The sequence below is a fragment of the Mesorhizobium sp. CU3 genome, assembly GCF_006442965.1.
Lineage (GTDB): Bacteria > Pseudomonadota > Alphaproteobacteria > Rhizobiales > Rhizobiaceae > Mesorhizobium.
Genome location: NZ_VFWX01000006.1, coordinates 1 through 53,263, shown reverse-complemented (window position 1 = coordinate 53,263; position 53,263 = coordinate 1). Strand labels below are relative to the sequence as shown.

Below are 53,263 nucleotides of genomic sequence, written 5' to 3'. Positions count from 1 at the left end.
CGCACAGATCGATGTGAAGATGACCGCCTATGTCGGCGAGCTGCTGACGCTGTCGCGCGAGGATGCGCGCAAGCTGCAGAAGGAACTCTATTTGGAATACGGCACGACGCTGAACGGGCTGATCACGCGCCACAACATCGACCCCGACGATTTCCTCGAGAAGGTGCACGACATCGACTATTCCTGGCTGGTGCCCGATCCGGTGCTGGGCGCCGCCATCCGCCAGCTTCCCGGCCGCAAGTTCATCTTCACCAATGGCGACCGCAAGCATGCCGAACGCACGGCGCGCCAGCTCGGCATACTCGACCATTTCGACGACATCTTCGACATCGTCGCGGCTGGGCTGAACCCCAAGCCGGCGCGGCAAACCTATGAACGCTTCGCCGCGCTGCATTCCGTCACCGGCCACAATGCGGTGATGTTCGAGGATCTGGCGCGCAACCTCGAAGTGCCGAAGTCGCTCGGCATGACGACGGTGCTGGTGGTGCCGCGCAATTTCGAACCGACCTTCTCCGAGATATGGGAGCGCGATCCGGCGAACGAGGACGACGTCGATTTCGTCACCGACGATCTCGCCGGCTTCCTGACGGCGATCGTCGAGGTGGTGGCCTGAGCCCAACTCGGGATTGCAGGCACACGACCTCTTTGTTCGACGCAATTCCGGGCAGAAAGCCGCCCAGACCGTTCGCGAACCACTCTAATCGAAATCCGGGATCGTGCCCGGCGGCAACCCCAAGCGGCTGTTGAGATCCTTCAGATACCGGCACCAGGCCGGAACGTCCGTCTGGCCTTTTCCATTGCCGTTGCCGTCCGACGAATAGCCATTGCCGAAGCCGTTGCCGCAGTTCGCATTGCCGTTGAAATTACCGGCGTTGCCGTTGCCGTTGAAGCTGCCGCTGTTGCCATTGCCGTTGAAACTGCCGGAATTGCCGTTGCCATTGAAATTGCCGCTGTTGCCATTGCCGTTGAAGTTCGCGGCAAGGACGGCGCCGGCGATGGGATTGCCGTCGTGCCGACCGATCGGAGGATCGGCGATCCGTTCCAGTGCCGATCCCGCGGCGACCATGTTCGCGGCAAGCAGGGCGCCGATCGCGAGGCCGCCAAACAGCCCCTCTCTCATTCGACGGTCGCCGCGCCTGACGCAAGCAATTGGGCGGGGACTGGTCATCGGTGATTTCCCAGGCCATTGCCGTTGCCGTTGAAGGCGCCGACATTGCCGTTGCCGTTGAACGACCCGCCATTGAAGTTGCCGTTGCCGGCGCCAATGTTGCCGTTACCGTTATATTGGCCGGTGTTGCCGTTGCCGTTGAGCGCGCCGATGTTACCGTTGCCGCTCGTCGAGGACGTGTTGTCGTTGCCGTTGAAGGCGCCGACATTGCCGGTGCCGCTGTTGAAGGCGCCGATATTGCCGCTGCCTGTGTTCTTGTAGCCGATATTGCCGTTACCCGCGAAGCCAAGCGGGTTCATGCTCCTGACATTCGAGCCGATCTGCTGGCCATACTGGCCGGTAGCTTGCTGGACGCGCGACATGCTGAAGGCCTGGCTGCCGGTCGCGGTGTCGGCTTTCGCCGCGGTCACGCCCAACAGTGCTAGGCACAAGGCCGCTGTGACATGCGATTTCATATGCGAACTCCTTCCATGGCTCGTGCTCGAAAAGGGCTTTGCTTGAAAAGGACTGGGACCGCCGGCGACATGTCGCGATAGCCTTGCGCGGGGGACGGGCGCTTGGCGTGGCGGTCCCAGAAGCGCCGACGTTGCCAAACCGAGGCCTGGCGACGCCGGCGGTTGGCGACGCTAGTGGTTCGCGTTTCCGTTTCCGTTGCCGTTGCCGATGCCGGCGTTGCCGTTGCCGTTGACATTGCCGTTCCCGGCGCCCCAGTTCCCGTTGCCGTTCAGGTTGCCGTTGCCGAGGCCGAAATTGCCGTTGCCGTTGGCATTGCCGTTGCCGAAGCCGGCGTTGAGGTTGCCGTTATAGTTGCCGTTGAAGGCGCCCATATTGGCGTTGCCGTTGCCATTGCCGTTGCCGATGCCGAAATTGCCGTTGCCGTTGAAGTTGCCGTTGAAGGCGCCGGTGTTGGCATTGCCGTTGCCGTTGCCGTTGCCGACGCCGACATTGCCGTTACCGTTGCCGTTGCCGCTGCCGATCGACACGGCGCCCGCCGAACCGGTAAGGGCCGCCAGGACTGCCGCGGCCAGAATGATCTTCTTCATGACGTTCTCCTTGGTTTGCGTTGATCCCGGCAAGCACAAGATGACCGGGAGGACGCTTGAAGGATGCGCTGAGAAAGAGGTTGCAACTATTCGGGCTGAACGGCAGGTTGTGTCGGTATTTCTGCCGATGCCCTTGTCAGGTAAAGTCGGCGTGATCGGGAAAAAACTGACAGACCTCAGGCGCCGGTCGCGTGTATATTGCGTAAGGCAACAGATGCTCATGCCTTTTCTCTCCTACCCGTGCATATGCGGGGGACATTTGCGGGGGCAAGAAACAAGAGAAGGATCGATGCAGGCTGGAAACGAGGCAGGCGGAAGTGACGGCTCGACAGCCCGGCAAAGGTTGGCCCGGCGCCTGATCGCGGTTCAGGAGGAACAGCGCCTGCGGCTGTCGCGCGAGTTGCATGACGATCTCGGCCAGATGCTCGCCAGCCTGGCGCTCGAACTACACAACGTCCGCGCGGACTCGGCCGAACTCGACGACCGTCTCGCCAGGGCGGCCAAGCTCGTCGATCAATTGAGCGGCAGGGTGCATGATGCCGCCTGGAACCTGCGGCCGGCGGATCTCGATCGCCTCGGCCTGCGCGCCTCGGTCGAGGATCTGACCGCGGTGCTGTGCGACCAGCTGGGCATTGCCTGCGATGTCGACCTTGAAGCGCTTTCGAGCCCGCTGCCCACAGAGACCAGGCTGACGCTCTACCGAATCGCGCAGGAAGCGCTGACCAATATCGGCAAGCACGCCGCGCCGAATCGCGTCAGCGTGACGGCGCACATCCACGACAACCGCATACGCCTGACGATCGAGGATGACGGCCGCGGCTTCGACGGCGAGGGCGAGCCCGGGCCCGGCCATCTCGGGCTTGCCGGAATGAAGGAGCGCCTGGCGCTGGTCGGCGGCCAGCTCAAGCTTGAAACCGCCAAGGGCAAGGGCACCACTGTCTATGCGGACGTGCCTCTGGCCGGCTGAAGGCAATGGCCGGCCACCGCGCCGAACGTTATCTCGTCCTGAAACCCCACCACATGTTAAGCACCTGTTTTCAAATATCTTTGGCCCCGGCACGGTTTACGTGAAGCGCCGCACATCCAAGACATTAGTCAGGGCTTAAAGTCCGACGCCATGGGTTAGGCGGGGGATCGCCCACCCTGTGGCGGCCGCGGCGCGGCCAGCGAAGACAGACGGGTGTCCCGCGCCATGCGGGACAGTGGCCTGGACCATCAAGGGCAAGGGATCTTCATCGTCGGATGGAGAGCCCTTCAGGGATGGAGGTTGAAGATGTGCTGCAAGCGGATATTTGTGGTCGACGACCACCCGATTCTGCTGTCGGGCGTCGGCGCGATGATCAATGCGGAAGACGATCTGACGATCGTCGGGCTGGCCTCGAACGCCGACGAGGCTCTTGAAGGCATCGCCCAGTCGCTTCCCGACGTCGCCGTGATCGATATATCGCTTCCCGGCGCCAGCGGCGTGATGCTGATCGAGCGGCTTGCGCAGAGGTTTCCCGGGCTCGGCTGCATTGCGTTGACGGCGCATGAGGACCCCGGCTGCCTGCGCCAGGTGCTTGCGGCCGGCGGCCGCGGCTTCGTGGTCAAGCGCGCGACCGCGACAGACCTGTTGCAGGCCATACGTTGCGTGCTGGCCGGCGGCAACTATGTCGATCCGGCGCTCGCCGCGCGCATCCTGAGCCCGCGAAACGGCATACAGGGCGACCCCGGCAGCCTCAGCGAGCGCGAGCGCTCGGTCATCCAACTGGTCGCGCTCGGCTACAGCAACAAGGAAATCTCCTCGCGGCTCAACCTCAGCATCAAGACGATCGAAACCTACCGCACCAGGGCGACGGAAAAGCTCGCGCTGCATTCGCGCGCGGCGATTGTGCGTTTCGCGCACTCGAACGGCTGGCTGGCAGAGCTGCCGATCTGAAGAACTGGGGAACTGGGGAACTGGGGAACTGGGGAACTGGGGAATGGCCCAGGCGTCCTTTTGCTTCAATTCTTCAATTCCCCAGTTCCCCAGTTCCTATTCCCCCAACTTATAGAAGCGGCGGATGATGTCCCAGGCTTCGTCGGCGGTGTCGACGAAGTCGATGATGTCCTGGTCGCCGGGCGAGATCGTGCCCTGCTCGGCGAGGAAATCGAGATCGATCGCCCTTTGCCAGAACGCCTTGCCGAACAGGATGACCGGAACGCGCTCCATACGGCCGGTCTGGATCAGCGTCAGCGTCTCGAAGAACTCGTCCATCGTGCCGAAGCCGCCTGGAAACACCGCGACGGCCTTGGCGCGCATGACGAAATGCATCTTGCGGATGGCGAAATAGTGGAAGTTGAAGCATAGCTCCGGCGTCACATAGGCGTTGGGCGCCTGCTCGTGCGGCAGGACGATGTTCAGGCCGATCGACGGCGCGCCGACATCGTCGGCGCCGCGGTTGCCCGCTTCCATGACGCCCGGTCCGCCGCCGGTGACGACGACGAACTCGCGATAGTAGGACGTGGCCGATTGCTGCGAGCAGAGGCGGGCGAACTTGCGCGCCTCCTCATAATATTTGCTGTTGGCCTCGAGGTTCTTCTTCTGCGTCTCGTTCTTGGCCGCCCAGGCTTCGCCGCCCGGCTCAGGCAGCCTGGCGCCGCCGAACAGGATGACTGTCGAGCGGATGCCGCGCTCGGCCAGGATCATTTCCGGCTTCAAAAGTTCCAGCTGCAGCCGCACCGCGCGCAGCTCGCGCCGCGTCATGAAGTCTGGATCGTTCCAGGCCAGCCGGTAGGTTTCGGCGCGCGTCTGCGGCGTGTCCGGCACGCTCTTCGAGCGCTCCAGATCCTCGTCCGAATGCGGCAGCGGCGTCCAGCCCGCCTTTTCCATGGGAGTCATCGAGTCCACCCCGTCCAAATTCCCTTACATGCGCCGTCCCGTGACGCAGGCGCGATTGACCCCCAACAAGCCTTAACATAGGGTCCGCGCGACTTTTAAACAGGTTAAGGCGCAGGCCCTTAACAGCTTGGTAATGGAGCAATTTCATGTCGAAGCCCGATCTGGCGAGCCTCGAAAAGACCATCGAGAAGGCCTTCGAGGAACGCGACGCGATCTCGACCGCGACCCGCGGCGAAGTGCGCGACGCCATCCAGTCGGCGCTCGATCTGCTCGACCGCGGCACGGTGCGCGTCGCCGAACGGCAGGACGACGGCAAATGGCATGTCAACCAGTGGCTGAAGAAGGCGGTGCTGCTCTCATTCCGGCTGAACCCGATGGAAGTCATCAAGGGCGGGCCGGGCGAAGCCGTATGGTGGGACAAGGTGCCGTCGAAGTTCGACGGCTGGGGCGCCGTCGATTTCGAGAAGGCCGGCTTCCGCGCCGTGCCGTCCTCGGTCGTGCGCCGCTCGGCCTATGTCGCGCCGGGCGCGGTGCTGATGCCGTCCTTCGTCAATGTCGGCGCCTATGTCGATAGCGGCACCATGGTCGACACCTGGGCCTCGGTCGGCTCCTGCGCGCAGATCGGCAAGAACGTGCATCTGTCCGGCGGCGTCGGCATCGGCGGCGTGCTGGAGCCGATGCAGGCAGGGCCCACCATCATCGAGGACAATTGCTTCATCGGCGCGCGCTCCGAGGTGGTCGAGGGCTGCATCGTGCGCGAGGGATCGGTGCTCGGCATGGGCGTCTTCATCGGCCAGTCGACCAAGATCGTCGACCGCGCCACCGGCGAGGTCTTCTATGGTGAGGTGCCGCCGAATTCGGTCGTCGTCGCAGGCTCGATGCCGGGCAAGAATTTTCCCAACAACGAGCCCGGCCCCAGCCTCTACTGCGCCGTCATCGTCAAGCGCGTCGACGCCAAGACCCGCTCCAAGACCTCGATCAACGAATTGCTGCGCGATTGATCTTTTCGGTAAACGGCAGCACCTTCCGCCGGCGCGACATTCCGTCGCGCTGGTTCAACACGGAGGGGCGTTATGGACTGGAAGTATCTGCTGACAAGCTTCGACGGCCGCATCAACCGCGCCAAGTTCTGGGCCGGCATCGGCATATTCATCGTCATCGCCATTGTTGCCTTCATTCTCGACTCGATCCTCGGCACTCGCTTCACGACGTCCAGCGGCGCCCAAGTCGGCATCATCGGCCTTCTCGTCGCTCTCGCATCGGTCTATTTCGCGATTGCTCTCTACGCCAAACGCTGGCACGACCGTAACAAGTCGGGTTGGTGGACGCTGATTGGTTTCATACCGATCATCGGCGGCATTTGGCTGCTGGTCGAACTCGGCATACTCGAAGGCACCAGAGGCGCCAATCAATACGGACCGGACCCGCTTGCCTGAAAAATCAGACTTCAGCTGGCTCTTCTTCAAGGCCTCGGGCCGCGTCAGCCGCGCGGCCTATTTTCTTGGCGTGATGCTGGTCACCATCGTGCAGGCTTTTCCTATCTATCACTTCGGGCGAGCGCTCGAAGGCAGCCCGGAAAGCGAGACTTGGTGGGCCATTTCCGCCGTTGTATTCATAGTCTCGCTCTGGCCGTTTTTCGCGCTTGCCGTGAAGCGGCTGCATGATCTCGACAAGCCGGGCATCATTTCACTGGTCCTGTTCGTACCGGTCGTATCGATCCTCGCCTTTCTCCTGCTTTGCCTTTATCCCGGGCAGCCGACGCCGAACCGCTATGGCAGGCGCACCAATGCGCCGGCCGACGGCTGAGATAGCCATGCGCTACCGCTCGCTTAACCCCACGCGGATCATCGAGACCGCCCAAAGGCTCGAAGAGCGTGTCGCCGAGCGATTTCCGGAGCGAGGGCTGAGCGCCGTCGCCGCCGAACTGGTGTCGCTGTCGCGCGATCTGGCCAAGGCCGCCAGGGAACTGGAAGCGCCGATCTGGTGGCTGCGCGGCGTCATCGTCGCGGCCTTCATCGCCGGTGTGGCGATGTTCCTGTTCGTCGGCACCATATTGCCGCTCGACCGTATCTCGGGCGCCGACGACGCGGTGCAGTCGATGCAAGGCATCGAGGCGACGATCAACACAGTCATCCTGGCCGTGCTCGGGCTGCTGGCATTGATCCGCACCGAGGAGCGCATCAAGCGCAAGAAAGTGTTCAAGCAGCTGCACAGTCTGCGCTCGCTGATCCACGTCATCGACATGCACCAGCTGACCAAGGATCCGGCGACGCTCTCGGCCGATTTCAAGCCGACCGCGCATTCGCCGCAGCGCATCACCAATGCCGCCGACCTCGCCCGCTATCTCGACTATTGTTCTGAGATGCTGTCGATCACCGGCAAGATCGCCGCGCTGTTCGCGCAATCGGTCAATGACGATGTCGTCATCAACGCCGTCAACGACATCGAGAACCTGGCCTCCAACCTGTCGCGAAAGATCTGGCAGAAGATCACGCTGATCGAGGAACGCCCGCGACGGCGTCGGGCCTAAGCCCGGGCGGGCCGCGTTTTTCGGCTTCAGCCTGACGCACCAGCGTGGTGACGCGCTGGTTGACCGGCGTCGGAGTTCCGGTTTGCCGCGCCAAGCGGATGACCGCGCCCTGCAACTCGTCGATCTCGGTCGGGCGGCCTCGCTTGAGATCGTCCCACATCGAGGCGCGCGCCCGCGGATCGATCGCCAGCATGCGGCGGGCAAGAATGCCGAACAGCCAGTCCGGCAGCCGCAGCACTTTCGGCAGCAACGACGACGGCAGGGCGGCGATGCGCGCCGGCGCAATGCCCGATGCCTTCATCGCGGCAAGCGCCTCGTCGATCTGCGCCGCGAGGATCACCCGCCAGTTGCGGTCGGCCAGTTGCCTTGCCAGCGGCAGGTCGGAGAGCGCCACCAGCGCATTGTTGAGGTTCATCAGCAATTTGCTCCACTGCACCGCCTTCATGTCGGTGCGCGCCTCGACGGCAAGCCCGTCGACATCGAGCAATTCGACCAGGCCGTCGACGCCGGCATCGATCATCACCTCGCCCTGGCTGGCGCGATGGACGTGAAACGGCACTTCCCCGTCCGGTGACTGGATGACGTTGAACATCACCATGCCGGTCAGCACCCGCCAGCCTGGAAGGCCGGCGCGCAGCCTGTCGGCATTGTCGACCCCGTTCTGCAGGCTGATCACGATGGCGTCCGGACGGGCATGGGCGGCAATCGACTTCGCCATCTCCTCTGTGCCGCCGCTCTTGACCGTCACCAGGATGATGTCGGCCCCGCGCAGCGCCGCCGCTGGATCGTCGGTCGCCGAAACCGTTTGCGCATCGAGGCGGCCATCGAAGCCATCCAGATCGCTGACGCGTAAGCCATCCTTGCGCATGGTCTCGACGATGCGGCCGCGGCCGAGGAAGATCACCTTGCGTCCGGCCAGCGCCAGGCAACCGCCGACATAGCAGCCGATGCTGCCGGCGCCGGCAATCGCGATCGTTTTTCCTTCGTCGGCCATGCAATCATCCTCATCTGGCCTGTAACTATACCGCATGAAACCCATATTGTCGGGGCATGACCGGCGATCATCTGCCACCGTGACACATCAAACGCTTTCGACTATCGCTTTGCCCATGACATTGCCGACCGACCCTGCCCAGAACCTTGCCGCCCTGATCCGCTGCCCGTCCGTGACGCCTGCCGAAGGCGGCGCGCTTGGCGCGCTGGAGCAAATGCTGAAACCGCTCGGCTTCGCTGTCGAGCGTCCTGTCTTTTCGGAAGACGGCACGCCGGACATCGAAAACCTCTATGCGCGGCGCTCGGGCAACGGCCCGCATCTGATGTTTGCCGGCCATACCGATGTCGTGCCGGTGGGCGACGAGGCTGCCTGGACGCATCCGCCCTTCGCCGCCGAGATCGCCAATGGCGAGATGTATGGCCGCGGCGCCGTCGACATGAAGGGCGGCATCGCCTGCTTCATCGCCGCAGTGGCGCGTCACGTCGAAAAGAACGGCGGGCCGAAAGGCTCGGTCTCGCTGCTGATCACCGGCGACGAGGAAGGCCCGGCGATCAATGGCACGACGAAGCTGCTAGAATGGGCTGCCGCCAAGGGCGAGAAGTGGGACGCCTCGATCGTCGGCGAGCCGACCAACCCGGATGCGCTGGGAGACATGATCAAGATCGGCCGGCGCGGTTCGCTGTCGGGCAGCGTCGTCGTGCATGGCCGTCAGGGTCACGCCGCCTATCCGCAGCTTGCCGACAACCCAGTGCGCGGGCTGATGAGCCTGGTCGACGCACTGCTCCATCCGGTGTTCGACAAGGGGACGAAGGATTTCCAAGCCACCAACCTGGAAGTGACGTCGATCGATGTCGGCAATCCGGCGACCAACGTCATCCCGGCCAAGGCGACCGCCACCTTCAACATCCGCTTCAACGACACCTGGACCGCCGAGACGGTTCAGGCCGATATCCACAACCGCCTCGACCAGGCGGCGGGCCGCAAGAAATACCGGCCGGGCAAAAAGACGCCGGTGGAATACGAGCTTGTCTGGCGCGACCGGCCGAGCCACGTTTTCCTGACCCGGGACGACAAGCTGATCGATACGTTGAAGAGCTCGGTCCAGGCGGCGGTCGGCAAGACGCCGGCGCTCTCCACCTCCGGGGGCACCTCGGACGCGCGTTTCATCAAGGATTATTGCCCGGTGGTCGAGTTCGGCCTGGTCGGCAAGACCATGCATATGGTCGACGAGCGCGTGGCGCTGGCCGATCTGGAGACGCTGACGAAGATCTACGAGCGTTTCATCGAAGACTGGTTCGGGCAGGACCTCGCGTGACGATGCTGTCGGCGGACGAAACCTACGCTTCGCTGGCCGGCGCCTGGCGGCTGATGTTCGGCAAGACCGACGGTTTGCGCCTGCTCGATCTGTCGGCGGACGGTTTCTGGAACTCGTTCTTCGCCATCGTCGTCGCGGCGCCGGCGATGATCGTCGGCTGGGTGGAATTGGCCAATGAGATCGGCGATCCCGACGCCTTCACCGGCCGCCTCGGCATACTGATCCGGCTGGCGACAGTCGACATCGGCTCCTGGGTACTGCCCTTGGTGGCGCTGGCGCTGGTCGCGCCGCGCGCCGGCATAGGCGGGCGCTTCGTCCATTATGTCGTCGCCTCCAACTGGGCGTCGGCGATCATTGCATGGCTGATGCTGCCATCGGCGCTGGTCAGGCTCTTCCTGTCTTCGACGAGCGAGATTAGCAGCGGCGTGTCCTTCGTCCTGTTCCTGCTTTCCATCGTGCTAAGCTGGCGGATGACCAACGCGACCATCGGCAAGGGCGCCGCCGTCGGCACCGCCGTTTTCGTCGGCATGTTCATGGCATCGCTGCTCGTGCTGTTCGGGTTGCAGGCGCTGCTCGGCATCACCATACCGGACGGCACGACGGGTTAGGCGTCGGTGTCTTCATCGACGCCTGTCGGCTTCTCCATTGTCTGCGCATAGTCGACGCCCACCAGAAACAGCCCATCCGGCGGCGCCACCTGGCCGCAGGCGGCGCGGTCGCGCGCTTCGAGCGCCGTCTTGAGATCGGCGGAGCCCCAGGAGCCGTCGCCGACGCGCCGCAACGATCCCACCATCGAGCGCACCTGGTTGTGCAGGAAGGAGCGCGCCGAGGTCCGCACCTCGATGAAGTCGCCATCGCGGCTGACATCCAGTTGCGCAAGCGTGCGGACCGGGCTTTCGGCCTGGCACTGGGTGGAGCGGAAGGTGGTGAAATCATGCCGGCCGAGCAGCACTTTCGCCGCCTCATGCATGGCTTCGGCGTCGAGCCGCTTCGGCACCCACCAGACCTTGCCCTTTTCCAGCGCGGCAGGCGCGCGGCGGTTGAGGATGCGGTAGAGATAGTGGCGCGCGGTGGCGGAGAAGCGGGCGTCGAAACCGTCGGCGACCATCGTCGCCTTCAGGACGGCGACGCGCGCGCCGGCCGCCTGCAGGTGCGCGTTGACGGCATCGCGCACCTTGTCGCCCGCCCAGTCCCTGGTGAGGTCGACATGCGCGACCTGGGCGGTGGCGTGCACGCCGGCATCGGTTCTGCCGGCGGCACGTATTCTTACGTCCTCACCGCAAAACTTCCCGATCGCCTGCTCGATCGCCTGCTGCACCGAGGGCTGGTCCGCCTGGTGCTGCCAGCCGGCGAATTGGCTGCCATCATATTCGATGTCGAGCCGAAAACGCGGCATAAGTGACTGGCGCTCGCCGCTTAGGCGGCAAGCGCGGTAAAGGCCGAAGCGTAGACGAGCTTGCCGGCCTCAGGAGCTTCGCCCCAGGCCAATGCCTGCAGCGCCTCGCCCTGGTACTCGCTCTCGAACTTCTCGGCGCGGGCGTGGGTGTAGCCGAAGCGGCCGTAATAGGCCGGATCGCCCAGCACCACGGCAAGCCGCTCGCCGGCTTCCTTGAGACGCAGATGCGCCTCGCGGATCAGCGCGCCGCCAATGCCGGTGCCGTGGAAGGACGGTTCGACCGCCAGTGGCGCCAGCGCCACGGCCGCGAACTGCTTGCCGCCGTTCTGCACGAAAAGCCGCGAGAACAGGATATGGCCGACGACCTGGCCGTCTTCCTCGGCAACCAGTTCGACGACGGCATCGCCGCCATTGATCAACGCATCGACCAAGCCGGCTTCCGCCTGCTGGCCGAACGCATGCTCCTCAACGAGACGGATCGCATCGCGATCCCGCGGCGTCGCCGCGCGTATCGACATCATGCTCATGTCAGTTTCATTCCTTTTTCGATCTTGGCCCCGCGCAAAAACTCCTGCGCGGCGGCGGGCTTTCCGCCCGCCCGTTGAACTTCGACCAGCCTGACCGCGCCTGCCCCGCAGGCAACCGTCAGCCGGTCATCGAGAATTCCTCCCGACTCGCCGACGCCTTCAGAAAGCGTCGAGCGAAGCAGTTTCAGCCGCTCCATGCGGCCGCCAATTTCGACTTCGCACCAGGCGCCCGGAAAGGGCGAAAGGCCGCGAATGTGATCGTGGACTTCGCCAGAAGGCCGCGTCCAGTCTACGCGTGTCTCCGATTTATCGATCTTTCGCGCGTAGGTCACCCCTTCCGTCGCCTGTAGGGTAAATGTCAGACAATTTATCCCCAACTGCGCGAGCGCTTCGACCATCAAAGATGCGCCCTGAGCCATCAGGCGGTCATGCAACTCGCCGGCGGTCATATCGGGTGCGATGGCGCATTTTTCAACCAGAGCAACCGGACCGGTGTCCAAACCCTCTTCCATCTTCATCACCATCATGCCGGTTTCGGTGTCGCCGGCCATGATCGCGCGTTGGATGGGAGCAGCACCACGCCAGCGTGGCAAAAGCGAGGCATGGCCGTTGAGGCAGCCGAGCCGAGGCGCATCCAGAACAGCCTTCGGCAGCAACAATCCATAGGCGACCACCACGCAGACATCAGCCCGCAGAGCCGCGAAGGCCTGTTGCTCGGGCTCATTCTTCAGCGATGTCGGTGTCCGCACATCGAGGCCCAGCCGCTCCGCCTCGCGCTGCACCGGCGACGGCGTCAGTTCCAGCCCGCGCCGGCCCGCGGCGCGCGGCGGCTGCGTGTAGACGGCCGCGATCTCGTGACCGGCCTCGGCGATGGCGCGCAAGGTCGGCACGGAAAAATCCGGCGTGCCCATGAAAATGACGCGAAGCGGCATGACGTGCTGCGATCCTGTTTTCGACCTGCGGTTGGCTCAGGCGCCCGCTTCAAAAGGGTTTACGAGCTTCAGGTCAAGCCCGTCGAAATCTCGGACGTTGCGCGTCGCCAGTGTAGCGTCATGCGCGAGACAAATCGCAGCGATCATGGCGTCGGAAAGACTGATTGGCCGACCGATCCGCTCGCGTGCTGCCCGAAGCTTGCCAGCGAGCAGGGGGGCAGAACCGGCAAACTCCACGATACGGCCGGCAAATTGCTGCGACATCAGGTGATCGAGCACCTTGATGTAGCGGTCCGAACCCGTCTTGGTCAAAAACCGCTCCGCGCCGAAGGACTGCTCCATGACGACAGGGCCGCTTAGATAGAGGTCGAGAAGGTCCTGTTTGCGGAACCAAGCGGAGACATTCGCATCGGGTGCCGGCTTGCTGGCTTCGGAAATGACATTGGTATCGAGGACGATCACTCGAACTCCTCGACCGGACGACCGAAGTCACGTTTCCGTTCCGCTTCGATTTTGTCCATCACCTCGGCGAATTCGTCGCCGATTGCGTTTTCAGCCGAGAATGCTGAGCGAATCGCGTCCCATGCCGACAGGCCGGGCTCTGGTTTGCTTTCCTTTTCCGCGACCATGCCCTTGCGTAGAAGATCGATCGCCTTGCCGGACAGGCTCTGGCCGCCCTTGCGTGCGGCTTGCTCTATTTCGCGTTTCAATGGTTCGGGAATACCCCGGATCAGCATATCACCCATCAGGCGCCTCCAAGTTGATATCAATGATATCATCAGAGGAGCACTTGCTCAATATGGGTTTCAGCCTCTAACTATGGCTGCTGGTACGGTTCGTTAACTCTATACCAATAAGATTGCGCGCATAATTCGAAGCACCTGTTCCCAGGTGAGCCTTCTTATGCAGCGTGGTAACGAGCCTTTTGGAAAACGCAGTACGCCAATCGCCGAGTTCAAATCGGTCGAGGAGCAGTACAACAAAGGCGTGCTGTCGAAACGACGAGAACGAAATGTCGCCATATACGTCACGCCGTTGTTAGCAGTCGGATTCGTTGTGGTATTGATCTTCTCGCCGGAGTCGCGCGCGCTTGCGCTTGAAATCGGCGCTAAAGGCATAGAGCTCGGTCGAGATTGGCTTCTGCGTGGGCTGCTCGAATAGGCCCTATCCGACCATGCGGCCCGGCGCCTTGTCCTTGGCGAGCTTCTTGAATTTCTTGACCACCATGTCGCGCTTGAGCTTCGAGATGTGGTCGATGAACAGCACGCCGTTGAGGTGGTCGATCTCGTGCTGCAGGCAGGTAGCCATCAAGCCCTCGGCCTGGACTTCCTGCTGCTTGCCGTCGCGGTCGAGATACTTCACCCGCACCGAGGCCGGGCGCTCGACCTCGGCATAATAATCGGGGATCGACAGGCAGCCTTCCTCATAGACCGAACGCTGGTCGGAGCTTTCGAGCACTTCCGGGTTGATGAAGACATGCGGCTGAGGCGGCTCGCCTTCCTTGGCGAGGTCGATGACCAGGAGTCGCCGAGGCTCGCCGATCTGGATCGCCGCAAGGCCGATGCCCGGCGCGTCATACATGGTTTCCAGCATGTCGTCCGCCAGCCTGCGCAAATCGGCGTCGACACGCTCCACCGGCTTGGAGAGCTGGCGCAGAATGGGATCGGGAAGGATGATGAGCGGCTTGATCGACATGGCGTCTCACCTAGGACGTCGTTGGAAAAGCGTCAACGGGGACATTGGTGCGTCGTTCACGTTTTGATCTGTGCCGACGGGCCGAATCGGCTATGCTGCCGCCATGAACGACATGACGTCCATCCTTTCGCAGCCCATCGCGCGGCTCGGCGCTATCACGATCACGCTTGGACAGGCGCTGGGTTTCGGCGCGGTGCTGACGCTTGTCCTGTTCGTGGCGCTGGTGGTCGCTCTGTGGCGCTCAGCCGGGGCGCGAGCGGTTGCGGCGGCAGAAGCGGCCGACCATGCCCGCGACACGGAAGCACGGATGGCCGACATCATGCAGGCGCAAGCCGAGATGCAGGGCCGCATGGGCGCGATCGCCGACGTGTTCGGCGCAAGGCAAGCGGAGTTGACCCAATCGCTCGGGCAGCGGCTCGACGCCATGACCGGCAGGATCGGCCAGACCATGGCCGAGCAGACCAAATCGACGCATGAGAGCCTGGCCAAGCTGCAGGAGCGGCTGGCGGTGATCGACACCGCGCAAGGCAACATCCAGTCGCTGGCCGGCCAGGTGGTGCAATTGCAGGCGATCCTGTCCAACAAGCAGACGCGCGGCGCCTTCGGCCAGTCGCGCATGGAGGCGATCGTCGCCGACGGCCTGCCGCATGGCGCCTACGAGTTCCAGGCCGGCCTTTCCAACGGCAGCCGGCCGGACTGCCTTGTGCGCATGCCGAACGGCGCGCCGTCGCTCGCCATCGATGCCAAATTCCCGCTGGAGGCGTGGAACGCCATCCGCGCCGCCGAAGGCGAGAGCATGCAGAAGGTGGCGGCGCAGGCTTTTCGGCGCGACATCGAGGTGCATATCCGCGATATCGCCGAGAAATACCTGATCCAGGGCGAGACGCAGGACACCGCCTTCATGTTCGTGCCGTCGGAATCGGTGTTTGCCGAGATCCACGAGAATTTCGAGGCGGTGGTGCAGAAGGCGCACCGCGCCCGCGTCGTCATCGTCTCGCCGTCACTCCTGATGCTGTCGATCCAGGTCATCCAGGCGATCCTCAAGGACGCGCGCATGCGCGAACAGGCGCATCTGATCCAGGGCGAGGTCATCCGGCTGATGGAGGATGTGGGGCGTGTCGACGAGCGCGTACGCCGGCTGCAGACGCATTTCGGCCAGGCCGCCAAGGATATCGATGACATCCTCGTGTCGACATCGAAGGTGACCAAGCGCGGCCAGAAGATCGAAGCGCTGGAATTCGCCGAAGGCGAGACCGAGCCGCCGCGCAACGGCCCGGCGAAGGCCGAGGCCGGCGCGCGGGTGGCGGACTCCAAGACTGGGCAGTTGCGGCTCAGGGTCGTAGAAGACGGCGAATAGGCTCGTCGTCGTCGTTCCAGGGCGAAGCGAAGCGGAGACCCTGGAATGACGAAGCCGCGAGGGCGGAGGCGCGGTGCTATGCCGGGCCAGCCCTCGCGATTTCTCGCTCGTGATCAGGGCTTGCCAGCTCCAGCGCCGTTGGTGCTGCTACCCCGGCCGCCATTGTTGTTGTGGTCGCCGCGCCCGCCATTGCCGCCGCCCAGGCAATTGGCGGAGCTCATGCTGCAACAGCGGCCGCTCCAGAGATCGTTGAGGTTGGTCTTGGCGCAGCTCTTGTAGGTCTCGTCCGCCAGGGCCGATCCGGCCAGGGCCGATATGGCGACAGCGGTAAGCAAGGTATTGCGCAGAAAAGCAGTCATTTGATTTCTCCATGGTTGGTACACGGATGTGTGTCGCCGTCCCGGAGAAAAAGGTTCATGGGGTTTTGGAAAAAATGGTTTTTGAGAGCGAAGCCCTCTCTCTTCGTCATCCCCGGGCTTGACCCGAGGATCCATGCCGTGACCCTTGCCGAAGGGTGCAACTGGCCAGAATTCTGTAAACGATACAACGCCTCAGCGTCACGGCATGGATTCTAGGGTCTACGCCGCGTCGCTTCGCCCCTTGCTTCGCCCTAGAATGACGAAACTGAGGGCGGTGCCCCAGCTTTACTCCACCGAGCCGACGAGCACGGCCTGGCCTTCGCGGATCGACACCCAGCGTCCGGTGTTGTCGATCGCCTGGCGCTTGAGGAAGCGGTAGCCGGTGGCATCCCAGGCCTTGACCTTGTCGGTCAAGTTGTCGAGCACATAGTCGCCCTTATCGGTGCGCACCGTCAGCACCGAATGTCCCTCGCCGTCCGGCTTGCGCACGACGGTGATCAGGAGGTCGGCAAGCGAGATGCCCATGTGCGAAAGCTCGCGGCGCTTTTCCAGCACATAGTCCTCGCAATCGCCATAGCCGTCGTCCGGATAGGCCCAGACTTCGTCCTTGCCATAATGATCGAGGTCGCTCATCGGCTTGACCGCGGCGTTGACCCGGGCGGAGATATTGACCAGCTTGCGCCACAGGCCGTCGGTCATCTTGGCAGGCGCCAGATTGGCCGGGCGGATGTTGCATTCGTTCGGATGCAATTTGCAGAAATCATAGTGGCCGATCGGCTGCGAGGTCAGTCCGCCGGTGACCATGGCGCCCGCCGCCCAGGCCGGCACCGCCCAATGCGCCGAAACCGTCAGCCCTGCGACTGCACATAAACGCAATACTCGCGTCATCGCTGAGGAAGTCATTGTCCCCGCCCGCCCTGTTTATTAACGAAACGTTAATGGCGATTTACAGTCCGTGTCAATTAGGGACAGCGGCTTGTTTGACGGCATGGTTACCCGCGCGGTCCCGTAGCGGCAGTTTCGCAACAGAAGCGACAGGGCAACACGGATGGCCGCCGGGATGGCGGCTCATTGATGAAGGGTTTTTTGCTCAGCTCTTGGCGGAGCGCACGAGCTTCGGCTTGGCGGCCACGCGCTGCTGGCGGCCGTAGCTGGCAATGAAGTCGGCGATGCGCGGCACGATTTCCGAGCGGAAGCGCGAGCCGTTGAAGACGCCATAATGGCCGACGGCCGGCTGCATATAGTGGACGCGCTTGTCGGCCGGGATGTTGACGCACAGGTCATGCGCCGCCTGGGTCTGGCCGAGCCCGGAAATGTCGTCGTTCTCGCCCTCGATGGTGAGCAGCGCGACGTTGCGGATCGCCTTGGTGTCGACCGGCTCGCCGCGATGCTTCATCTCGCCCTTCGGCAAGGCGTGCCGCACGAACACGGTATCGACCGTCTGCAGGTAGAATTCGGCGGTCAGGTCCATGACCGCCAGATACTCGTCATAGAAGTCGCGATGCTTCTCGGCATTGTCGCCGTCATGCTTCACAAGGTGCATGAAGAAGTCCTTGTGGGCGATGATGTGGCGGTCGAGATTCATGCTCATGAAGCCCGACAATTGCAGGAAGCCTGGATAGACCTCGCGGCCGAAGCCCGGCACCGGCCAGGGCGCCCGCATCACGACATTGTCGCGGAACCAGTCGATGCCCTTTTCCTCGGCCAGCAGATTGACCGCGGTCGGGTTGCGGCGCGTATCGATCGGTCCGCCCATCAGCGTCATAGTCGCCGGCACGAAGGGATCGCCGCGCTTTTCCATCAGCGCCACCGCCGCCAGCACCGGCACCGAAGGCTGGCACACCGCCATCACATGCGTGTCGGGGCCGAGCGCATGGAACATATCGATCACATAGTCGATATAGTCGTCGAGATCGAAGCTGCCCTGCGACAGCGGCACCATGCGGGCATCGACCCAGTCGGTGATGTGCACGTCGGCATAGGGCAGCATCGCCTCCACCGTGCCGCGCAGCAGCGTCGCATAGTGGCCCGACATCGGCGCCACGATCAGCAGCTTCGGGTCGGCCTTGCGGCCGGCGGGCAGCGAACGCTCGAAGCGGATGAGGTTGCAGAACGGCTTCGACCACACGGTCTTTTCGGTGACGTCGACGTTTTTCCAGTCGACCACCGTCTTGTTCAGGCCGAACTGCGGCTTGCCGTAGCGGCGCGTGGTGCGCTCGAACAATTCGGCGGTCGCCGCGACGGAGCGACCGAAGGCCGTGTGCGAAACCGGGTTGAGCGGGTTGGAGTAGAACAATCGGACCGCGTCGGCGTAAAGTCGCGCCGGCTGCAGCGCCGCATGGTTTAGTTCGTAGAGCTGGTAGAACATCGACAACCCCGCTGCCGTCCGACGACCAAAAAAGGGACGACGAACAGCGCCGAGCCTTGAATGTCTCGCGCGGAGGTTAACAAGATATTGTTGCGATGCAATACGTCATTTTGTCTGACGAATGCATCCTTGGTCCAAACTGTTGAAAACCGGCCACTGGAGCCGGAGCCGGCTCAATGTGCGCTGCCGAAATGTGAAGGATATGTGTCCGGCCCCTCTGCCGGACGCCAGACCATGATCCAGGTCTTGCGAAAGATCATGGTCTTGGAAGCTATCGTTCAGACGCGCGCCATGCAGACGGCGGTGTGGCCGGAGCCGATAAAGCCGAGCTGGCTGGCGGCGCCGCGGGACAGGTCCAGCACACGGCCCTTCACGAACGGACCGCGATCGTTGATGCGCACGATGACGCTGCGGCCGTTGTCCTTGTTGGTGACCCTGAGCTTGGTGCCGAAGGGCAGGCTGCGATGGGCGGCGGTCATGGCCGAGGGGTTCATGCGTTCCCCTGAGGCGGTTCTGGAATGCAGCGCATACCAGGAAGCGCGGCCGCACTGCGCGGCGGCGGAGGAGGCGGACGAGGCGCCGGCCATCAGGCCAGCCGCGATCGTTACCGCGACAAGCGCGGTCTGGTTAATCTTCTTCATCTTTTGGGGATGGCTCCGTTAACAGATAGCCCCGCCGTTAAGTATCGAATGAGGCAGGAAATGCGGCATTGATCTGGCGGTTCCGTGGCGAGGGCACACGTTTGGAGTCGCCGCGAAACAGTTTGTCATGATATTGACGGCGCCTCGCCGGCGTATTCTCAATGAATATCGAGCCGCTTCCGAACCCATTTCGGGCAAGATCGACCGACAAGATTACAAGTAGAGCGAAGCGGAACTACTTCGCTTGCTGAGGGTCTTTTGATGCGCGCCCGCTGCCTCTCAGGATCGACTTTCAAAGGAGGATTGGCCGATGCGATTGATCAGAATTGTGCTGGCGCTGCTGGTGCTTGGCATCGGCGCGCTGTGGTCGCTACAGGGCCTGGGGCTGGTGCACGGCTCCTTCATGACCGGTCAGCGCCAGTGGCTCTATATCGGGATCGTCACCATGCTGGTCGGCCTCATCGGACTCTACTGGGCGAACCGCCGGCGGATCTGAGCCGCGCGGCCACCGGAGCAACACGGGCTGCCGGTCAGTCCCGGTTGAACAGCTGATCCAGGATCCTGCCCTCCAGGCTGGCAAGCTCGGCCGAGCCGCGCCGGCGTGGGCGCGCCACCGGCACGGCGAGATCGAGCGCGATCCGGCCGGCGCTGATGACCACGACACGATCGGCAAGCGCCACTGCTTCGGCCACGTCGTGCGTCACCAGCACGGCGGTAAATTTCTGGTCGAGCCAGATTCGCTCCAGAAGCTGCTGCATCTCGATGCGGGTGAGCGCGTCGAGCGCGCCGAGCGGCTCGTCGAGCGCCAGGATCCGCGGCCGACCGACCAGCGCGCGGGCCAGCGCCACGCGCTGCTTCTGGCCGCCGGAAAGCACGGACGGCCACTCTTCGGCGCGGTCGGCGAGCCCAACCGCGTCGAGCATGGCCAGCGCGCGCTGGCGCGCCTCGGCGCCGGACGCGATGCCGGTAAGCCCGACCTCAACGTTCCGCGCCACGCTGGCCCAGGGCAGGAGCCTTGGCTCCTGGAACATGAAACGCGTGCGGCCCCCGCCTGCATCGCCGGCGTCGAAGGCGAGCGCGCCGGAGGTCGGCCGGTCGAGCCCGGCCAGCAGCCTGAGCAGCGTGCTCTTGCCGCAGCCGCTCTTGCCGATGACGGCCACGAACTGCCCGGACGGCACCTCGAGGTCGATGCCGTCGAGCACGGTCTTGTCGCCGAAACGTCTGCCTACGCCTTGGAAGGCGAAGGCGCGCGGCCGATCGGGAGCCTCGGCCGGCCTGTAGAGCTGCGGCGGGGCGACCAACGGACGGATGGCGGTCAGGCTGGCGGCCGGCATGGCGGACCTCATCGGCGCTGGAAGGCGGGATGCCAGCCGAGCGACAGCCGCTCGAGCAGGCGGGCGAGGCTATCGGCAAGCTTGCCGAGCAGCGCGTATATCAGGATCGACAGCACGACGACGTCGATCAAAAGGAACTCGCGCGCCTGCATCGCCATATAGCCGAGGCCGGAGCTGGCCGAGATCGTCTCGGCGACGATCAGCGTCAGCCACATGATGCCGAGCGCATAGCGCAGGCCGACGAAGATCGACGGCAGCGCGCCCGGCAGGATCACCCGGAAGAACAGCGCACGGCTGTCCATGCCATAGACCCGGCCCATTTCGACGAGCTGCGGATCGACGCTCTGGATGCCGAGCAGCGTGTTGACGTAGATCGGAAAGAACACGCCGAGCGCTACCAGGAAAAGCTTTGCTTCCTCGTCGATGCCGAACCACAGGATCACCAGCGGGATCAGCGCCAGATGCGGGATGTTGCGGATCATCTGCAGAGTCGTGTCGGTCAGCCCGCGGCTGAGCGTCGACAGCCCGTTGGCGAGGCCGAGCGCGAAGCCGATGGCGCCGCCGATGACGAAGCCCGAGAGCGCGCGCAGCGTCGAGACGCCGATATTGCGGACCAGCTCGCCCGACAGCGTCAGCCGCCAGAAGGCCTCCGCCACCGCGCTTGGCGCCGGCAGCACGTTGGCCGGGATCAGGCCGGCACGCGCGGCGGCTTCCCAGCCGGCGATGATTGCCGCCGGCAGCAGCCAGCCGGCGGCGCCGTTGCGAACGAGTCGCGCGACCGGGCTCATGACGCCGCCTGCAAGCGGGCGGCGCCATGGAAGCCGACCGTGAACTCGTTGGCGATGTCGCGATGCGCCCTGAGACGACTGGTGCCGAGGCCGAGGAGCGGGAACAAGAGCTCGGCGACGCGGTAGGCTTCCTCCAGATGCGGGTAGCCGGAGCCGATGATGGTGTCGATGCCGATCGCCTGGTATTCGCGGACGCGCTCGACGATCTGTTGCGGCGTGCCGACAAGCGCCGTGCCGGCGCCGCCGCGCACCAGGCCGACGCCGGCCCACAGATTGGGCGACACCACCAGCTTGTCCCGGCGGCCGCCATGCAATTCGGCCATGCGCCGCTGGCCGACCGAATCCATCTCCTTGAGGAAGCGCACCTGCGCGTTTTCGACCTGGGCGTCGGTGACGTGGCTGATCAGCCGCTCGGCAGCGCGCCAGGCCTCGTCCTCGGTCTCGCGCACGATGAAATGCAGCCTGATGCCGAAACGCAATGTCCGGCCGCGCGCTGCCGCCCTGGCGCGCGCCGCCGCGATCTTTTCCGCCACTTGGCGCGGCGGCTCGCCCCAGGTCAGGTACATGTCGACGAGGTCGGCGGCGAGCTCCTGTCCAGCGTCGGACGAGCCGCCGAAATAGAGCGGCGGCCGCTCCTGGTGCGGCAGGAGGTCCAGGCGCCCGTTCTCGACGCGGTAGTAGCGGCCGTCGAAATTCACCCGCTCGCCGGAAACAAGGCCGCGCCAGATGGTGAGGAATTCATGCGCCTGCGCGTAGCGCTCGTCATGCGGCAGGAACACGCCGTCGCCAGCAAGCTCGGTCGGATTGCCGCCGACCACGACATTGAGCAGGAGCCGGCCGTTGCTCAGCCTGTCGAGCGCCGCGGTCTGGCGCGCCGCGAAGGTCGGCAGCGTCACGCCGGGCCTGAGCGCCACCAGGAATTTCAGCTTTTCGGTGAGCGCGGCGAGGCCGGTGGCGGTGATCCAGGAATCTTCGCAATTCTGGCCGGTCGGCAACAGCACGCCGGGAAAGCCGAGCCGGTCGACGGCCTGCGCGACTTCCTTGAAGTAGCCGAACTCCGGCGGCCGCTGCTGCTTCTCGGTGCCGAGATAGGACCCGTCGCCATGCGTCGGGATGAACCAGAAGAAATCGAGCGGCGCGGCGCCTTCGGGTGCGGTCATGTCGATGTCCCGGAATTGCGGTCAAAAAGGCAGCGGCGCCGGGCAACGTGCCTGGCGCCGGAGGTGGAAAAGCGTCAGTTGCCGGGAGCGGTCCACACGGCGTCGGAAATCCTCACCGCTTTCGGGATCAGGCCTAGCTTGAAGAAGCGGTCGGCGGTCGCCTGTTGGCTGGCGACGATCTCGTCAGTGATCGGGAAGATGCCGAACTTGGCACGGTTGGCGGCGATCGTCTGGGCATCGAGCGGCACGCCGGTCACCTCATGCAGCGCCTCGGCCACCTTGTCACGGTTCTGGTCGGCCCATTTGGCTGCGTCGCCCAGCGAAGCGATGGTCGTCGAGACGAAGTCGGGATGCGCCTTGGCGAAATCCTTGTTGGCGAGGAAATAGGTGTTGACCTTGAGCACCTCGCTCGAGCGGGCGAGCACGCGCGGCTGGTAGCGCGTCTCGGCGATGGCGAAGAACGGATCCCACACCGCCCAGGCATCGATCTGGTCGGCGGCGAAGGCGGCCGCGGCGTCCGGTGGGCCGAGATAGACCGGCGTGATCTGGTCGAACGGGATGCCGGCCTTTTCGAGCGCCGCGACCAGCAGGTTGTGCGCACTGGTGCCCTTGCCGACGCCGATCCGCTTGCCTTTCAGGTCGGCGAGCGACTGGATCGGCGAGGCCTGCTTGACGAAGATCGCCTCGCCGTCGCCATTGGGCGGCAGCGCCGCCGCATAGACGATGTTGGCGCCGGCCGACTGGCCGAAGATCGGCGGCGCGTCGCCCGTCCAGCCGACATCGATGGCGCCTGCGTTCAAGGCCTCGACCAGCGGCGGACCGGCGGTGAACTCGACCCATTTGACCGTCACGCCCTTGTCGGCGAGCGCCTTCTCGATGAATTGCTGCTGCCTGGCGATGACCGGCAGGCCGGTCTTCTGGTAGCCGATGTTGAACTGCTTGAGCTCTTGCGCATGGGCGCCGAAAGCGCCGAGGGCGACGGTCGCCGCCAGCAGGCCGAAGCCGAAAACGCGTCTCGTCAGATGGAGCATTGATCCCTCTCGCTCGATTGGGGTGCCAAACGGCGCCCCGCTGGGTTGAATGGGATCAGGTTAGGTAAATCTATAAATTTAGTAGAGGAATGATCTTGCGAGTTGTCCTCGAAAGCCGGATTCATTTTCTAGTTGGAGTCGGGAAATGGCGGATCAGCGCGCCGGCATCACTGGGACCAGTATTGCCAGGCCCAATAGAAACTTTCGTCGCGGGGCGGCAGGCGGTCGCGTTCGGCGTTGAGCTTGACCGGGGCCGGCGATTTCGGCTCGCGGCCCGACGGCGCGTTGTCGGTTGGAAGCCGCAAAAGCCAGCTGCCGACATGGGCGAAAAGCAGCGCCGTGGCATGGGTCATCGTCCTTCTCCTTCGCGTCCCTCAATCCCGCCCCGCCCAGGGCACCAGCACCCGCTCGATCCGGCGGATGACGAATTCGAGCGCAAAGGCGATGATGGCGATCACCAGGATGCCCATCACCACCACATCGGTGACGAGGAACTGCGCCGCCGACTGGATCATGAAGCCGAGCCCGCGCGTCGCCGCCACCAGTTCGGCCGCGACCAGCGTCGACCAGCCGGCGCCGAGTGCGATGCGCAGGCCGGTGAGGATGGAAGGAAGCGCGCTGGGCAGGATGACATGGCGCACGACCTGGGCGCGCGTCGCACCCAGCGAGCGAGCCGCATCGACGCGTTCTCGCGAAACCCCGCGCACCCCGGCGGCAGTCGACAACGCCACCGGCGCCAGCATGGCGATGGTGATGACCAGGATCTTCGACGGCTCGCCGATGCCGAACCAGATGACGATCAGCGGCAGATAGGCGAGCGGCGGGATCGGCCGCAGGAATTCGAGCAGCGGGTCGAACACGCCGCGCCCGATCCTGCTGATGCCGATGGCGAGCCCGACCGGAACGCCGACGAGGATCGCCGCGATCAGCGCCGCGAAAACGCGCCAGAGACTGGCGGTGAGATGCTGCAACAGCGTCGCGTCGACGAAGCCGTCGCGGGCCACCACGACGAATTTCGTCCACACCGCCGCCGGCGAAGGCAGGAAGACCGGCGAGACGAGTTTCAGCTGGGCGGCGATCGTCCAGGCGGCGAGCAGGATGAGAATGGTAATCAAGCTGACCAGCCGCGCCGACACCGCGCGCCTGGGCCGGGGCCGCGACCACGGCACGGAAAAACCGTCGGTCTCGCCGGCTTTCGCGGCTGGACGTTCGCTATAGGCGCTGACGCTCATGCCGCTTCTCCTTCGAAGATCGCGTCGGTCAACTCGGCGCGGGCCGCGGCGAAGGCCGGATCGGCCTTGATGGCGCGGATCGGCTCGCCGGCGGCGTAGCGGCGGCCGAAATGCGTTTCGAAGGTCCGCACCACATGGCCGGGTCCGGGCGCCAGCACCACGATGCGGGTAGCGAGCACCAGCGCTTCCTCGATGCCATGCGTCACCATCAGCACGCCGACCCTGGACGCTGCCCACAGATCGAGCAGCGTCGTTTGCATGCGCTCGCGCGTCAGCGCGTCCAGCGCGCCGAGCGGCTCGTCGAGCAGCAGGAATTCCGGTTCGGCTGCCAAGGCGCGGGCCAGCCCGACACGCTGGCGCATGCCGCCGGAAAGCTCCCAGATGCGCTTGTCGCCGGCATCGGCAAGCTTGACCAGCTTGAGCAACTCGTCGGCGCGCCGCGCCCGTTTGTCGGCGGGCACGCCACGCAGCCGCAGCGCGAAAGCCACATTCTCGCGGGCGGTCAGCCAGGGAAACAGCGCGTCGTTCTGGAAGACGACGGCGCGGTCGGGTCCGGGCGCGGTGATCGGCCTGCCGCTCACGGTGGCCTGGCCGCGCGCGGGCGCGACCAGGCCGGCGGCAACGTTGAGCAGCGAGGTCTTGCCGCAGCCGGAGCGGCCGACCAGCACGACGAAATCGCCCCTACCAGAATCGCTTTTGCCGATATCGAGCGAGACGCGCTCGACCGCAGGCTGCGGCTGGCCGTCATAATGGACGCTGACCTTGTCGAGAACGAGATGCGGCATGGGGAACCTCGGCTGGGTATTGGGGCCTGCCCCGAAGCGCTCCTCGTAAAGCGGTCCCGGGGCAGGCAAGCGCAAGGCCAGGGAAGAGGGGCCGCGCTTGTCGGGCAATCCCGGAAAGGCGGTCATCCTTCCGAAATTGCCTGGAGAAACATGTCAGTTCGACGCGAGCGCCTCGCTGGCGTATTTCGCCGTCACATATTTCGAATAGTCGGGCAGCACCGCGTCGATCTTGCCCTGCTCCTTGAGGAAGGCCGAGGTCGCCGCGATCGCCTGCACCGTCGCGCCGCCAAGGAACTTGTCGGAGGCCTGCTCGTCGAGCGTCGGGAAGACATAGCCCTTGAGCAGCTCCGGCACCTCTTCCAGTTTGGCGCCGGTGAGCTTGGCGATCTTGCCGGCTTCCGGCGAAGAGACGGACCAGGCTTCCGGCTTTGCCAGGAACTGGGCATAGGCGGCGCCGGTCACCTTGACGAAGTCGCGCACGGCCTCGGGATGTTTTTCGGCGAAATCGGTGCGCACGATCCAGGCGTCGAAGGTCGGCGCGCCCCAGGCCGCGACCTGCGAAGAGTCCAGCACCACCTTGCCGGTGGTCTTGACCTGGCCGAGCGCCGGATCCCAGACATAGGCCGCGTCGATGTCGCCGCGCGCGAAGGCGGCGGCGATCTCCGGCGGCCTCAGATTGAGGATCTCGACCGACTTCGGATCGACGCCTTCATGCTTGAGCGCCGCAAGCAGGCTGTAATGCGTGGTCGAGACGAACGGCACGGCGACCTTCTTGCCGGCGAGGTCGGCGACCTTCTCGATGCCTGAGCCATTGCGGGCGACCAGAGCTTCCGACGGCCCGATCAGGCCGACGACGAAGATGGTCTGGATCGGCAGCTCGCGGCTGGCGGCCGCGGCCAGCGGGCTCGACCCGACATAGCCGATATCGACCGAGCCGGAGGCGATCGCGGCGATGACGTCGGCGCCGGAATCGAACTTGCGCCAGTCGATCGCGGCCTTGGTCGCCTTTTCATAGGCGCCGTCGGCCTGCGGCACTTTCGATGGCTCGACCACCGTCTGGTAGCCGATGGTGATCTTTAGGTCCTCGGCCGAGGCCGGACCGAGCAAGGCGGCTCCTGCGAGAGCAGCAGCCGACGACAGAAGCAGAATGCGTCGTGAAAGGATTGACATTGAAAGGCTCCATAAACCCCGAGAAACCGGATTGCCTTTCTATCGTCCGCTAATTCTATCGGGTTTGTAGAGTTAAATCCTTCCAACCAAACCGGGTTTCTTGGAAAAGTGTCGCCAGCTACCGGCGGCGCAGGCGCAAAAGGACGGTCGCGGTCTTCCGGTTCCTTTGTCTACTGCCCTTCGACAGTCGTCATCTCCTCGAACGCCGGCAGCCAGTGCAATGCCGAGCGGTGCCAGACCTGCTTTTTCGGCACCAACTCCTCGCGCTGGCGCGCCGTGCCGACCCGGATGCCATACACTTTCGGCCCGTCGCCCACCGAGGTGGCATAAAGATGCGAGCCGCATTCGCCGCAAAAGCCCTGCGCGCGCTTGGCGCCGGACGCTCCGGTCTTGATATAGACCTTGGGCGTGCCCCTGGTGATGCGGTAGTCGCTCTCCGGCGCCGGGACCGTCACGCGGAACGCGGTGCCTGTCAGCTGTTGGCAATCCGTGCAGTGGCAGATCGAGGTCTTTTCCGGGTCGACCTCCGCTTCATAGGCAATCGCGCCGCAATGGCATCCGCCGTCGATCCTCATCGAAGAATTCCTCCCTGTAGTTTCGCCAAGCCTATCCTCCCTCGGAGGCATCGGCGATGGCCTTGCGCCGTTGCTCCCATGTGCCAGCGGTCTGCGGCTTGACGAACAGCCTGGTGACCTCCGGCATCTCCTTTTTGAAGCGCGCTTCCAGCCGCTCGACGCAGGCCTCGATCTCCGGCGCGGTGAGATGATCCTCGAACTCGATGCTCAGGCCGGCGACGATCTCCTGCGGCCCGAGGTGGACGGTGAGAACGCCGTTCGCCCGCTGCACGGCGGGGTCTTTTTGCGCGACCGCCAGCATCTTCTCCTGCACGTCGGGCGAGGCCGGCTCGCCGATCAGCAGGCCCTTGCTTTCGCGCGCCAGGAAGATGGCGGTAGCGCCGAGGATGACGGCGATGCCGATCGAGGCGACGCCGTCGAGCTTGGGCATCTCCAGCAACTCCGCGGCCAATATGCCGGCGAAGGCGACGATGAGGCCAAGCAAGGCGGCGCTGTCCTCGAACAGCACGGTATAGACGCTCGGATCCTTGCTCGACTGCACGGCCTGCAGCCAGCCCTGCCGGCCCTTCTGCTGTCGGAATTCCTTCAGCGCCACCAGCCAGGAGCTGCCCTCGAACAGGAAGGAGAGGCCGAGCACGATATAGTTGACCTTGGCGTTGACGACCGGCTCGGGCGCCATGATGTGGATGACGCCTTCATAAAAGGAGACGCCGGCGCCGAGCGCGAACACCAGCAGCGCAACGATGAAGCTCCAGAAATAGAGCTCGCGCCCGTGGCCGAGCGGATGGGTGCGGTCTGCAGGACGCGCGGCGCGATGCATGCCGTAGAGCAGCAGCCCGCCATTGCCGGTGTCGACCAGCGAATGCACGCCTTCCGACAGCATGGCGGACGAACCGGTGAAGAGAGCCGCGGCGAACTTGGTCAGCGCGATCGCGAGGTTGCCGGCCAGCGCGGCGTAGATCACCCGTCTCGAACCGCTATGCCCTGCCATCCGCTTCCACTTCCCGACTTATGCATCGAGCTTAGCGGCCGGCCGGCCGAAGCTCCACAGGCAATGCATCGGGCGCCCCGAGGTTCAACAATCGGGACCTCGAGCAAGGTTTGGCCGCCGAAAATCGGTTGACAGCCGGCCGACCGGCCTCATGAGCGGATGCAACCTCTTGCAGTCCGGCATTTCTCTTGTTTCACTCCTCGCGTCCATCAATCGGAGGAGCGAATCATGGCTAAAGGTGCGATGAAGGCAGGCAAGGAAGCCCGCAAGCCGAAGAAGGATGCCAAGAAGCCCGCAGCGGCCCCCGCGCTCAAGGCGCCGCCGGTCAAGGCGATTCGCATCAAGGAAAAGTAACCGCCTGACTCGAGTCGATCCGGCTTATTGTTTCAAACCGGCGGCGTGAGAATGCTGCCGGTTTTTGTTGATCGGGGATAAGGCTCCCTATATCTGCTGGGCGAGGACGACCTCGCTTCCCCGAAAAACCGGCCGGGACGACCCGCCCCCAGCATCGCAACCGATGCTGGAATGACGGAGTTCTTGCGATGTCCTGGATTTTTCTGTTTTTCGCCGGCCTGTTCGAGATCGGCTGGGCGATCGGCCTGAAATATACCGACGGCTTCTCCAAACCATTGCCGACCGTGCTCACCGTCGCCTCGATGGTCGTCAGCCTCGGCTTGCTCGGCCTGGCGCTGAAGACGCTGCCCGTGGGCACGGCCTATGCGGTGTGGACCGGGATCGGCACCGTCGGCACGGCGCTGCTCGGCATCTGGCTGCTGGGCGAACCGGCGACCGTGGTGCGGCTTGCCTGCATCGGTCTGATCGTCAGCGGCATTGTCGGGCTGAAGCTGGTGGCCTGACTTCAAGACAAACGCGATCAGGGCCGCTTTTGGCGACCCTGATTCATTTTTGAACGAACCCGGCGGTTAGCGCGCGGAGAAGCCCGGAGGGGTCCGGCCGACGCGTGCCTTGCGGGCGGCGTAGCGCGCATCGCGCTTGGCCTTGCGCTCGGCTTCGTCGGAGAGCAGGCGCGAGATGCGCTCGGTCTCTTCGGCTTCGCGGATCTTCGCCTCGGCCGCGGCAGCCTCTTCGGCTGCAATGCGGGCCGCTTCGGCAGCCGCTTCGCGCTCGGCCTTCTCGGCCGCTTCGCGCGCCAGCTTTTCCTGCTTCAGCCTTGCCTTCTCGGCTTCGCGGATTTCGCGGGCCGCGAGGATCGCTTTGCGTTCGGCCTGGCGCGCCAGCACGGCAGGATCGTCCGCCGCCGGCTTTGCCTTGAAGCGCTCGAGCAGCGCCTTCTTTGCCTCGTTCGCGGCATTGCGCCGCTCGAAAATGTCTTTTTCCCTGTAGATAGCCAAGTCCACTTCCTTGCAGTCTATTCGCGACGCTTACATACGCGCGAAAGCGGGGAGTTCAAGCGCCAAATCGGTATGCCAGCCATGAAAATCTGAGCTGTTGCAGCGCAGCTACGCCCAGTGCCGATGGACTGTTCACCGTTCGCACCACTGGCGGGGGGCGCGGTGCATCGCTACCTCTAGCGCCGAAGCCCAAAGCCAAGATGACAGCTCAGGATGCAGCAGATGGAACTCGGTCTCTACACTTTCGCCGATGTCAGCCCGGAACCCGGTCCCGGCGCCATCGGCCCGCATGAGCGGCTGCGCAATCTGATCGAGGAGATCGAGCTGGCCGACCAGGTCGGCCTCGACGTCTTCGGCCTCGGCGAGCATCATCGCCCCGACTACGCCGCCTCGGCGCCGGTGGTGGCGCTGGCCGCGGCGGCCGAGCGCACCAAGCGCATCCGGCTGACCAGCGCCGTCACCGTGCTATCCTCCGACGATCCGGTGCGCGTCTTTCAGCAATTCGCGACGCTCGATCTTCTGTCGAACGGCCGCGCCGAGATCATGGCCGGGCGCGGCTCCTTCATCGAATCCTTCCCGCTGTTCGGCTACAATCTCGAGGACTATGACGAGCTGTTCGCCGAAAAGCTCGATTTGCTGCTGGCGATCCGCGACCAGATCAAGGTGACGTGGCAGGGGAGCTTACGCGCGCCGATCAACGGCCGCGGCGTCTATCCGCGCCCCTTGCAGGAAAAGCTGCCGATCTGGATCGCCATCGGCGGCACACCGCAATCGGCCGCCCGCGCCGGCGTGCTCGGCCTGCCGCTGGCGCTTGCCATCATCGGCGGCGAACCGGCGCGTTTCGCGCCGCTGTTCGATGTCTATCGCGAGGCGGCGAAACGGGCTGGCACCGACCAGGCCTCGCTCGCCACCAGCATCAACGTGCACGGCTTCATCGCCGACACGACCGAGCAGGCGGCCGACGATTTCTACGGCCCGCAGGCCGAGGTGATGAACCGCATTGGCCGCGAGCGCGGCTGGGGTCCGACCTCCCGTGCCCATTTCGACCAGTCGCGCGGTCCGAACGGCGCTCTCTTCGTCGGCAATCCCGAACAGGTGGCGGAAAAGATCGTCGCCCAGCACAAGATCTTCAACAACGACCGCTTCCTCTTGCAGATGGCGATCGGCACCATGCCGCACGCCAAGATCATGAAGGCGATAGAGCTCTACGGCACCAAGGTGGCGCCGATCGTGCGCAAGGAAACGGCGAAGGTCATAGCCCCGGCCCCGGCGGCCTGACGAGCGTCGTTCCGTTACGTCGTTCCGTTACCGGGCGCTAACGGAACCTTGGCACGCTCAACACGTTTCCCCGGCTATCGCACCGGCTACGGTGCCGCCGAGGGAACCGATGAAAACCGAAACGATCGCTTCGGGCGCCAGCGTCGCCGAAACGCCGGAGGCGCGCGAGGGGGTACGCAACGATATGCGGCTGATGCGCTCGCTGCTCATCGGCATCTTCATCTTCATGGCGACCGCCGCGCTCTATTTCGGCCGGGCCTTCTTCATGCCGGTGATGCTCGCCTTCCTGCTAGCGCTGACACTGACCCCCATCGTCCGCTTCCTGAGGAAGCGCGGCATTCCGGAAGTGGTGTCGGCGACGCTTCTGGTGCTGCTTTCCATCTTTGTCTTCGTCGCCGCGGGCTACCTGCTCAGCGGCCCGGTCATCGACCTCATCAACAACAGCTATTCGATCGGCCAGCAGCTCACCGAGCGGCTGGCGCAGTTCAAGCGGCCGCTCGAACGGCTGATGGATTTGGCGCATCAGCTGGAGGCGCTGACCGAGACCGCCCAGGAACCGGGCGTGCAGAAGGTCGCGGTGGCGCCGTCCGGCATCCTGTCGACGGCTGCCGGCAATATATTGGAGGCCGGCACCGCGATCACCATCGTCTTCGTGCTTTCGCTGTTCCTGCTCGCCTCCGGCACGCTGTTCTACGAGAAGATCGTGCAGTCCTTCGCCAGCCTCAGCCAGAAGAAGCGGGCGCTGCGCGTCGTCTATGACGTCGAGCGCGAGATCTCGCACTATCTGCTCACAGTCGCGCTCATCAATGCCGGCCTTGGCACCGTCATCGGGCTTGGCCTGTGGGGGCTCGGCATGCCCAATCCGCTGGTCTGGGGCGCGGCCGCCGCCCTGCTCAACTTCCTGCCCTATGTCGGCGCGCTCATGACCATCATGCTGGTCGGCGTCATCGCGCTGATCAGCTTCGATTCGATCTCCTTCGCGCTGCTGGCGCCGGCCTTCGTGCTTTTATGCGACATCGTCGAAGGCCAGTTCGTGACGCCGATGGTGGTCGGCCGCAGGCTGGAGATCAACGCGGTGGCGATCTTCATCGCCATCGCCTTCTGGTCGTGGCTATGGGGTTTCGTCGGCGCGCTGATGGCGGTGCCGCTGCTGGTGGTCATCAAAGTCTTCTGCGACCATTTCGAGGGCTTGAGCCCCGTCGGCAATTTCCTCGCCGCGCAGCAGAGTTTCGCGCCCGACGAGGAGACGCCGGCGAACAACCAAAAGACCGCCTGAATCCCTGGCCCAATCCCAAAATCCGCCCTTTGTTTGCGGCGCCCTTGGTGAGTGCCTATATCGGGCCGGTCACGCCGGACCCGCCTCTCGATGAACTTAGATCTCGATGCCTATTTCGCCCGCATCGGCTACAGCGGGCCGACGGATGCTTCGCTTGCCACGCTGCGGGCGCTGCATTTGGCCCACCCGCAGGCGATACCGTTCGAGAACATCGATGCGCTGATGGGCGTCTCGGTCGGGCTCGATGTCGCATCGCTGCAGGACAAGATTTTCCGACAGGGCCGCGGCGGCTATTGCTTCGAGCACAATTTGGTCTTCATGCACGCGCTGGAAGCGCTGGGCTTTGCAGTCGGCGGGCTCGCCGCGCGGGTTCTCTGGGGCCAGCCGGACGACGCCGTCACTGCGCGCAGCCACATGCTGCTCAGGATCGATCTCGGCGGACGCACCTATATCGCCGATGTCGGCTTCGGCGGCCTGACGCTGACCGCGCCGTTGCTGCTTGAGCCGGGTCTCGAACAGCAGACGCCGCATGAGGCCTTCCGTATTGCCGGCTCAGGCGACGACTTTCGCCTGCAGGCCAATATCGGCGGGGCCGATAGTGCCGACAATTGGCGCACGCTCTACCGCTTCGACCTGAGCCAGGCCTATAAGGTCGACTACCACGTCGCCAGCCATTTCCTGTCGACGCATCCGAGCTCGCATTTCCTGTCGACGCTGGTCGCCGCCCGTGCTTTGCCGGACCGGCGCTATGCGCTGCGCAACAACCGGCTGTCGGTCCATCACGCCGGCGGCCGCACCGAGCAGCGCGAGATCGCGACCGCGGCCGAACTCGTCGACATGTTGGAAAGCCAGCTCGCCATCCTCATTCCGGACCGCGCCGCCTTCGAGGCGAAGCTGCGGGAAAAACATATCGTGGAGACCTGAGAAATGACCGCGCTTTCGGTTCTCGACCTGTCGCCGATCGGCCAAGGCAGCAATGCCTCGCAGTCGCTTGCCAATTCGCTCGACCTTGCCCGCCATGCCGAGCGTCTGGGCTACAAGCGCTACTGGCTGGCCGAGCATCACAACATGCCGGGTATAGCCAGCGCCGCCACTTCGGTCGTCATCGCGCATGTCGCCGGCGGCACCAAGACGATCCGCGTCGGCGCCGGCGGCATCATGCTGCCCAACCACGCGCCGCTGGTCATTGCTGAGCAGTTCGGCACGCTGGCGGCACTTTTCCCAGGCCGCATCGACCTTGGGCTCGGCCGCGCGCCGGGCACCGACATGATGACGGCGCGAGCGTTGCGCCGCAATCTGGAGGCCAGCGACAACTTCCCTCAGGACGTCGTCGAACTGATGGGCTATTTCCAGCCGGCCGAGGAAGGCCAGCGCATCCGCGCCGTGCCCGGCGAGGGCCAGACCGTGCCGGTCTGGATCCTCGGCTCCAGCCTCTATGGCGCGCAGCTTGCCGCGCTACTCGGCCTGCCCTATGCCTTCGCCTCGCATTTCGCGCCGGCCGAACTCGACCATGCGCTGGAGGTCTATCGCACACGCTTCCAGCCCTCGGCGCAGCTCGACAAGCCCCATGTCATGCTCGGCCTCAACGTCTTCGCCGCCCCGACCGACGCCGAAGCCAAGCTGCTCTTCACCTCGCTGCAGCAGGCCTTCGTCAATCTGCGCAGCGGCAGGCCGGGCCAATTGCCGCCGCCGGTCGAAGGCTACGACCGCGACCTCGATCCGATGGCGAAAACCATGCTGTCGCAGGCGCTGTCCTGCGCCGTCGTCGGCTCCCCGGAAACGGTGAGCCAGGGCATCGACGCTTTCGTGCGCCGCACCGGCGCCGACGAATTGATGGTGACGGCGCAGATCTTCGACCACGCGGCGCGGGTCCGCTCCTTCGAGATCCTCGCCGACGTCCACAAGGCGATGTCGAAAGCCGCCTGACCTTGGCGGCTTTTGCCTGACATACTCGTCTGCTAAGGGCAGGCTCCCTCCTCTTTGTTTAAACGCAATTCCTACGGAAAACCCCTTCACACTTTTCCTGGAATTGCTCTAACGCGAGCCCCCCCAATGACCCAAGACCTCGACGACCGCATGCATTTTGCCATCGACCTGGCGCGCCGCGCCGGCGAGCTCGGGTTGAAATATTTTCGCGACCTCGAGAACCTGACCGTCGAGAGCAAGGGCCACCAGGATATGGTCTCGGAGGCCGACCGCGAGGTCGAGCTGTTCATCCGCGCGGCGATCGCGGAAGCCTATCCCGGCGACGGCATCGTCGGCGAGGAGCACGCGGCGGTGACCGGCAAGACCGGCGACGTCTGGGTGATCGATCCGATCGACGGCACTGCCAATTTCGTGCGCGGCATTCCGGCCTGGTGCGTGGTCATCGCCTGCGCCAGGCAGGGCGAGACGGTTGTCGGCGTCATCCACGAGCCGTCGACCGGCGAGACTTTTTATGGCCGCCTCGGCGGCGGCGCCTTCGTCAACGGGCGACCGGTCCGGGCAAGCAGCGCCGCCGCGCTTACCGAAGGCTCGGTCGGCACCGGACTTTCGAACCGGGCCGATACCGCGCATGTAGCCGTGCTGGTCGCCCTGATCATGGCCGAGGGTGGCGTCTTCTATCGCAACGCGTCCGGCGCGCTTATGCTCGCCTATGCCGCGTCCGGCCGCCTGCTCGGCTATGTCGAGGAGCACATGAACGCCTGGGATTGCCTTGCCGGCATGCTTCTGGTCGAAGAGGCTGGCGGCGCGGTGCTCAAGGCTGATCCGAAGACGGTGCTTGGCCAGGGAACGCAGATCATCGCCGGCGGAAAGGCCATCTTTCCAAGGCTCCGGGCGCTTTGCGAGCAGGCTTTCGGGGACTGATTGCGGTCGCTGCGACGATTTTGCCGGTAGCGGAATCGGCAAACCCGGCCGTTCCGGACGGCAAATCGGCTGCGATACGCGTGGTTTAGGCCTTTTCCCCACAGGGAACAGGGATCGCGAACGCCTTGCGCAGAATGCTTGCGCGCCGTGCAGCCTGTTCTTATATACGCGCCAAGCCGTTCAGCCCCGCAAACCGGGCGCCTGGCGGTATTTCTAGTGAACAGGGGCTTTCGTTGGAACGCCTTATCAGGGTCCTGAGAGCCTGCTTAGAGGAGAGACCAGAACAATGGCAAAAGTAATCGGTATCGATCTCGGCACCACCAATTCCTGCATCGCCATCATGGATGGCAAGGACCCCAAGGTGATCGAGAACGCTGAAGGCGCGCGCACCACGCCTTCCATCGTCGCCATCTCCAATGACGGCGAACGTCTCGTCGGCCAGCCGGCCAAGCGCCAGGCGGTCACCAATCCGGAAAACACCATCTTCGCGGTCAAGCGCCTGATCGGCCGCCGCTATGACGACCCGGTGACGGAGAAGGACAAGAAGCTTGTCCCCTACAAGATCGTCAAGGGCGACAATGGCGACGCCTGGGTCGAGGCCGGCGGCAAGAAGCAGTCGCCCAGCCAGATCTCGGCCATGATCCTGCAGAAGATGAAGGAAACGGCGGAAGCCTATCTCGGCGAGAAGGTCGAGAAGGCGGTCATCACCGTTCCGGCCTATTTCAACGACGCCCAGCGCCAGGCCACCAAGGACGCCGGCAAGATCGCCGGCCTCGAAGTGCTGCGCATCATCAACGAGCCGACCGCGGCGGCGCTTGCCTACGGCCTGGAAAAGAAGGACGGCAAGACCATCGCCGTCTATGACCTTGGCGGCGGCACCTTCGACATTTCCGTGCTCGAAATCGGCGACGGCGTCTTCGAGGTGAAGTCGACCAATGGCGACACCTTCCTCGGCGGCGAGGACTTCGACATGCGGCTCGTCGAGTACCTGGCGGCCGAGTTCAAGAAAGAACAGGGCATCGACCTGAAGAACGACAAGCTCGCTCTGCAGCGTCTGAAGGAAGCGGCCGAAAAGGCCAAGATCGAGCTGTCGTCGACGACGCAGACCGAGATCAACCTGCCCTTCATCACCGCCGACGCCACCGGGCCGAAGCACCTGACGATGAAGCTGACGCGCGCCAAGTTCGAGCAGCTGGTCGATGATCTCGTCCAGCGCACCATCGAGCCCTGCAAGGCGGCGCTCAAGGATGCCGGGCTGAAGGCCGGCGAGATCGACGAAGTGGTCCTGGTCGGCGGCATGACCCGCATGCCCAAGATCCAGGAGATCGTGAAGCAGTTCTTCGGCAAGGAGCCGCATAAGGGTGTGAACCCCGATGAGGTCGTGGCGCTCGGCGCCGCCATCCAGGCCGGCGTGCTGCAGGGCGACGTCAAGGACGTGCTGCTGCTTGACGTGACGCCGCTGTCGCTGGGCATCGAGACGCTGGGTGGCGTGTTCACCCGCCTGATCGAGCGCAACACGACGATCCCGACCAAAAAGAGCCAGACCTTCTCGACCGCCGAGGACTCGCAGTCGGCTGTGACCATCCGCGTCTTCCAGGGCGAGCGCGAAATGGCCGCCGATAACAAGATGCTCGGCCAGTTCGACCTAGTCGGCATTCCGCCGGCCCCGCGCGGCGTGCCGCAGATCGAGGTCACCTTCGACATCGACGCCAACGGCATCGTCAACGTCTCGGCCAAGGACAAGGGCACCGGCAAGGAGCATCAGATCCGCATCCAGGCGTCCGGCGGCCTGTCCGACGCCGACATCGAGAAGATGGTCAAGGACGCCGAGGCCAATGCCGAGGCGGACAAGAAGCGCCGTGCGCTGGTCGAGGCCCGCAACCAGGCCGAGGCTTTGGTGCATTCGGCGGAGAAGTCGCTCAAGGACTATGGCGACAAGGTCTCCGAGACCGAGCGCACCGCGATCGCCGACGCCATCGCCGCGCTGAAGAGCGCCACCGAGGGCGACGACGTGGCCGACATCGAGGCCAAGTCGCAGTCGCTCGCCGAGGCTTCGATGAAGCTCGGCCAGGCCATGTACGAGGCCTCGCAGAAGGAAGCGGCCGAAGCCGATGCCAAGGCGGACGCCGCCCAGGACTCGGATGTGGTCGACGCCGACTTCGAGGAAATCGACGAAGACGACGACAAGAAGAAGTCGGCCTGAGCCGGCTGACGGCAAATTATGCGAAAAGCCCGGCGCAAAGCCGGGCTTTTTTGCAACCCAATTAGAAAAAGTGACGGAAAAACACTTCGCGATCCGGGCTGCCCACTAGTATCCGGACAATATCGCTCCTAAATCGAACCAGTGCCGGCAAACGACGCCAACAATGCTTCAAGACATTGAGCATCCGGACAGCGGGAAAAAATGAAAGCTGATTTCTACGAAACGCTGGGCGTGCAAAAAGGCGCCGACGAGAAGGAACTCAAGAGCGCTTTCCGCAAGCTCGCCATGCAGTTCCATCCCGACCGCAACCCTGGCGACCATGCCTGCGAGCACAAGTTCAAGGAAATCAACGAAGCCTACGAGACGCTGAAGGACCCGCAGAAGCGCGCGGCTTACGACCGTTTTGGTCACGCCGCCTTCGAGCAGGGCGGCATGAACGGCGCCGCCCATGGTTTCGGCGCCGGCGGCTTCGCCGACATCTTCGAGGATATCTTCGGCGACATGATGGGCGGCCGCCAGCGCCGCTCTTCCGGCGGCCGCGAGCGCGGCGCCGACCTGCGCTACAATATGGAGATCACGCTCGAGGAAGCCTTCTCCGGCAAGACGGCGCAGATCCATGTGCCTGCCTCGCTCTCCTGCACTGAATGCGCCGGCAGCGGCGCCAAGCCAGGCACCCAGCCGGCGACCTGCGCCATGTGCCACGGCCACGGCAAGGTGCGCGCCACGCAGGGTTTCTTCTCGATCGAGCGCACCTGCCCGCAATGCCAGGGCCGCGGCCAGACCATCAAGGACCCCTGCCCGAAATGCGCCGGCCAGGGCCGCGTCACCGAGGAGCGTTCGCTGTCGGTCAACATCCCGGCCGGCATCGAGGACGGCACCCGCATCCGCCTTGCCAATGAGGGCGAGGCCGGCCTGCGCGGCGGGCCGTCCGGCGACCTATACATTTTCCTGGCGGTCAAGCCGCACGAATTCTTCCAGCGCGACGGCGCCGACCTTTACTGCAAGGTGCCGATCTCGATGACGACGGCCGCCCTTGGCGGCTCCTTCGAGGTGACCACGCTCGACGGCACGCAGACCAAGGTGAAGGTGACCGAAGGCACCCAGAACGGCCGCCAGTTCCGGCTGAAGGGCAAGGGCATGCCGGTGCTGCGTCAGCCCAATGTCGGCGACCTCTATATCCAGACTGCGGTCGAGACGCCGCAGAACCTGACGCGCCGCCAGCGCGAGCTGCTGGAGGAGTTCGAGCAGTTGTCCTCCAAGGACAACTCGCCCCAGTCGAGCGGCTTCTTTGCCCGCATGAAGGACTTTTTCGAGTCGTTCGGCGAGCGCTGAGACCTTGCCCCCGTTCGGCAAAGCTCCCGGGAACCAACGCTTCCCAAGCGTCATCAACATCTTATGCCAGCTTGACGCCTTGCCTTGTCCCACCCAACTGTTAAGTAGCGGGTCGGGGGCTGAGCATTGAGGAGAGCTCGCGATGGCACGTAGTCCCGGATTGCGCAAAGCGCTGGCCGAGAAATTCGACGACGAGCTGAAGTTCTTCAAGGGCTGGATCGACAAGCCGAAGACGGTCGGGTCGATCGTCCCGACCAGCTCCATCACCGCGCGCAAGATGGCCTCCATCGTCAATCCGAAGTCCGGCCTGCCGGTGCTCGAGGTCGGCCCAGGCACCGGTGTCATCACCCGCGCCATCCTCGCCCAGGGCGTGAAGCCCGAAAACCTCTACGCGGTCGAATATTCGACCGATTTCGTGCGCCATTTGCGCGGCCTCTATCCCGGCGTCAACGTCATCGAGGGCGACGCCTTCAATCTCAACGCCACGCTCGGCGACAAGCGCGACATGGTGTTCGATTCGGTCGTCTCCGGCGTGCCGCTGCTCAACTTCCCGGTCGCCCAGCGCATCGCCTATATCGAAAGCCTGCTCGACCGCATTCCCGCCGGGCGGCCGATCGTGCAGCTGACCTACGGCCCGCTGTCGCCGATCCCGGCTGGCCGCGGCGACTACAAGGTCGAGCATTTCGACTTCATCATCCGCAACATCCCGCCGACACAGCTGTGGATCTACCGGCGTAGCAACGGCAACTGATTGACGATTCGGGCCTCTCCCCGGAGCTGGATGTAGGCAGACCAAGATCGCCTTCCATACAATTCGAGGTTTAATCGCAAAAATAAAGAAACTGCTGGCTGCTAGTGGAATACAGATGCCAAAGGAGCCTCCCCTTGCGCCAGATGTATTCCTTGTTGTTGTTATTGCTTTCGGCATCTTTGGCAACATCGCCGTTGGCCGCCGACCCTATCCCCCTCCGAGGGCACTGGCGACAGGTCGCCTCGAACGCTGGAGCTTGTGAGACCTGTCGGGTGTCGATTGAGGGGCACGGCAATGCGCTGTCGGTGACAGCAAATAACGGATGGACAGCAACGGTTATCCCAGACCAAGCTGGCGGGCTATCCGCAAAGGGCCAGGGGCAATGGGGGTCCGACTCTGGTGGCTCCTACAGAGGACAGCCGTTTCAGATCGTTGTCGCCACGAAAGATAACCGACGGATGTGGATGGCCATGTTGGTCAAATCGGCAAGAGGCCGGCAGGCCGTCATCCAGGCGATCTTCGAACTAGAGGACTCTCCCGCCGATACTGAGCTTTGACGTCGCCGAGTCGGAAGCCCTACACGATCTCAGCTATTGATTCAGCCCGCGCATCGCCTATAGCTGCCTTGACAGCAAGAGGATTCGATGCCGGTCATTCCGAAAATCCTCGTCTTCGCCGGCTCGGTCCGGATCGGCGCCTATAGCGGCCGGACCGCCGATGTGGCGCAGAAGGGACTCGCCATGCAGGGCGCGGAAGTGACGCGCATCTCGCTCGGCGATTATCCGCTGCCGATCAGGGACGAGGATCTGGAAAAGGAAAAAGGCGTTCCGGACAGCGCCGTGAAGCTCGGCCGGCAGATCGCCGCGCATGACGGCATCCTGATCGTCACGCCCGAATATAACGGCTCGATCCCGCCGCTGCTCAAGAACAGCATCGACTGGGTCAGCCGCGTGCGCACCGACGGCGGCCGCTCGCTCAAGCCGCTGGTCGGCAAGGTCGCCGGCCTCTGCTCGTCTTCCAACGGACATTTCGCCGGCATACGCTGCATCAACCACCTGCGCGCCGTGCTGGTGCGCTGCCAGATGGAAGTGGTTACGCCGGAGTGCTCGGTTCCCGAAGGCGGCAGCGCCTTCGACGGCGACGGAAATTTCAGGGACGAACGACTGACCAGATCGATGGAGCATCTATGCCGCACGCTGATCGAAACCTCGCGTATGAAATCGACCAGGATCGGAGCATGATCCAGCCGCACGAAATGAGGGACAGGCTCATCGTCGGCCTCGATGTCCCGACGCTGAAGGAGGCCGAGAAGGCGGTGCGCGAGCTCGACGGCGCCGTTTCCTTCTACAAGATCGGCTATCAGCTCGCCTTCGCCGGCGGGCTGGACTTCGCCCGCGAGCTGGCGAGCGGCGGCACCAAGGTGTTCCTCGATATGAAGCTGCTCGACATCGACAACACGGTGGCCAAGGGTGTCGAGAACATCGTCAAGATGGGTGTCTCGATGCTGACGCTGCATGCCTACCCGAAAGCGATGCGCGCCGCCGTGGAAGCGGCCAGGGGCAGCGATCTGTGCCTGCTTGGGGTGACGGTGCTGACCTCGATGGACGAACAGGACATGATCGACGCCGGCTACGAATACGACCCGCACACGCTGGTGCTCAGGCGCTCCGAACAGGCGCTGCATGCCGGCATGGGCGGCATCGTCTGCTCGGCCGGCGAAGCCTCCGCCGTGCGCCGCATCGTCGGGCCGAACATGGCGGTGGTGACGCCGGGCATCCGCCCCGCCGGCAGCGACCATGGCGACCAGAAGCGCGTGATGACGCCGGCCGAAGCGATCCGCGCAGGCGCCAGCCATCTCGTCGTCGCACGCCCGGTCGTCGCCGCGCCGGACCGGCGCGCGGCGGCAGAGGCGATCCTCGCCGAAATGCGCACCGCCTGACATTTCAAAACCGGAGAAAAACAATGCCAAAGGGATATTGGGTCGCCCGTGTCGATGTGCGCGACGCCGAGGGCTACAAGGACTATGTCGCCGCCGCCAAGCCGGCCTTCGAGCGCTTCGGCGCGAAATTCCTGGCGCGCGGCGGCGAGCATGAAAAGGCCGAGGGGCCGGGACGCGCCCGCAACGTCATCATCGAGTTCGAAACGCTCGCGGCGGCGCATGACTGCTACCACTCGCCCGAATACCAGCGGGCCGTCGCCATCCGCCAGAAGGTTGCCGACGGCGAAATCGTGCTGGTCGAGGGGGTCTGACATCGACCGGGATTCGCCGGAGACCGGTGGCGGAATTCGTGCATGGCCCGCGCGGCGGCAAGGCTAATTGGCTATGCCTTCGAAACGAGATCCCGGCGCGACGGCGATTGTTGGACCAGACCGCTGGCAAGATAGCCGACGGCGCCCAGCGCCGTGATCCAGAAGCTCGTCGGCCAGTCGGTCAGGAAGGCGAGCGACAGGCTGATCCAGGCGGTGACGACGGCCAGCGCCATCGAGACCCCGATGCCGGCGAGCACGCCGCGCGTCAGTCTCAGCGACGTTGCCGCCGGCGCCACCATCAGCGCGAAGACCAGGAGCACGCCGACGATCTGCACCGCCTCGGCCGTCGCGACCGCGACAAGCACCATGAACAGGGTCGAGACGAGGTTGAGCGGCACGCCGCGCGCTTCCGCAAGTTCCGGCTGCAGGCTGGCGAAGAGCAGCGGCCGGGCGATCGCCACGAGCGCGACAAGGATGGCCGCGCCGAGCACGGCGAGCACGATGACGGTGCGCAGGCTGATGCCGAGCACATTGCCGAACAGCACATTCGTCGCCTGCGAAGCGAAGGCGGTGTAGAAATGCAGGAACAACAGGCCGAGGCCGAGCGACAGCGTCAGCACGATGCCGATCGCGACGTCGCGATGCGCGCGCTCACCGAGCAGGCCGATGCCGATGCCGGCGGCGATGGTGAACACGGTCAGGCCGAAGAAGGGCGAAAGCCCGATCAGGCCGGCTCCGGTCGCTCCGGGAAATCCGACATGGGCAAGCGCATGGCCGGCGAAGGTCTGACCCCTGAGCACGATGAAATAGCCGACGGCGCCGGCAACGATGCCGACGATCGTGCAGGCATAGAAGGCATTGCGCATGAATTCATAGTCAAAGATCGTGGACATGCGCCCCGCTCTCCAGTTCGACATCGTCGGCCATGACGAAGATGCGTCCGGCAACCCGGACCACATTGATGTGGGTGCCGTACAGCTTCGACAGCACCGGCCCGCTGATGACCTCGTCGACGCTGCCGATCGCCGCCTTGCCGTTGCCGAGATAGAGCACGCGGTCGACCGCGCGCAGCAGCGGATTGATCTCGTGCGAGCAGAACAGCACCGCGATGCCGAGCCGTTCGCCGACGTCGTGGACCAGGTCGATGATCGTGCGCTGATGCGCTGCGTCGAGACTGATCAGCGGCTCGTCGAGCAAAAGCAATTTGGGATCACCGATCAGCGACTGGGCGATCAGGATGCGCTGGCGCTCGCCGCCGGAGAGCTGCGTCAGCGGCCGCCGGGCAAGGTCGGCGGCGCCGACCTCTTCGAGCGCTTTCCAGGCTGCCTCCTTCTCGGCGGCGGAAGGCGCCGGCCAGCCCCAGCGATGCCCGCCGGCGGCGCTCAGCACGAAGTCGAGGCCGCTGATGCCGATATCGGCCAGGGCGCGTCGCGCCTGCGGCATATAGCCGATGGAGGGGTTGCCGCGGCTCGGCGGCCGGCCGAGCACCGATATGGCGCCACCCTCCGGCCTGACGAGGCCGAGGATCGCGCGCAGCATGGTCGTCTTGCCGGCGCCGTTGGCGCCGAGGAGGCCGACAAAGGCGCCTTGCGCAATCGAAAAGGAGACGTCGGAAAGTACCCGACGCCCCCCATAACTCAGCGTGACTCTATCGAATGCGACTGCGCTCATTGCGTACGGGCTGCGAGCGCTTTCTGGACTTCGTCGAGCTGGCCGCCGAACCAGGTCTGGATCGTCTTGCCCGCCGGCTCGGTCTCGGTCACGCCGATGACGGTGACCTTGTTCTGCTTGGCGATGTCGAGCAGCCTCGTCGTGGCCTCGTCGGTCACCTGCGAATTGTAGAACAGGATCTTGGCCGAACCATCCTTCAGGCTGTTCTCGAACGCTGCCACCTGGCTGGGACTCGGCTCGGCGTCGTTCATCAATGCCACCTGGAAGTCGTAATTCAGCATCTTCAGGCCGAGGGCTTCCGCCATGTAGCCGAAAACCGGCTCGGTGGCGGTCACCTCGGTACCGGCATAGGTTTTCTTGACGTCGGCGATTTCCTTGTCGATCGCGGCCAGCGAAGACTGGAATTTCGTCAGGTTGGCTTCATAGTCCGCGGCGTTGGCGGGATCGCGCTTCGCCAGATCGTCCGCCAGCGCCTTGGCGACCGCCGGCAGCGTCGCCGGGTTGTACCAGAGATGCGGATTGTCGCCCGGTTTCTTGCCGATCAGGTCGGCGGCGACGATGGTGGTGCGCTCGGGCTTGGCCGAGGCGGACAGGAGCTTGTCCATCCAGGGATCGTAGTCGGCGCCGTTGTAGATGATGACCTTGGCATCGGCGATGGTGCGCGCCGTCGACGGGCTGCTCTCGAACAGATGCGGATCATCGTCGGGATTGGAAAGGATGCTGGTCACCGAGACATGGCTGCCGCCGATCTGCCGGGCGAGATCGCCGTAGAAATTCTCCGCCGCCACAACGTTCAGCTTGTCCTCGGCTCGCGCGGCGGTGCCGGCAAGCAGCGGCGCTGCAACCAGCAATGCGGCGAAGAAGGGGATGGAACGCATCCTTGGAGCTCCTCAGTCAGGGTTCGAATGAACCCGATCCGTTATGGTATAACGCTACTGACGTGGGGTTTGTGTTCAAAATGTGGCAGGGTCCGCCGGTTACGTCGCTTCTCCGACGCACAAGCCCGTGAAGACCGCGGCAAGCCATGCTGCGCATGGCACGGGTCTCGACCAATCATGAAGGTCGCGACGTCAGCCGCTGCGCCGCAGTTTCCGCCATAGCGTCGGCAAGGCCCATGCCCCATTGCTTGCGGCAATAGTCACGGAAGTCGAAGCAGGGCAGGCCGGGGCAGACCTCGAACTCGATGAGATGGACGGTGTCGTCGGCCTCGACCCGGAAATCGACGGAAAAGACATCGCGCAAGCCAAGCCCGGCGATCAGCTTGTGCGCGATGGCGCGGATTTTGCGGTCGGCCCCCGGCTGGCTGGCGCCGACCGGCTCCAATTCCGGCTCGACATAGGTGCCGGCGTCCTTCGCCGCCTGGCCGGTATCGCCATAGAGCGCCAGCGAGTCGGCCATGGTCTGAAAGTCGCCGCCGGAATCGACGAAGAAGATGCCCAGGGCCTCGACGCCGGTTTCCGGCTTCACACCAAGGAAGCTCGCCCGCACGTTGCGGCCGGCGACATAAGGCTGGACGACGACATCGTCGCGATAATGCGAAAAGACGCGCCGGCTAAGCTCCAGAGCGTGGCCGAGATCGGCGATGCGCGAATCCGGCCAGATGCCGATCTTGGAGCCGAGACGGTTGGGCTTGACGAACCAGCCTTTGGCCGAAGCCGGCGGCTCGGCCAGCCATTCGCCGTTTCGCGCCAGACCGGCCTGCGGCGCCGGCAGGCCGAGCGCGCCGAGCACGGCGCCGCAACGCAATTTGTCCTGGCAGAGCGCGAACAGCGAATCGTCGGCGCCGATGGTGCGCAGGCCGTTCAGCCGCGCCAGCGCCGGCGAGGCGCCACCGCGAAAATAGGCGACGCCGTCGGTCAGCGTCCAGACCAGCGTTTTTTCGGGATCGGCCCTTGCCAGCACCGCCGAGGCATCGTCGAGCTCGACAGGTTGGAAAGCGAGGCCGCGCTTTTCGCAAGCCTCGGTCAGCAGCCCGAACTCCGGCTTGAGATCTGTCGACTGCGCCAGGTACGACGAGATCTCCAGGGCGCGATCCGCCGGGTAGCCGTCGGCGGACAGCCGATCGAGACAGGCCTTTTCCGGCTCGTAGACGAGGATGAGGGTCGGCTTGTCATGCGGCATGGAACGGACTGCCCTGGTCAGATTCAGGGCGCTACCATCGCACGGTCCCGGCGATCGGCTTGCGGGAAACCGACCGGCACGGGCGGTTGCGTGACAGCGCCGGAACCGTTGCCGTCAGGCGATCAGCACGCGAGGCTCGAAGCGGCCTTTGACCGGAATGTCGAGCAGGAAGGTCATGCCCGCCTGCGGATCGAGCTTGCGCTGCTTCTCGTCCTTACCTTTCCAGGCCGAGGTCACCGCCAGCCGGTCGGCCTTGGCGCCGACAAAGGCCGGGCAGGAAGGCTGGGTCACCGGCATGGCAATCTCGCGCAGCAGCGTTCCGTCGGGCGCATAGGCCTTGACCGCCTTGCCGCCCCAGACGGCGTTCCACAGCACGCCGTCGCGGTCGACGACCGAGCCGTCGACATAACCTTTCGAGGCGCGATGATCGACGAAGACTTTCGCTTCGCCCGTCGGCAGGCCGGTCGCCGGATCGCAGGCGACTCGCATCAGCAACCCGGTCGCCGTGTCGGTGTAATAGGCGATCGTGCCGTCCCCGGAAAAGCAGATCGAATTCGACACGGTGATGCCGGAAAACAGCCGGCGCAATTCGCCCTTGAAGAACCAGTAGATCGAGCCGGCGCCTTTCTCCTCGCCCTTGCCCATCGTGCCGGTCCACAACGCCCCGCAGGGATGGACGCGAGAATCGTTGGAGCGGGTCAGCGGATCGTCGGCCTCGATCGGCGTGTGCAAGGTCAGCCTGCCGGTCGCGACGTCGCGGACCTGCAGCCCCGTCTCGGTGGCGATCAACTGGCGCTTGTCGTCGATGACGGCGATGGCGCTGGCCATGACGCCGAGGTCATGCACCTTCAATGCGCCGTCGAGCGGCTTTTCGACCAGCTTGCCGTTGACGATGTCGAACCAGAACAGCGTGTGGGTGGCGGGATCGTAGCTCGGCCCCTCGCCGAGCTCGCAGATGTGGTCGGAAAACACCGAAACGCCGTCCATTGTCATCCTCCGAAGGCTTCATCCCAGGCCGCGACCGCGGCGCGGGCGCGCTCAGCCACATCCTCGACCGTCGCGCCGGGCTTGTAGAGGCTCGACCCCAACCCGAAGACACTGACGCCGACCGCCTTGTAGCCGGCAAAGTCCTTGTCGGAGACGCCACCGACCGCGCCGATCGGCGTCGTCGCCGGCAGCACGGCGCGGATGGCGGCAATGCCGGACGCGCCGAGCACGCTTGCCGGAAAAAACTTCAGCGCCGAGGCGCCGAGCCGGATCGCCAGGAAAGCCTCGGTCGGCGTGAACACGCCGGGCATGGTGACCATGCCATGCTGCATGGCGCGGCCCATGACCTCGGCATCGATGTTGGGGCTGACCAGCAACTTGCCGCCGGCCAGATGCAAGGCGTCGACATCGGCGCCGGTCAGCACCGTGCCGGCGCCGACCAGCGCGGTCTTCGGAAGAACCTCGACGATCCGGGTGATCGAGGAAAACGGCTCCGGCGAATTAAGCGGCACCTCGATCGCCTCGATGCCGGCGTCGAACAGCGCCTGGCCAATCGGGATCGCTTCCGACGGCTTGAGGCCGCGCAGGATGGCGACAAGGCCGCGCTTCAGCTTCGGGAAGGGTGCGGTCTGGCTCATCGAGCGTCTCCAATCATGCCGTTCTCGCGCGCCGCCTCGACAAGGCCGGCGCGCACCGCTTCATCGGCGTCGACGGTGCGAAAGGCAAGCCCGGCAAAACCCAGCGCGGAACCGTAAAGCGTCGCCAGCGCGCCGGAGGCGACCAGCGCCACAGGCGCCTCGCTTGCGCCATAGCGCCGCTTCGCCGAAGCGATCTCGCCGCCGATCAAGAGCCCTGACAACGCCGCCGCCGCCTCTTCGGCTTTCAGATCCTGCAGCAGCCCGGCGGCGCGGATGGCGAACAGTTTCGAGGTGACGTCGCCGCCCTCGCCCAAGGCCCGCTCGCACCATTGCCGGAAGAACGGGCTGTGGGCGGCGACCGGCGCCGGGTGTTCGCCCAGCGAATGTTTCAGGATCGAATGCGCGGCAAGCACCGAGAACAGCTCGCCGGTCGGCCAGGTGCCGAAGCCGGCGACCGCGCCGTCCTCGACCGAAACCCATTTCGAATGCGTACCGGGCATGCAGACGAGATGCCTTCCCTTTGCCGGCAAACCGGCGCCGGCAAGCTGAGTTTCCTCGCCGCGCATCACATCCGGCGCATCGGCCAGCCGCTGCGCCAGGCCCGGCACGATCCGGATGTCGCGGCGCTCGCCCTCGATGCGGGCCGCACCCCGCAGGATCGCGTCGATCGGTGACGGCACGTCCACATAGGGCGCCTCGATCCAGCCCTGGCGCGAACCGGCCATGCCACAGATGATTACCGGCAGCGCCTGCGGCGCGCCCATGGCGGCCAAGTGGCCTTCCAGCACGGTCGAAAAACCTTTTTCGCGCGCGGTGATCAATCCGTCGTCGCCGCGCCGCTCGGCAAGCACCTTGCCGGCATCGTCGAGCAGCCAGGCGCGCAGCCTGGTTGTGCCCCAATCCAGCGCAGCGACCGCGGGGGCTGTGCTCATAGGAAACCTCCGTCGACGATCAGCATTTGGGCGGTCAGCATGCGCGAGGCGTCCGATGCCAGGAACAGCACTGTGCCCACTATGTCGTCCGGCTGCATGACGTCCTTGATGCACTGCTTGGCGACATGGGCCTTCAACCCTTCATCGGTGACCCAGAGCTCGCGCTGGCGTTCGGTGATGACCCAGCCGGGTGCCACCGCGTTGACGCGTATGCGGTCGGCGCCAAGCTTGCCGGCGAGGCCCTTGGTCAGGCCGAGAATGCCCGCCTTGGCGGCGGTATAGGCTGGCATGTCGGGGTGGTTGATCAGGTAGGAGGTCGAGGTGAAGTTGATGATCGAGCCGCCGCCGGCCCGTTTCATGCCCGGCGCCACCGCCTGCGCCGTGAAGAAATGCGGTCTGAGATTGATGGCGAGGTTGTTGTCCCAGTAATCGGCGGTGACGTCTTCGACCGCATGGCGGTCGTCGAGCGCTGCATTGTTGATCAGCACCGTGACATCGCCATGCGCATCAGCGGCCTTCGCCGCGGCGGCGCGCAGCACCTCGATGTGGCGCAGGTCGGCCCGTATGTAGAGCGGGCGTCGGCCAAGCTCCTGTTCCAGGCGGTCGGCAAGCGCGGTGCTCGACTTGTCGGCGATGTCGATGAAGGCGACCTTGGCGCCCTGGCGCAAGAACCCTTCGGTCAGCGCGGCGCCAATGCCGGATCCGCCGCCGGTGATCAGCACCGAGGCGCCGTCGAGGTCGGCGAAACGCGCCGATGGCATCATGATTTTCCGTCTCCCTTTGGCCGGCGCGCATCCTAGCCAGACAAAGCGTGGGGGCAAGGGGAGAAACGTCGGATTTCCGGCAAATGTCTGACAAATGATCGGCGCGCCGCCAGCGCGGCGGCAGCCGGTCCATTGAGCGGCTGGAAAAGCGCGGTCAGATCGCCTTGGCGTAGAGCGCGCCGCGATAGGAATCGCGCAGATAGCCGAGCGTGGCGTCGGCATCGGCCGGCTTGCCGAACAGATAACCCTGGCCGCCGGCGCAGCCGAACTGGACCAGGCGGTCGGCCTGCGCCTCTTCCTCGATGCCTTCGGCCACGACATCCATGCCGAGCCCCTCGCACATGGCGAGTATGGCGCGGATGATGTGCTCCGACGGCCGGTCGTCGAGGATCGAGGAGACGAAGGCGCGGTCGATCTTGAGTTTGTCGAAATGGAATTCACGCAGGCGGCCGAGCGACGATTGGCCGGTGCCGAAATCGTCGAGCGAGACGCGGATGCCGACGCGGCGCAGATCCTCGAGTATCTTTTCCGCCGAAGCCGGATCGTTCATCAGGCCGGTCTCGGTGATCTCGATTTCCAACCGGCGCGGGTCGAAGCCGGTGCGCTCAAGGATCGCCAATATATGCAGGCCGGTGTTCTGGTCGACGAGCTGCGAGGGCGACAGGTTGAAGGATAGGAACAGTTCCCTCGGCCAGCAGCGCGCCGCCTCGGTCGCCTTGCGCAACACCAGCTGCGACAGCGGGCCGATGATGCCGCGCTCCTCTGCGATCGGGATGAAGACAGATGGCGGCACGACGCCGAGGTCGCGGTCGGTCCAGCGCGCCAGCGTCTCGAAGCCGATGGTGCGGCGGCTGTTCAGGTCGACGATTGGCTGGAAATGCGGCTCGACCTCGCCGGCCGAGACGGCGCGGCGCAGCGCCTGCTCGATGCGGGTGACGCGCTTGGCCGCCTCTTCCATCTCGCGTGTGTAGACGACGACGCGGCCGCGGCCCGAACGCTTGGCGTGGTAGAGCGCGGTCTCGGCCTTGTTGATCAGGATCTCGGTGGTCTCGTCGCCGGAGTAGAACAGCGAGCAGCCGACCGAAGCCGACAGCCTGGCGGTGCGCTCGCCGACGTCGTAGGGCGCCGACAGGATTTCGATCAGCATGCGCGACTTCTCGGCCGCCTGCTCCTCCGAGAACACCATCGGATAGAGGAAGGCGAATTCGTCGGCGCCGATGCGGCACACGGTGGAGTAGCCGTCCATCGAGGCGCGCAGCCGCATTGCCACCTGGACCAATATATCGTCGCCTGCCTTATGGCCAAACAGGTCGTTGATCGGTTTGAAGCCGTCGAGGTCGAGGATGCCGACCGTGAAGGGCGCAGGATCGTCGGCCCGGTCGCTGATCAGGCGATCGACCTTGTCGAAGAAGCGACGATGGTTGCCAAGCCCGGTCAACGGATCGGTGAAGGCCAGATCCGAGTTTTCCTTGCCTGGCTGTCCGGTGCCAAACGTCGTTTGCATTATGTCCCTGTGATGAACTTCTGTATTTGCGCGGAGACTTTATTTGCACGGAGACTGGCAGCAAACCCTTTAGGAAACGTATCGCGAAAACGATTTTTCAGGCTTGAGGCACACTCTTTTCTAACCGCCGTTCTTCACACGATAGAGTTCCACCGGGTCGCCCTTGGTCTCGGCGACCGGCTCGAGCCAGTCCGGCACGCTGCCGTCGAACAGGCCGGCAAGGAAGCCCCGCGGCGCCTTCTCCGTCAGGATCAGGCTCTCGGCGTTGCCGCGGCAGATGGCGACCAGGCCGACATGGTGCGATTCGACGATTTTGTGCGCCTCGTCGGCCGAACCCAGCAAAGCGTCCAGCGCCGCGAGATTGCCGGCGACGTTGCGGTGATAGGGGCCGGCGAAGACGCGATGGCCGGTATAGGCGAGGATCGGCGAGCCGAGGTTGGAGATCGCAAGCACCGTGGTGTCGGGCATGCGGCCGAGCGGTTCGAAGCTCGACTGCTTGCGGCAGCTCGGATCAGCATTTGCATCGGGCGCGGCGGCGGCGTCCTTGTCGAACGCCAGTGACGTGGCGGCCGCGGCGCCGGTCCAGACCGGATTGACCGATACCAGCCAGACAACGGCAAGGCGCAACCCCATGCCGAGCGAGGCGTTGGCTTCGGCCCGCGCGCGCCATTTCGCGACCCAGGCCGATAACGGGATGACCGCAAAGGCGATCGAGAATGTCGTGGCCCGCACCTCCCAGGCGCCGACCGTGAAAGCAATGACGAGCAGCGCTGCGACAAGGCTGTCCTGGCGCCGCCAGCCGCCACGCAAGAGCCGCAGGACCATCAGGATGATCGCGACCAGCGGCGTCGCGTAGCGTGCAAAGACACGCGCCGGTTCGTGGATCAGCAATGTGACCAGCGACTGGGCCTCATCGATATGGTCGAGCCAAAGCTCCTTGAGGCGCGGATCGAGATTGGCATAGGGCGCGGCGAGGCATTGCGGGAAGAGCACTGCCACGACCACGCCAAGCAAAACGCCAAGCGCGGCAAGCGACAGCAGCCGGCGCCGCCGGTCGCGGACGGCGGCATCGAAGGAGGCGATCAATGCCAGGCCGGTACCGGCGATCGCAGCGACGGCGAATTGCGCGACCGAGAACGCATCGCATTGCGCGACGCCCCATGTTGAAGGCTGGACCGTGGCGAAGAAGACAAGTGCCGAGATGCCGGCGAAACCAAGCCCGAAGTCGCGGGCAATCGTGCGTTCGCCGGTGGAGTCGGCGACGAAGAGCAGCGCCACGCAGGCGCCGAGCGTGGCGGCATAGGGGGCCGATTCCATGCCGATGGCAATCGTCAGCGCGGCGCAAATACCGGAAAACAGCGCGGCGCCGGGCCGCGCCGGCGCCTCGAGCAACAGCGCGAGGCTGGCTATGGTCAGCATCAGCTGGACATTATGGTGATCGAGCGCGCCGGGGTCATAGATACCAATGAAATGGAGGGCGGTGCCACCGATGACGATGGCGGGCAGCACCGCGCCGGCGCCTGCAAAACTGCGCGCCGCGCGGGCGATGGAGAACAGCGTGCCGAAGAACAGCAGCGACGGCCAGGCCACCTGCACCACCTTCTCGGCGAGCGGCATGCTGCCGGTGAGCCACGCGAGGCCGGCCATGCCCGCCGCCAGCGGCGCGTCGAGCAGCCGCGACCAGTGCATGACGAAGCCGCCTTCCAGTCCCATCCGGTACTGATGCATGTCGAACCAGCCCTGGCCGTCAAGCAGGTCGCGCACCTCGACCAGCTGCAACAGGCTGTCATTGTCGCCACCGGCGTCGGTCAGGCCGCTGAAGCCCATCGCCGCGTTGAACGCCAGTCCGACCAGCGCGGCAATTAACGCCAGTACGAGGTCGGACTTCCAGGTGGCGGCGCCTTGCTTGGCTATGCCCATTGCCGAGGCCTTTGCAGGGTGGGGATCGGCTTAAACCTAGCCTTAACGGCTTCAATAAATAGTAAAGCAGCCCCGAATGCACAGCTGCAGCCTGGTCGGGCGCCCGGAGACAGACATGCCGCATGAAGTCCGCAACGAGCCGGTCATCGCCGTGCTCCTGCCCTGCTACAACGAAGAGCTGACGATCGCCGAGGTCGTGCGGCGCTTCCGCGAGACGCTGCCTTCGGCGGCGATCTATGTCTACGACAACAATTCCAAGGACCTCACCGCGCTGAAGGCCCGCGCCGCCGGCGCCATCGTGGTGCGCGAGCCGCGCCAGGGCAAGGGCAATGTCGTGCGCCGCATGTTCGCCGACATCGACGCCGACATCTATGTGATGGCCGACGGCGACGGCACCTACGCGCCGGAAGACGCGCCGCAGCTGATCAACATCCTGCAGACCGAGCGTTCCGACATGGTCGTGGGCACCAGGCGCGGCGTCACCGACGATGCCGGCCGCAACGGCCATGCCTTCGGCAACCGCATCTTCAACCGCCTCTACAAGGGCCTGTTCGGTACTGATTTCACCGACATCTTTTCAGGCTATCGCGTCTTTTCGCGCCGCTTCGTCAAGAGCTTCCCGGCGGTTTCCGGCGGCTTCGAGATCGAGACCGAAATGTCGGTGCACGCTTCTCAGCTGAAACTGCCGGTCAGCGAGATGCCGCTCGACTACGGCCGCCGCCCGGAAGGCTCATCGTCGAAGCTGTCGACCTTCCGCGACGGCGCCAGGATCCTGTGGATGTTCGCCATGCTGATGAAGGAGACGCAGCCGCTGCGCTTCTTCGGCACCTTCGCCCTGTTCTTCCTGTCCGCGAGCATCGGCCTGATGATCCCGGTGGTGATCGAGTTCGTCGAGACGGGCCTGGTGCCGCGCATGCCGACCTGGGTGCTGTCGATCGGCATGCTGTTGCTGGCGATGCTGTCGATGATGACCGGGCTGATCCTCGATTCAGTCTCGCGCGGCCGCGCCGAGCAGAAACGCATCTTCTATCTGTCGATCTCGTCCGACCGCGCCGAGCGCCAACCGGCAAAGAGCGAGCCAGGCAAGGCCTCGCGGGCAGCATAGTGGGCCGCCTCGTCCGCTTCACCCTGACCGGCGGCGTCGGCTTCGTCGCCGCCGCCCCCGCGCTCTGGCTGCTGATCGAAA

General features: G+C 64.6%; 62 protein-coding genes (1 of these 62 cut by a window edge). 26 read left to right on the top strand and 36 right to left on the bottom strand.

What is annotated here, in order from left to right; genetic code table 11:
• A protein-coding gene (locus tag FJ988_RS10960) for a pyrimidine 5'-nucleotidase (protein WP_140817373.1) crosses the window boundary here: on the top strand, positions 1 to 613 show its 3' portion. It extends 95 nt beyond the left edge of the window; only the last 613 of its 708 coding nucleotides appear in the window; the start codon falls outside the window, past its left edge; the stop codon is at positions 611 to 613.
• 84 nt (positions 614 to 697) lie between these two features.
• Here FJ988_RS10960 and FJ988_RS10955 read toward each other — a convergent pair whose 3' ends face one another.
• The 3 genes from FJ988_RS10955 to FJ988_RS10945 form a co-directional block, all read right to left on the bottom strand.
• Complete coding sequence (locus tag FJ988_RS10955) at positions 698 to 1,120, bottom strand: hypothetical protein (protein WP_140817371.1); 423 nt, start codon at positions 1,118 to 1,120, stop codon at positions 698 to 700.
• A 44-nt stretch (positions 1,121 to 1,164) separates the two neighbouring features.
• A complete protein-coding gene (locus FJ988_RS10950; protein ID WP_140817369.1) occupies positions 1,165 to 1,623 on the bottom strand; it encodes a hypothetical protein in 459 nt (152 codons plus the stop codon).
• Positions 1,624 to 1,794: 171 nt separating this feature from the next.
• Positions 1,795 to 2,211, bottom strand: coding sequence for a hypothetical protein (locus tag FJ988_RS10945; RefSeq protein ID WP_181183500.1), 417 nt, complete (start codon positions 2,209 to 2,211; stop codon positions 1,795 to 1,797).
• 289 nt (positions 2,212 to 2,500) lie between these two features.
• On the opposite strand from FJ988_RS10945, the gene FJ988_RS10940 reads away from it, so the two are divergent.
• Both FJ988_RS10940 and FJ988_RS10935 read left to right on the top strand, forming a co-directional pair.
• Positions 2,501 to 3,178, top strand: a complete 678-nt coding sequence (locus FJ988_RS10940) for a sensor histidine kinase (protein ID WP_181183499.1) — start codon at positions 2,501 to 2,503, stop codon at positions 3,176 to 3,178.
• Between the two features lie 306 nt (positions 3,179 to 3,484).
• The gene (locus tag FJ988_RS10935; RefSeq protein WP_140817364.1) at positions 3,485 to 4,129 is read left to right on the top strand and encodes a response regulator transcription factor; all 645 of its coding nucleotides are present in this window, start codon (positions 3,485 to 3,487) and stop codon (positions 4,127 to 4,129) included.
• A 96-nt stretch (positions 4,130 to 4,225) separates the two neighbouring features.
• Here the strand turns inward: FJ988_RS10935 and FJ988_RS10930 are convergent, their stop codons facing one another.
• Entirely contained in the window at positions 4,226 to 5,071 is an 846-nt protein-coding gene (locus tag FJ988_RS10930; RefSeq protein WP_140817362.1) for an LOG family protein, read from the bottom strand.
• Between the two features lie 146 nt (positions 5,072 to 5,217).
• Between FJ988_RS10930 and dapD the strand changes: the two genes are divergently transcribed.
• The 4 genes from dapD to FJ988_RS10910 all read left to right on the top strand — a co-directional run bounded on the left by dapD (position 5,218) and on the right by FJ988_RS10910 (position 7,601).
• On the top strand, positions 5,218 to 6,072 hold the full coding sequence (gene dapD / locus FJ988_RS10925) for a 2,3,4,5-tetrahydropyridine-2,6-dicarboxylate N-succinyltransferase (RefSeq protein ID WP_140817360.1): 855 nt from the start codon (positions 5,218 to 5,220) through the stop codon (positions 6,070 to 6,072).
• A 72-nt stretch (positions 6,073 to 6,144) separates the two neighbouring features.
• Positions 6,145 to 6,507, top strand: coding sequence for a DUF805 domain-containing protein (locus FJ988_RS10920; protein WP_140817358.1), 363 nt, complete (start codon positions 6,145 to 6,147; stop codon positions 6,505 to 6,507).
• Positions 6,500 to 6,877 carry a DUF805 domain-containing protein gene (locus FJ988_RS10915; protein ID WP_140817356.1) on the top strand — a complete coding sequence of 126 codons (378 nt, stop codon included), beginning with the start codon at positions 6,500 to 6,502 and terminating at the stop codon, positions 6,875 to 6,877. The genes FJ988_RS10920 and FJ988_RS10915 overlap by 8 nt, the downstream gene beginning before the upstream one ends.
• Positions 6,878 to 6,884: 7 nt before the next feature.
• Positions 6,885 to 7,601: a hypothetical protein gene (locus tag FJ988_RS10910; protein WP_140817354.1), complete on the top strand. Its 717-nt coding sequence runs from the start codon at positions 6,885 to 6,887 to the stop codon at positions 7,599 to 7,601.
• On the opposite strand, the gene FJ988_RS10905 is transcribed toward FJ988_RS10910, so the two are convergent.
• The gene (locus FJ988_RS10905; RefSeq protein WP_140817352.1) at positions 7,561 to 8,595 is read right to left on the bottom strand and encodes a 2-dehydropantoate 2-reductase; all 1,035 of its coding nucleotides are present in this window, start codon (positions 8,593 to 8,595) and stop codon (positions 7,561 to 7,563) included. The two genes, FJ988_RS10910 and FJ988_RS10905, sit on opposite strands and share 41 nt — an antisense overlap.
• A gap of 115 nt (positions 8,596 to 8,710) precedes the next feature.
• Between FJ988_RS10905 and dapE the strand changes: the two genes are divergently transcribed.
• On the top strand, positions 8,711 to 9,910 hold the full coding sequence (dapE, locus tag FJ988_RS10900; RefSeq protein WP_140817350.1) for a succinyl-diaminopimelate desuccinylase: 1,200 nt from the start codon (positions 8,711 to 8,713) through the stop codon (positions 9,908 to 9,910).
• A 2-nt stretch (positions 9,911 to 9,912) separates the two neighbouring features.
• Positions 9,913 to 10,518, top strand: a complete 606-nt coding sequence (locus FJ988_RS10895; protein WP_140817818.1) for a transporter — start codon at positions 9,913 to 9,915, stop codon at positions 10,516 to 10,518.
• Here the strand turns inward: FJ988_RS10895 and truA are convergent.
• Genes truA through FJ988_RS10870 form a run of 5 tightly spaced genes read right to left on the bottom strand, consistent with a single transcriptional unit; the run spans position 10,515 to position 13,511 of the window.
• The gene (gene truA, locus FJ988_RS10890; RefSeq protein WP_140817348.1) at positions 10,515 to 11,306 is read right to left on the bottom strand and encodes a tRNA pseudouridine(38-40) synthase TruA; all 792 of its coding nucleotides are present in this window, start codon (positions 11,304 to 11,306) and stop codon (positions 10,515 to 10,517) included. The two genes, FJ988_RS10895 and truA, sit on opposite strands and share 4 nt — an antisense overlap.
• 20 nt (positions 11,307 to 11,326) lie before the next feature.
• Positions 11,327 to 11,833: a GNAT family N-acetyltransferase gene (locus FJ988_RS10885; protein WP_140817346.1), complete on the bottom strand. Its 507-nt coding sequence runs from the start codon at positions 11,831 to 11,833 to the stop codon at positions 11,327 to 11,329.
• Positions 11,830 to 12,765 (bottom strand): methionyl-tRNA formyltransferase, encoded by a 936-nt coding sequence (gene fmt / locus FJ988_RS10880; protein WP_140817344.1) that lies wholly within the window; start codon positions 12,763 to 12,765, stop codon positions 11,830 to 11,832. The genes FJ988_RS10885 and fmt overlap by 4 nt, the downstream gene beginning before the upstream one ends.
• 36 nt (positions 12,766 to 12,801) lie before the next feature.
• Positions 12,802 to 13,227: a type II toxin-antitoxin system VapC family toxin gene (locus FJ988_RS10875; protein ID WP_140817342.1), complete on the bottom strand. Its 426-nt coding sequence runs from the start codon at positions 13,225 to 13,227 to the stop codon at positions 12,802 to 12,804.
• On the bottom strand, positions 13,224 to 13,511 hold the full coding sequence (locus tag FJ988_RS10870) for a plasmid stabilization protein (protein ID WP_140817340.1): 288 nt from the start codon (positions 13,509 to 13,511) through the stop codon (positions 13,224 to 13,226). Before FJ988_RS10870 ends, FJ988_RS10875 begins: the two co-directional genes overlap by 4 nt.
• Positions 13,512 to 13,668: 157 nt before the next feature.
• On the opposite strand from FJ988_RS10870, the gene FJ988_RS10865 reads away from it, so the two are divergent.
• The gene (locus tag FJ988_RS10865) at positions 13,669 to 13,926 is read left to right on the top strand and encodes a hypothetical protein (RefSeq protein WP_140817338.1); all 258 of its coding nucleotides are present in this window, start codon (positions 13,669 to 13,671) and stop codon (positions 13,924 to 13,926) included.
• Positions 13,927 to 13,929: 3 nt separating this feature from the next.
• On the opposite strand, the gene def is transcribed toward FJ988_RS10865, so the two are convergent.
• Entirely contained in the window at positions 13,930 to 14,460 is a 531-nt protein-coding gene (gene def / locus FJ988_RS10860) for a peptide deformylase (RefSeq protein ID WP_140817336.1), read from the bottom strand.
• Positions 14,461 to 14,563: 103 nt separating this feature from the next.
• On the opposite strand from def, the gene FJ988_RS10855 reads away from it, so the two are divergent.
• On the top strand, positions 14,564 to 15,817 hold the full coding sequence (locus tag FJ988_RS10855) for a DNA recombination protein RmuC (RefSeq protein WP_140817334.1): 1,254 nt from the start codon (positions 14,564 to 14,566) through the stop codon (positions 15,815 to 15,817).
• A gap of 113 nt (positions 15,818 to 15,930) precedes the next feature.
• Here FJ988_RS10855 and FJ988_RS10850 read toward each other — a convergent pair whose 3' ends face one another.
• The 4 genes from FJ988_RS10850 to FJ988_RS10835 all read right to left on the bottom strand — a co-directional run bounded on the left by FJ988_RS10850 (position 15,931) and on the right by FJ988_RS10835 (position 19,185).
• Positions 15,931 to 16,176 (bottom strand): hypothetical protein, encoded by a 246-nt coding sequence (locus FJ988_RS10850; RefSeq protein WP_140817332.1) that lies wholly within the window; start codon positions 16,174 to 16,176, stop codon positions 15,931 to 15,933.
• A 285-nt stretch (positions 16,177 to 16,461) separates the two neighbouring features.
• Positions 16,462 to 17,079: a transglutaminase-like cysteine peptidase gene (locus tag FJ988_RS10845; RefSeq protein ID WP_140817330.1), complete on the bottom strand. Its 618-nt coding sequence runs from the start codon at positions 17,077 to 17,079 to the stop codon at positions 16,462 to 16,464.
• 187 nt (positions 17,080 to 17,266) lie between these two features.
• The gene (locus FJ988_RS10840) at positions 17,267 to 18,544 is read right to left on the bottom strand and encodes a polyhydroxyalkanoate depolymerase (RefSeq protein WP_140817328.1); all 1,278 of its coding nucleotides are present in this window, start codon (positions 18,542 to 18,544) and stop codon (positions 17,267 to 17,269) included.
• Positions 18,545 to 18,822: 278 nt separating this feature from the next.
• Positions 18,823 to 19,185, bottom strand: coding sequence for a septal ring lytic transglycosylase RlpA family protein (locus FJ988_RS10835; protein WP_140817326.1), 363 nt, complete (start codon positions 19,183 to 19,185; stop codon positions 18,823 to 18,825).
• Positions 19,186 to 19,495: 310 nt separating this feature from the next.
• Here FJ988_RS10835 and FJ988_RS10830 point away from each other — a divergent pair, with 310 nt between their 5' ends.
• Entirely contained in the window at positions 19,496 to 19,681 is a 186-nt protein-coding gene (locus tag FJ988_RS10830; protein WP_140817324.1) for a hypothetical protein, read from the top strand.
• A 34-nt stretch (positions 19,682 to 19,715) separates the two neighbouring features.
• Here the strand turns inward: FJ988_RS10830 and FJ988_RS10825 are convergent, their stop codons facing one another.
• From FJ988_RS10825 to FJ988_RS10780, 10 genes are all read right to left on the bottom strand, one after another.
• Complete coding sequence (locus tag FJ988_RS10825; protein WP_140817322.1) at positions 19,716 to 20,519, bottom strand: ATP-binding cassette domain-containing protein; 804 nt, start codon at positions 20,517 to 20,519, stop codon at positions 19,716 to 19,718.
• Between the two features lie 8 nt (positions 20,520 to 20,527).
• Positions 20,528 to 21,307: an ABC transporter permease subunit gene (locus FJ988_RS10820; RefSeq protein ID WP_140817321.1), complete on the bottom strand. Its 780-nt coding sequence runs from the start codon at positions 21,305 to 21,307 to the stop codon at positions 20,528 to 20,530.
• On the bottom strand, positions 21,304 to 22,467 hold the full coding sequence (ssuD, locus tag FJ988_RS10815; protein WP_140817319.1) for an FMNH2-dependent alkanesulfonate monooxygenase: 1,164 nt from the start codon (positions 22,465 to 22,467) through the stop codon (positions 21,304 to 21,306). The genes FJ988_RS10820 and ssuD overlap by 4 nt, the downstream gene beginning before the upstream one ends.
• Positions 22,468 to 22,541: 74 nt before the next feature.
• Positions 22,542 to 23,498 (bottom strand): sulfonate ABC transporter substrate-binding protein, encoded by a 957-nt coding sequence (locus tag FJ988_RS10810; protein WP_140817317.1) that lies wholly within the window; start codon positions 23,496 to 23,498, stop codon positions 22,542 to 22,544.
• Between the two features lie 167 nt (positions 23,499 to 23,665).
• Positions 23,666 to 23,851, bottom strand: a complete 186-nt coding sequence (locus FJ988_RS10805; protein ID WP_140817315.1) for a hypothetical protein — start codon at positions 23,849 to 23,851, stop codon at positions 23,666 to 23,668.
• 21 nt (positions 23,852 to 23,872) lie between these two features.
• Complete coding sequence (locus FJ988_RS10800; RefSeq protein WP_140817313.1) at positions 23,873 to 24,730, bottom strand: ABC transporter permease subunit; 858 nt, start codon at positions 24,728 to 24,730, stop codon at positions 23,873 to 23,875.
• A complete protein-coding gene (locus FJ988_RS10795) occupies positions 24,727 to 25,515 on the bottom strand; it encodes a taurine ABC transporter ATP-binding protein (RefSeq protein WP_140817311.1) in 789 nt (262 codons plus the stop codon). The genes FJ988_RS10800 and FJ988_RS10795 overlap by 4 nt, the downstream gene beginning before the upstream one ends.
• A 153-nt stretch (positions 25,516 to 25,668) precedes the next feature.
• Entirely contained in the window at positions 25,669 to 26,685 is a 1,017-nt protein-coding gene (gene tauA, locus FJ988_RS10790; protein ID WP_140817309.1) for a taurine ABC transporter substrate-binding protein, read from the bottom strand.
• Positions 26,686 to 26,855: 170 nt separating this feature from the next.
• The gene (locus FJ988_RS10785) at positions 26,856 to 27,260 is read right to left on the bottom strand and encodes a GFA family protein (protein ID WP_140817306.1); all 405 of its coding nucleotides are present in this window, start codon (positions 27,258 to 27,260) and stop codon (positions 26,856 to 26,858) included.
• 31 nt (positions 27,261 to 27,291) lie between these two features.
• Positions 27,292 to 28,251, bottom strand: a complete 960-nt coding sequence (locus FJ988_RS10780; RefSeq protein WP_140817304.1) for a cation diffusion facilitator family transporter — start codon at positions 28,249 to 28,251, stop codon at positions 27,292 to 27,294.
• 228 nt (positions 28,252 to 28,479) lie between these two features.
• Between FJ988_RS10780 and FJ988_RS31370 the strand changes: the two genes are divergently transcribed.
• Positions 28,480 to 28,605 carry a hypothetical protein gene (locus FJ988_RS31370; protein WP_080680894.1) on the top strand — a complete coding sequence of 42 codons (126 nt, stop codon included), beginning with the start codon at positions 28,480 to 28,482 and terminating at the stop codon, positions 28,603 to 28,605.
• A gap of 188 nt (positions 28,606 to 28,793) precedes the next feature.
• Positions 28,794 to 29,108, top strand: coding sequence for a quaternary ammonium compound efflux SMR transporter SugE (gene sugE, locus FJ988_RS10770; protein WP_140817301.1), 315 nt, complete (start codon positions 28,794 to 28,796; stop codon positions 29,106 to 29,108).
• A 66-nt stretch (positions 29,109 to 29,174) separates the two neighbouring features.
• On the opposite strand, the gene FJ988_RS10765 is transcribed toward sugE, so the two are convergent.
• Positions 29,175 to 29,603 (bottom strand): DUF6481 family protein, encoded by a 429-nt coding sequence (locus FJ988_RS10765; RefSeq protein WP_140817299.1) that lies wholly within the window; start codon positions 29,601 to 29,603, stop codon positions 29,175 to 29,177.
• Between the two features lie 222 nt (positions 29,604 to 29,825).
• Between FJ988_RS10765 and FJ988_RS10760 the strand changes: the two genes are divergently transcribed.
• The 11 genes from FJ988_RS10760 (at position 29,826) to FJ988_RS10710 (ending at position 41,540) form a co-directional block, all read left to right on the top strand.
• Positions 29,826 to 30,881: an LLM class flavin-dependent oxidoreductase gene (locus FJ988_RS10760; protein WP_140817297.1), complete on the top strand. Its 1,056-nt coding sequence runs from the start codon at positions 29,826 to 29,828 to the stop codon at positions 30,879 to 30,881.
• Positions 30,882 to 30,990: 109 nt separating this feature from the next.
• On the top strand, positions 30,991 to 32,157 hold the full coding sequence (locus FJ988_RS10755) for an AI-2E family transporter (protein ID WP_140817295.1): 1,167 nt from the start codon (positions 30,991 to 30,993) through the stop codon (positions 32,155 to 32,157).
• A 90-nt stretch (positions 32,158 to 32,247) separates the two neighbouring features.
• Complete coding sequence (locus FJ988_RS10750) at positions 32,248 to 33,081, top strand: arylamine N-acetyltransferase (RefSeq protein WP_140817293.1); 834 nt, start codon at positions 32,248 to 32,250, stop codon at positions 33,079 to 33,081.
• Between the two features lie 3 nt (positions 33,082 to 33,084).
• Positions 33,085 to 34,083 (top strand): LLM class flavin-dependent oxidoreductase, encoded by a 999-nt coding sequence (locus FJ988_RS10745; protein WP_140817291.1) that lies wholly within the window; start codon positions 33,085 to 33,087, stop codon positions 34,081 to 34,083.
• Positions 34,084 to 34,209: 126 nt separating this feature from the next.
• Positions 34,210 to 35,004, top strand: a complete 795-nt coding sequence (locus tag FJ988_RS10740) for an inositol monophosphatase family protein (RefSeq protein WP_140817289.1) — start codon at positions 34,210 to 34,212, stop codon at positions 35,002 to 35,004.
• Positions 35,005 to 35,290: 286 nt separating this feature from the next.
• Complete coding sequence (dnaK, locus tag FJ988_RS10735; protein WP_140817286.1) at positions 35,291 to 37,207, top strand: molecular chaperone DnaK; 1,917 nt, start codon at positions 35,291 to 35,293, stop codon at positions 37,205 to 37,207.
• 201 nt (positions 37,208 to 37,408) lie between these two features.
• The gene (dnaJ, locus tag FJ988_RS10730) at positions 37,409 to 38,539 is read left to right on the top strand and encodes a molecular chaperone DnaJ (RefSeq protein ID WP_140817284.1); all 1,131 of its coding nucleotides are present in this window, start codon (positions 37,409 to 37,411) and stop codon (positions 38,537 to 38,539) included.
• Between the two features lie 142 nt (positions 38,540 to 38,681).
• Positions 38,682 to 39,290 carry a phospholipid N-methyltransferase PmtA gene (gene pmtA, locus FJ988_RS10725; protein WP_140817282.1) on the top strand — a complete coding sequence of 203 codons (609 nt, stop codon included), beginning with the start codon at positions 38,682 to 38,684 and terminating at the stop codon, positions 39,288 to 39,290.
• Positions 39,291 to 39,934: 644 nt separating this feature from the next.
• Positions 39,935 to 40,531, top strand: a complete 597-nt coding sequence (locus FJ988_RS10720) for an NADPH-dependent FMN reductase (protein ID WP_140817280.1) — start codon at positions 39,935 to 39,937, stop codon at positions 40,529 to 40,531.
• Positions 40,528 to 41,229, top strand: coding sequence for an orotidine-5'-phosphate decarboxylase (gene pyrF, locus FJ988_RS10715; RefSeq protein WP_181183498.1), 702 nt, complete (start codon positions 40,528 to 40,530; stop codon positions 41,227 to 41,229). The genes FJ988_RS10720 and pyrF overlap by 4 nt, the downstream gene beginning before the upstream one ends.
• Positions 41,230 to 41,252: 23 nt before the next feature.
• On the top strand, positions 41,253 to 41,540 hold the full coding sequence (locus tag FJ988_RS10710) for a DUF1330 domain-containing protein (RefSeq protein ID WP_140817278.1): 288 nt from the start codon (positions 41,253 to 41,255) through the stop codon (positions 41,538 to 41,540).
• 71 nt (positions 41,541 to 41,611) lie between these two features.
• Here FJ988_RS10710 and FJ988_RS10705 read toward each other — a convergent pair whose 3' ends face one another.
• The 10 genes from FJ988_RS10705 to FJ988_RS10660 all read right to left on the bottom strand — a co-directional run bounded on the left by FJ988_RS10705 (position 41,612) and on the right by FJ988_RS10660 (position 52,077).
• On the bottom strand, positions 41,612 to 42,433 hold the full coding sequence (locus FJ988_RS10705; RefSeq protein ID WP_181183497.1) for a metal ABC transporter permease: 822 nt from the start codon (positions 42,431 to 42,433) through the stop codon (positions 41,612 to 41,614).
• Positions 42,417 to 43,211, bottom strand: a complete 795-nt coding sequence (locus FJ988_RS10700) for a metal ABC transporter ATP-binding protein (RefSeq protein WP_140817276.1) — start codon at positions 43,209 to 43,211, stop codon at positions 42,417 to 42,419. Before FJ988_RS10700 ends, FJ988_RS10705 begins: the two co-directional genes overlap by 17 nt.
• Entirely contained in the window at positions 43,208 to 44,089 is an 882-nt protein-coding gene (locus FJ988_RS10695) for a metal ABC transporter solute-binding protein, Zn/Mn family (protein WP_140817274.1), read from the bottom strand. The genes FJ988_RS10700 and FJ988_RS10695 overlap by 4 nt, the downstream gene beginning before the upstream one ends.
• Positions 44,090 to 44,264: 175 nt before the next feature.
• Complete coding sequence (locus FJ988_RS10690) at positions 44,265 to 45,332, bottom strand: D-alanine:D-lactate ligase-like protein (protein WP_140817272.1); 1,068 nt, start codon at positions 45,330 to 45,332, stop codon at positions 44,265 to 44,267.
• Positions 45,333 to 45,446: 114 nt separating this feature from the next.
• The gene (locus tag FJ988_RS10685) at positions 45,447 to 46,319 is read right to left on the bottom strand and encodes an SMP-30/gluconolactonase/LRE family protein (protein ID WP_407067696.1); all 873 of its coding nucleotides are present in this window, start codon (positions 46,317 to 46,319) and stop codon (positions 45,447 to 45,449) included.
• A gap of 2 nt (positions 46,320 to 46,321) precedes the next feature.
• Positions 46,322 to 46,957, bottom strand: a complete 636-nt coding sequence (locus FJ988_RS10680) for a 2-dehydro-3-deoxy-6-phosphogalactonate aldolase (protein WP_140817268.1) — start codon at positions 46,955 to 46,957, stop codon at positions 46,322 to 46,324.
• On the bottom strand, positions 46,954 to 47,889 hold the full coding sequence (locus FJ988_RS10675; RefSeq protein WP_140817266.1) for a 2-dehydro-3-deoxygalactonokinase: 936 nt from the start codon (positions 47,887 to 47,889) through the stop codon (positions 46,954 to 46,956). The genes FJ988_RS10680 and FJ988_RS10675 overlap by 4 nt, the downstream gene beginning before the upstream one ends.
• A complete protein-coding gene (locus tag FJ988_RS10670; RefSeq protein ID WP_140817264.1) occupies positions 47,886 to 48,653 on the bottom strand; it encodes an SDR family NAD(P)-dependent oxidoreductase in 768 nt (255 codons plus the stop codon). Before FJ988_RS10670 ends, FJ988_RS10675 begins: the two co-directional genes overlap by 4 nt.
• 154 nt (positions 48,654 to 48,807) lie before the next feature.
• On the bottom strand, positions 48,808 to 50,157 hold the full coding sequence (locus FJ988_RS10665) for a bifunctional diguanylate cyclase/phosphodiesterase (protein ID WP_140817262.1): 1,350 nt from the start codon (positions 50,155 to 50,157) through the stop codon (positions 48,808 to 48,810).
• Positions 50,158 to 50,277: 120 nt separating this feature from the next.
• Positions 50,278 to 52,077: a GtrA family protein gene (locus FJ988_RS10660; protein WP_140817260.1), complete on the bottom strand. Its 1,800-nt coding sequence runs from the start codon at positions 52,075 to 52,077 to the stop codon at positions 50,278 to 50,280.
• A 115-nt stretch (positions 52,078 to 52,192) separates the two neighbouring features.
• On the opposite strand from FJ988_RS10660, the gene FJ988_RS10655 reads away from it, so the two are divergent.
• Complete coding sequence (locus FJ988_RS10655) at positions 52,193 to 53,182, top strand: glycosyltransferase (RefSeq protein ID WP_140817258.1); 990 nt, start codon at positions 52,193 to 52,195, stop codon at positions 53,180 to 53,182.
• Positions 53,183 to 53,263 lie beyond the last annotated feature (81 nt).

Bases quoted from the DNA above. Each gene is read 5' to 3' on its own strand.
- FJ988_RS10955 (WP_140817371.1), bottom strand. From the start codon at position 1,120: ATGAGAGAGGGGCTGTTTGGCGGCCTCGCGATCGGCGCCCTGCTTGCC.
- FJ988_RS10950 (WP_140817369.1), bottom strand. From the start codon at position 1,623: ATGAAATCGCATGTCACAGCGGCCTTGTGCCTAGCACTGTTGGGCGTG.
- FJ988_RS10945 (WP_181183500.1), bottom strand. From the start codon at position 2,211: ATGAAGAAGATCATTCTGGCCGCGGCAGTCCTGGCGGCCCTTACCGGT.
- FJ988_RS10940 (WP_181183499.1), top strand. From the start codon at position 2,501: ATGCAGGCTGGAAACGAGGCAGGCGGAAGTGACGGCTCGACAGCCCGG.
- FJ988_RS10935 (WP_140817364.1), top strand. From the start codon at position 3,485: ATGTGCTGCAAGCGGATATTTGTGGTCGACGACCACCCGATTCTGCTG.
- FJ988_RS10930 (WP_140817362.1), bottom strand. From the start codon at position 5,071: ATGACTCCCATGGAAAAGGCGGGCTGGACGCCGCTGCCGCATTCGGAC.
- dapD (WP_140817360.1), top strand. From the start codon at position 5,218: ATGTCGAAGCCCGATCTGGCGAGCCTCGAAAAGACCATCGAGAAGGCC.
- FJ988_RS10920 (WP_140817358.1), top strand. From the start codon at position 6,145: ATGGACTGGAAGTATCTGCTGACAAGCTTCGACGGCCGCATCAACCGC.
- FJ988_RS10910 (WP_140817354.1), top strand. From the start codon at position 6,885: ATGCGCTACCGCTCGCTTAACCCCACGCGGATCATCGAGACCGCCCAA.
- FJ988_RS10905 (WP_140817352.1), bottom strand. From the start codon at position 8,595: ATGGCCGACGAAGGAAAAACGATCGCGATTGCCGGCGCCGGCAGCATC.
- dapE (WP_140817350.1), top strand. From the start codon at position 8,711: ATGACATTGCCGACCGACCCTGCCCAGAACCTTGCCGCCCTGATCCGC.
- FJ988_RS10895 (WP_140817818.1), top strand. From the start codon at position 9,913: ATGCTGTCGGCGGACGAAACCTACGCTTCGCTGGCCGGCGCCTGGCGG.
- truA (WP_140817348.1), bottom strand. From the start codon at position 11,306: ATGCCGCGTTTTCGGCTCGACATCGAATATGATGGCAGCCAATTCGCC.
- FJ988_RS10885 (WP_140817346.1), bottom strand. From the start codon at position 11,833: ATGAGCATGATGTCGATACGCGCGGCGACGCCGCGGGATCGCGATGCG.
- fmt (WP_140817344.1), bottom strand. From the start codon at position 12,765: ATGCCGCTTCGCGTCATTTTCATGGGCACGCCGGATTTTTCCGTGCCG.
- FJ988_RS10870 (WP_140817340.1), bottom strand. From the start codon at position 13,511: ATGGGTGATATGCTGATCCGGGGTATTCCCGAACCATTGAAACGCGAA.
- FJ988_RS10865 (WP_140817338.1), top strand. From the start codon at position 13,669: ATGCAGCGTGGTAACGAGCCTTTTGGAAAACGCAGTACGCCAATCGCC.
- def (WP_140817336.1), bottom strand. From the start codon at position 14,460: ATGTCGATCAAGCCGCTCATCATCCTTCCCGATCCCATTCTGCGCCAG.
- FJ988_RS10855 (WP_140817334.1), top strand. From the start codon at position 14,564: ATGAACGACATGACGTCCATCCTTTCGCAGCCCATCGCGCGGCTCGGC.
- FJ988_RS10850 (WP_140817332.1), bottom strand. From the start codon at position 16,176: ATGACTGCTTTTCTGCGCAATACCTTGCTTACCGCTGTCGCCATATCG.
- FJ988_RS10845 (WP_140817330.1), bottom strand. From the start codon at position 17,079: ATGACTTCCTCAGCGATGACGCGAGTATTGCGTTTATGTGCAGTCGCA.
- FJ988_RS10840 (WP_140817328.1), bottom strand. From the start codon at position 18,544: ATGTTCTACCAGCTCTACGAACTAAACCATGCGGCGCTGCAGCCGGCG.
- FJ988_RS10835 (WP_140817326.1), bottom strand. From the start codon at position 19,185: ATGAAGAAGATTAACCAGACCGCGCTTGTCGCGGTAACGATCGCGGCT.
- FJ988_RS10830 (WP_140817324.1), top strand. From the start codon at position 19,496: ATGCGATTGATCAGAATTGTGCTGGCGCTGCTGGTGCTTGGCATCGGC.
- FJ988_RS10825 (WP_140817322.1), bottom strand. From the start codon at position 20,519: ATGCCGGCCGCCAGCCTGACCGCCATCCGTCCGTTGGTCGCCCCGCCG.
- FJ988_RS10820 (WP_140817321.1), bottom strand. From the start codon at position 21,307: ATGAGCCCGGTCGCGCGACTCGTTCGCAACGGCGCCGCCGGCTGGCTG.
- ssuD (WP_140817319.1), bottom strand. From the start codon at position 22,467: ATGACCGCACCCGAAGGCGCCGCGCCGCTCGATTTCTTCTGGTTCATC.
- FJ988_RS10810 (WP_140817317.1), bottom strand. From the start codon at position 23,498: ATGCTCCATCTGACGAGACGCGTTTTCGGCTTCGGCCTGCTGGCGGCG.
- FJ988_RS10805 (WP_140817315.1), bottom strand. From the start codon at position 23,851: ATGACCCATGCCACGGCGCTGCTTTTCGCCCATGTCGGCAGCTGGCTT.
- FJ988_RS10800 (WP_140817313.1), bottom strand. From the start codon at position 24,730: ATGAGCGTCAGCGCCTATAGCGAACGTCCAGCCGCGAAAGCCGGCGAG.
- FJ988_RS10795 (WP_140817311.1), bottom strand. From the start codon at position 25,515: ATGCCGCATCTCGTTCTCGACAAGGTCAGCGTCCATTATGACGGCCAG.
- tauA (WP_140817309.1), bottom strand. From the start codon at position 26,685: ATGTCAATCCTTTCACGACGCATTCTGCTTCTGTCGTCGGCTGCTGCT.
- FJ988_RS10785 (WP_140817306.1), bottom strand. From the start codon at position 27,260: ATGAGGATCGACGGCGGATGCCATTGCGGCGCGATTGCCTATGAAGCG.
- FJ988_RS10780 (WP_140817304.1), bottom strand. From the start codon at position 28,251: ATGGCAGGGCATAGCGGTTCGAGACGGGTGATCTACGCCGCGCTGGCC.
- FJ988_RS31370 (WP_080680894.1), top strand. From the start codon at position 28,480: ATGGCTAAAGGTGCGATGAAGGCAGGCAAGGAAGCCCGCAAGCCGAAG.
- sugE (WP_140817301.1), top strand. From the start codon at position 28,794: ATGTCCTGGATTTTTCTGTTTTTCGCCGGCCTGTTCGAGATCGGCTGG.
- FJ988_RS10760 (WP_140817297.1), top strand. From the start codon at position 29,826: ATGGAACTCGGTCTCTACACTTTCGCCGATGTCAGCCCGGAACCCGGT.
- FJ988_RS10755 (WP_140817295.1), top strand. From the start codon at position 30,991: ATGAAAACCGAAACGATCGCTTCGGGCGCCAGCGTCGCCGAAACGCCG.
- FJ988_RS10750 (WP_140817293.1), top strand. From the start codon at position 32,248: ATGAACTTAGATCTCGATGCCTATTTCGCCCGCATCGGCTACAGCGGG.
- FJ988_RS10745 (WP_140817291.1), top strand. From the start codon at position 33,085: ATGACCGCGCTTTCGGTTCTCGACCTGTCGCCGATCGGCCAAGGCAGC.
- FJ988_RS10740 (WP_140817289.1), top strand. From the start codon at position 34,210: ATGACCCAAGACCTCGACGACCGCATGCATTTTGCCATCGACCTGGCG.
- dnaK (WP_140817286.1), top strand. From the start codon at position 35,291: ATGGCAAAAGTAATCGGTATCGATCTCGGCACCACCAATTCCTGCATC.
- dnaJ (WP_140817284.1), top strand. From the start codon at position 37,409: ATGAAAGCTGATTTCTACGAAACGCTGGGCGTGCAAAAAGGCGCCGAC.
- pmtA (WP_140817282.1), top strand. From the start codon at position 38,682: ATGGCACGTAGTCCCGGATTGCGCAAAGCGCTGGCCGAGAAATTCGAC.
- FJ988_RS10720 (WP_140817280.1), top strand. From the start codon at position 39,935: ATGCCGGTCATTCCGAAAATCCTCGTCTTCGCCGGCTCGGTCCGGATC.
- pyrF (WP_181183498.1), top strand. From the start codon at position 40,528: ATGATCCAGCCGCACGAAATGAGGGACAGGCTCATCGTCGGCCTCGAT.
- FJ988_RS10710 (WP_140817278.1), top strand. From the start codon at position 41,253: ATGCCAAAGGGATATTGGGTCGCCCGTGTCGATGTGCGCGACGCCGAG.
- FJ988_RS10705 (WP_181183497.1), bottom strand. From the start codon at position 42,433: ATGTCCACGATCTTTGACTATGAATTCATGCGCAATGCCTTCTATGCC.
- FJ988_RS10700 (WP_140817276.1), bottom strand. From the start codon at position 43,211: ATGAGCGCAGTCGCATTCGATAGAGTCACGCTGAGTTATGGGGGGCGT.
- FJ988_RS10695 (WP_140817274.1), bottom strand. From the start codon at position 44,089: ATGCGTTCCATCCCCTTCTTCGCCGCATTGCTGGTTGCAGCGCCGCTG.
- FJ988_RS10690 (WP_140817272.1), bottom strand. From the start codon at position 45,332: ATGCCGCATGACAAGCCGACCCTCATCCTCGTCTACGAGCCGGAAAAG.
- FJ988_RS10685 (WP_407067696.1), bottom strand. From the start codon at position 46,319: ATGGACGGCGTTTCGGTGTTTTCCGACCACATCTGCGAGCTCGGCGAG.
- FJ988_RS10680 (WP_140817268.1), bottom strand. From the start codon at position 46,957: ATGAGCCAGACCGCACCCTTCCCGAAGCTGAAGCGCGGCCTTGTCGCC.
- FJ988_RS10675 (WP_140817266.1), bottom strand. From the start codon at position 47,889: ATGAGCACAGCCCCCGCGGTCGCTGCGCTGGATTGGGGCACAACCAGG.
- FJ988_RS10670 (WP_140817264.1), bottom strand. From the start codon at position 48,653: ATGATGCCATCGGCGCGTTTCGCCGACCTCGACGGCGCCTCGGTGCTG.
- FJ988_RS10665 (WP_140817262.1), bottom strand. From the start codon at position 50,157: ATGCAAACGACGTTTGGCACCGGACAGCCAGGCAAGGAAAACTCGGAT.
- FJ988_RS10660 (WP_140817260.1), bottom strand. From the start codon at position 52,077: ATGGGCATAGCCAAGCAAGGCGCCGCCACCTGGAAGTCCGACCTCGTA.
- FJ988_RS10655 (WP_140817258.1), top strand. From the start codon at position 52,193: ATGCCGCATGAAGTCCGCAACGAGCCGGTCATCGCCGTGCTCCTGCCC.